We start from the raw sequence: 57,671 nt of genomic DNA on the forward strand, positions 1-57,671 counted from the left end.
CCGCGGCGCTAGCGTTTCGCCGCGGCCGGACTCGGCACGCTTTGTTTTCAACACCATCCCGACTATCCGAAAATTCGCTTTCGGAAAACTCCTTTCGGCACGGCCAAAACCCTGAGCCATCGAAAAAATCCGCGCACTGTTTCAAACATTTGCCAACCGCCAGAATCTTTAATTTAAATACCCTATTCGGCTAACAGACTTTTTCGGTATTACGGCGTATGTTTTCGCCATTTTCAACCGCCAGGAGAACGCCATGTCAGAGCCTCCCTTAGCCGCCCATTCGATCACGTTATCCGAACAGATCAATCAGAATTTTTTTATGCATAAAGGTTACGAAGTATTCGCCAATTTAAAATCGCACGACGCCGTCTCGCTGTTCGATTCTTACTTTTTACCGCAAAAAACCATTGCCTCGTCAATTACCCACCAGCCTTGCCAAATCAGTTTTATCGGCAAGTTTCTAAAGCTGGGCTGACATAATCGGAAGCCGGCCTGTCTTACTCAAGATAGGCCGGCCATTCTCGCCTTTCGGCATACTGCCGATTCTCCGTTTCCCGCCGGCCAAATCTATTGACACATTTCTGACATATTCGCTGTCTAGAATTCGCGCCATACCGTTTATTCTGGACTCCATTCGATGATCGACGCCGAACGCATACTGCATGAAACCTACCCCGACTTCAAATTAGGCAAGGACAACACATTGGTGGTGAAAGCGTTGAAAAAGCTGATCCACGAAGACGATTTCAACGACGTGATCCGCAAAAACCAGCACTTACGCGGCTTTGCGTTTTTAGACAAACTGCTGAAATATTTCAACTTCAGTTACCAGGTCGGTAACGATTCCTATAACAACATTCCGGCCGAAGGCCGGCTGATCATCGTTGCCAACCACCCGATCGGCACGCTGGACGGGCTGGCCTTAGTCAAACTGATCCGCTCGGTCCGGCCCGACGTACGCATTGTCGCCAACCGCGTGTTATCGCACATGGAACCGTTGCAATCGATCTTCCTGCCGGTCGACGTACTGTCCGAAAAAAAGAAGTTCAAGGATGTGTACAAGACCATGATCGACGCGTTGGAAAACGAAGAAGCCGTGATTTTTTTTCCGGCCGGAGAAGTCTCGCGCATCACGCCCAAGGGTATCCGCGACGGCGCCTGGCAAAGCGGATTCGTCAAACTGGCGCGCAAAACCCAGTCGCCGGTACTGCCGATTTATATCAAAGCCAAGAATTCGGCCTTGTTTTATAGCGCCTCGACGCTTTACAAACCGCTGGGCACGATGTTGTTGGTCAAGGAAATGTTCAACAAAAAAGGCCAGGAAATCAAATTTCTGGTCGGTGCGCCGGTGCCGTTCCAAGCGCTCGCCGACAGCACGGAAACCAACAAACAACTCAGCCAGCGCTTTCGCAAACATGTGCAAAACCTGGGCAAGAAAAACAAGGCGCCGCTGTTCGATACCGTCGCCACCGTGGTGCATCCGTCCGATACCAAGGCGGTCAAAAAGGCCTTGTTCCAGTCCCGCCTATTGGGCGAAACCCGCGACGGCAAAAAGATTTTTTTGTACCAGTTCCGCGATGACTGCCCGGTGATGCAGGAGATTGCCCGGCTGCGGGAATTGACCTTCCGCACCGTGGAAGAAGGCACCGGCCTTGCCCTGGACTTGGATAAGTTCGATATCTATTACAGCCACATCGTGTTGTGGGACGACAACGATCTGGAAATCGTCGGCGCCTACCGCATCGGCGACGGCCCGGCTATCATGGCCAGCCACGGCATCGACGGTTTTTACACGCAAACCCTGTTCGATTTGCGCGGCGAGCTCGTCGACTACTTGCCCAACAGCATCGAACTGGGCCGCAGCTTCGTCCAACCGCGTTATTGGGGCCAACATAGTCTGGATTATTTATGGTACGGCATCGGCGCTTATTTGCGGGAACGGTCGGACATCAAGTACCTGTTCGGCCCGGTCAGCATCAGCAACGCCTACCCGCACGCCGCCAAAGAATTGATCATCGGCTTTTACCGCCAGCAATTCGGTGCCGAGCCGCATCAAACCAAAGCACGCAAGCCGTTCGTCATTTCCGAGGCCGGTCAGGCCTTCGCCGCGAGCGAATTCAATGCCGACTACTCGACCAGTTTCAAGGTACTGAACAGCGAATTGAAAAAACTCGGCGTCAAAGTGCCGACGCTTTACAAACAATACGTGGAATTGTGTGTCGATAAAGGCTGCCATTTCATCGATTTCAACATCGACCCGGACTTCAACAATTGCATCGACAGCCTGATCATGGTCGAAGTCGACAAAATCGCACCGAAAAAACGCCAGCGTTATATCGAAAAATCGTTGGCCGGCTAAGCCGCGCCGTCTGCAGACAGCCCCATGAAACAACGTTCATTTCCGGAACTGGAGCAGTTGGAAGCGATTGCCGCCCGCTTGGGCAATCGTGCCCGGTACGAGATCGTCGAAACCGTCGAACACGCCGGCCGCCGGTTCCCGATCCACTGCCTGACGATAGGCTCCAGCGCGGCGGACGTGCCGGTGCTGGCCTACTTCGGCGGCGTACACGGCCTGGAAAAAATCGGTTCCGAAGTGATCTTGGCCTATCTCCATACGCTGTGCGAATTGCTGGACTGGGACGAAGAATTGAACCAACGTTTAAGTAAAGCCCGCCTCGTGTTCATGCCGCTGGTCAATCCGGTCGGCGTGTTTCGCGGGACGCGCTGCAACGGCCGCGGCGTGGACCTGATGCGCAATTCGCCGATCGAAAGCGACGGCAATACCCGCTTATACAGCGGCCAGCGCCTCAGCCCGAAACTGCCCTGGTACCGCGGCGACGAATCCAAAATGGAAAAGGAAGCCCAGGCGCTATGCCGGGTGGTACACCGCCATCTGTTCGACGCACCGCTGGCGATTGCCGTCGACTTGCATTCCGGCTTCGGTATTCACGACCGCCTGTGGTTTCCGTACGCGTCCAGGCAAACGCCCTACCCCGATCTGGCCGATGCCTATGCCTTAAAGCGCTTGTTCGACCGCTGCTACCCGCACCATTTTTATAAAATCGAGCCGATGAGCCAGGAATACGTGATCAGCGGCGATTTATGGGATTACCTGTACGACGACTTCACCGACCGCTATCGGCAACGCAAACTGTTTTTACCCCTAACGTTGGAGATGGGTTCCTGGCTCTGGCTGCGGAAAAGCCCGACCCATTTATTTCAACGCCACGGCTTATTCCATCCGCTGTTACCGCACCGCCAACAACGCATATTGCGTCGGCATTTAACGCTGTTCGACTTCCTGTTTCGTTGCCTGTTATATCCAGGGCAATGGGCGAAACTCGATACTCAACAGGCGGACGAAAACCGGCGCCGAGCCCTGGAGCTATGGTATGGCTAGCGGCGTCGGTCGGGATTGGTTGCTGTTACGCGGCCTGTGCCGGGAAAACGGCCATTGGGGCGAGTTTCCCAGCCTGCTGCAATCCGCTTTTCCCGGTTCGAGCGTAAGCTGCCTGGATTTGCCGGGCGCCGGCACCTGCCATCGGGAGGCCAGTCCGCAACGGATTGAATTGATTACCGAATTAGTGCGCCAGCGGGCGGCGGCAAACGGATTATTGGAGCGGCCGACCACGATTCTGGCCATGTCGTTAGGCGGCATGGTGGCTTGGGAATGGTTGCAGCGTTATCCGGACGACATCGCCGGCGTTGCGCTACTGAATACCAGCTTCGCCGGGCTCAGCCCGTTCTTCCACCGGCTGCGCTGGCAGAGTTACCGGCGGTTTCTGCAAATTTTGCTGGAAAAGGATATATACCGCAGAGAGTTATCGATTATCCGTCTGACCAGCAACCGCCGCGAATCCGATCACGAATTGGCTGCAATCTGGGCGAATATTCAGCAACAACGGCCGGTCACGATCAGAAATGCGCTGCGCCAGCTATGCGCAGCGTCGCGCTATCGCCCGGCTCCTTACAGAAACCAAGCGCCGGTGTTATTGTTGAGCGGTAAAGGCGACAGAATCGTCGCCGAGAAATGTTCGAAAGCCATCCATAGTCGCTGGAATATTCCTTTGCTTAGCCACCCTTGGGCCGGTCACGACCTGATACTGGACGACGGAATTTGGGTGGCTAAGTGCCTACAGGAGTGGACGCAACAGCTATCCGAAATTACTTGATTTCGAATTCGGATTTATCGTGGCCCGCGGCTAGCAGTTCCTGCATCCATTTCGGCGCCAGTCCTCTGCCCGACCATGTCAACGTCGCATTATTCGGGTTACGATATCTCGCCGCCACTTTGGAAATTTTTCTTTCCGATTTTTTATCGCCATCGTGGATATCGACCACCACGCCGATAGACGCAGCCAATTCCTTAATTTGAGCGATAACTTCTTTACGTTTACTAGACTGCCTTTCTTTCAAGGCTTTTTCGGCATTATCGATAACGGCTTGTAACTCGGCTTCGGATAGTTTATTAAAATCAGTCATATTTTCCTCTTTAATGAAAAGACGGCACAAATTCTATCACTAACTTTTAGCGAAAAAAACTATTATTCCGCGGATAATAAAAATTTCACTTCGGAGTATACCTTACCTTTCTTATCCGACAACCTTACTTGCCACTCTCCGACATCCTTATACGATAAAATTCTACTGGACCACCCCTTGAAGCGCATATCTTTTAATTCCAATTGTTTATGTTGAACCACCTGTTTGTTTCGCAACCACTCGTGGAATAACACTTGCCCTCCTAGGTTTCGAATCTCGGTAAAATAAAACAATTCCAGCGGTTTCCCTTTAACCACGGCAAACGCGCCTTGAACCGGTTGATCCGGTTCATTGTCTTTCAAGCGGGTATTCAGTGACGCCCTAATCACCCGGCGATCGAAAATAATAGCGACCGGACTGCTGGCTTGCAGCCCAGCCTTGGTGTTATCAGGCGACGGCGGCACAGCCTTGGCGTCTACCTTATTATTAATATCCTTAGCCTCGGCCGCCGGCCGCTCCGGGACGATAGCGGCGGAATCCGGATTCGATTCCGGCTCTTGAACTTTTGCCGCCGGTTCGGTCTGAGTATTGCCGGCTTGGTCGGCTCGGCTGAACATAAAGTACAAAAACAGCAAAAATAGCACTAATAAAACCAAGGCAATAACGATTCTGCCAGTATGCCAAACAGTAATAGTCTGCGGCTCGATTGCCGGCTTTGCCGTTTTAGATTTATCGTAATTTATTTTGATAACGACTCTATTATCTGCCATGCCTTTTCCTTATTAATAAAAACCGAACCTATGCCAAAACCGCGAACCGGAACTGCAACCGGTGCTTGGTAATATAGCATTTTAGCTCTAACATAATTAACCCCACTTGCCGATAACCAGGACGTTTGCAATGAGTAGCCTGCTTAAAGAATTCGAAGAGTCTTCCTCGCTGTACGGCGGCAACGCCCACTACGTCGAGTACTTGTACGAACAATACCTGAACGCCCCTGAGACCATAAACCCGAGTTGGCGCGCCCGCTTCGACGCAATCCGTAGCGGCTCGACCGAAGACACCCCGCACAGCGCCATCGTCGACCGCTTCGAAAAATTGGCTATCGCCGAACCCGGCAAACTAGCCCGGATGCAAGGCTTTACCGAGCAAAGCGTGAAGAAGCAATCCGCCGTGGCCCGTTTGATCAACCACTACCGGGTCAAAGGCCACCAAATCGCCGCCAACAACCCGCTACGCGGTTCGCCCACCGTCCCGGCCGATCTCGAGCCGCTGTATTACGGCTTGACCGAAGCCGATATGAGCACGCTTTTCGACACCGGCGGTTTATGCGGCATCGATCGATTGCCGCTGAAAGCCATCCTGCAGACCTTGAAGGAGATCTACTGCGGCAGTATCGGCAGCGAATACATGCATATCGTCGACGACGAATCCAAGCGTTGGATCAGAGACAAGTTGGAAGGCGCCAAGCCCGATTTCTCCAGCCATCCGGAAAAGCGCATCTGGCTGTTGAAGCTATTAATCGCCGCCGAGGGTCTGGAGAAATTCCTGCACCGCAAATACGTCGGCCAAAAGCGTTTTTCGCTTGAAGGCGGCGAGTCGCTGATCCCGATTCTGGACGAGTTGATCCAGCGCGCCGGCGAACACAAGGTGAAGGAAATCGTGATCGGCATGGCCCACCGTGGCCGGCTCAATGTTTTGATAAACATACTCGGCAAAAGCCCTGCCGTGTTGTTCGGCGAATTCGAAGGCACCCACACCTCATCGCCCGGCGTACTGACCGGCGACGTCAAGTACCACCAGGGTTTCTCGTCAAACATTGCCACGCCCGGCGGCCCGATTCACTTGACGTTGGCCTTCAATCCGTCGCATCTGGAGATCATCAACCCGGTCGTGGAAGGTTCGGTCAAAGCCCGCCAGGACCGACACGGCGTCGGCGGCATCGATGCGATCGTGCCGATTTTGATACACGGCGACGCGGCGTTTGCCGGCCAGGGCATCGTCATGGAGACGCTGAACATGTCGGAGACGCGGGCGTTTTCCACCGGCGGCACCGTGCATATCGTCATCAACAACCAGATCGGCTTCACCACCAGCAATCCGTTCGACGCCCGCTCCACCTTATATTGCACCGACGTGGCCAACATGATTCAGGCGCCGGTGTTCCACGTCAATGGCGACGATCCGGAGGCCGTGATTTTTATCACCCAACTTGCGCTGGATTACCGCAACACCTTTCATAAAGACGTGGTAATTGATTTGATTTGCTACCGCCGCCACGGCCATAACGAAGCCGACGAGCCGGCTGCTACTCAGCCCATGATGTACAAAGCGATTCGCGACCACCTGACGCCGCCGCAAATTTACGCGCAGAAATTGATCGTCGACGGCGTCATCGACGAGGCCGGCGTGCACCAACTGGAACAGCATTATTTGCAGCAGTTGAACGAAGGCTTGCCGGTTTCGCGGCCGATTATCGAAAACAAGGCCTATTCTTACTCGGCACGCTGGGAACGGTTTCTGAACAAACATTGGGACATGCCGGCCGACACCTCGGTATCCCTGGATCGGATTCAGTTCTGCAACCAACGCCTGCAATCTTTACCGGAGGGTTTCGAATTGCATCCGCGCGTGGCTAAGGTCATGGAAGACCGCAACAAAATGGCGGCCGGAGAAATGCCGATGGATTGGGGCTTTGCCGAAAACATGGCTTATGCCACCGTGTTGATGGACGGTTACGACTTGCGTCTGACCGGCCAGGACATCGGCCGCGGCACGTTTTCCCACCGCCACGCCATTCTGCTGAACCAGGCCAACGGCGAAAATTACATACCGCTGAAGCATTTGGCCGAAAACCAGGGCCGGGCGCAAATTTTCAACTCACTGCTATCGGAAGCCGGCGTACTGGGCTTCGAATACGGCTACAGCTCGACCGAACCGAACAAGCTGGTAATTTGGGAAGCCCAATTCGGCGACTTCGCCAACGGCGCCCAAGTCGTGATCGACCAATTCATCAGCTCCGGCGAAACCAAATGGGGCAAACTCAGCGGCTTGGTAATGCTGTTGCCGCACGGTTTCGAAGGCCAAGGCCCCGAGCATTCCTCGGCCCGCCTGGAACGCTATCTGCAATTATGCGCCGACCAGAATATCCAGGTGTGCGTACCGACCACCCCGGCCCAAATTTTCCATTTGCTGCGCCGGCAAGTGGTGCGCGAATACCGCAAGCCGCTGATTGTGATGAGTCCGAAAAGCCTGCTGCGCCATAAACTGGCGGTGTCGGAGCTGGGCGAATTGGTTAACGGCGAATTTCAGACCGTGATCGGCGAACTGGACGATATCGACCCGTTTCACGTCACCCGCTTGATTCTATGCGCCGGCAAGGTTTACTACGACCTGCTGGAGACCCGCCGCGCCGACAATCTGCAACACGTCGCGATCGTTCGCATCGAACAACTGTATCCGTTCCCAAACGACCGTTTCAAACAGGAGATTGACAAATTCCCCAATCTGGAACAAATCTACTGGTGCCAGGAGGAACCTAAAAACCAAGGCGCCTGGTACCAAAGCAAACACCATTTCTTCGACTTGGTGGATAACAATATTCCGATTCATTATGCCGGCCGCCCGCCGTGCGCAGCACCGGCCGTGGGCAATTACAAAACCCACTTACAAGAACAACGTGCGGTAGTTCATGCCGCTCTCTATGGAAACAACGAAGGAAACAAACATGAGCTTTGATATTTTGGTACCCAGCCTACCCGAATCGGTGTCCGACGCCACGCTGGTCGCTTGGCACAAACAGACCGGGGAATGGGTCAACGAAGGCGAAAATCTGGCCGACCTGGAAACCGACAAAGTGATTCTGGAAGTGCCGGCCCCGAAATCCGGAACGTTGGAAACCATCGTCGTCCAAGACGGCGAAACCGTGGTCGGCGGCCAGTTGCTGGCCAAGCTCGATCCGCAGAGCGCCAAGGCGGCCGCGCCGGCGGCAAAGCCTGAAGAAGCGCCGCTCAGCCCGTCGGTACGCAAATTGGTGGCCGAAAACGAACTCGACCCGACCTCGATTGCCGGCTCCGGCAAACACGGCCGGATTCTGAAGAGCGACGTACTGGACTATTTGCAGGAACAGCAAGCGCAGCCGGAACCGGCGCCCGCCGCCGCTGCGCCGACGGCAGATACCAGCCATTCTCCGCTTTCGGCGACGGCCATCGCCGCCTTGCGGCCTGAGCAACGGGTACCGATGACCCGATTGCGGGCCAAGGTCGCCGAGCGCCTGTTGCAGGCCCAACAAAACGCCGCAATGTTGACCACTTTCAACGAAGTCAACCTGAAAGCGGTTATCGAATTGCGCAACCAATACAAAGACCGTTTCGAAGCCAAGCACAATATCAAACTCGGCTTCATGTCGTTTTTCGTCAAGGCCTCGATAGAAGCCTTGAAACGCTTCCCGGCCATCAACGCCTCGATCGACGGCAGCGACATCATCTACCACGGTTATTACGACATCGGTATCGCCGTCACGACCCAGCGCGGCCTGATCGTGCCGATTTTGCGCGATGCCGATCAGCTCGATTTCGCCGGTATCGAAAAAGGCATCCACGACTTCAGCAACAAGGCCCGCAACGGCTCGATCAGCGTCGAAGACCTCAGCGGCGGTACCTTTACCATCACCAATGGCGGCATCTTCGGCTCGATGCTGTCCACACCGATTTTAAACCCGCCGCAATGCGCGATTTTAGGCATGCACGCCATCAAGGACCGGCCGGTGGTTGAGAACGGCGAAATCGTGATCCGCCCCATCATGTACCTGGCCTTGTCTTACGACCATCGCCTGGTGGACGGCAAGGAAGCGGTGCAATTCCTCGGCATCATCAAAGAATGTCTGGAGGCCCCGGCGCACCTGTTACTCAACATCTAGCTCGTCGGCGCCGGCCCACTCTGCGTTCGGCGCCAACTTTGGACCCTACTGACATGCGCTACACCATCATCCCCGTCACCGCCTACCAGCAAAACTGCACCCTACTCTTCTGCGAACAAACCCATAAAGCCGCCCTAGTCGATCCGGGCGGCGACATCGATTTGTTGCTGAGTGAAGTAAAAAAGCAAGGAGTCGAACTGGAGGCCTTACTGTTGACCCACGGCCATCTGGATCATGTCGGCGGCACGGCGGAATTGGCCGCCAAGTTGTCGCTACCGATCATCGGGCCGCAGCGAGAAGACGACTTCTGGATCAAATTATTACCGGAACAATGCCGCATGTTCGGCTTCCCGGAATCGGCCGGCTTCACGCCGCAGCGCTGGCTTAACGACGGCGACACGGTCACGGTCGGCAACGAAGTACTACAGGTCATCCACTGCCCCGGGCATACCCCCGGCCATGTGGTGTTTTTCAGCGAAACGGAACGGCTGGCGCTGGTTGGCGACGTCTTGTTCAAAGGCTCGATCGGCCGCACCGATTTTCCGAAAGGCGACCACCAAACCCTGATCGATTCTATCGTCAACAAACTCTGGCCGCTGGGAGAAGACATCAAATTCATTCCCGGCCACGGCCCGATGTCGACCTTCGGCGCCGAAATGCGCAGCAACCCTTACGTCGGCCGTTACGCCATTTCGTCTTGATCGCAGTAGCCGTCTAGTCGAACAGCAGCGGTTAAGGCTTTAGAGAAGGGTGCCGCCACGGCGGCACCTGACAATGGGCAATCTGCTGAAACCGTCGCCATTGGAACAGAACGAAGAGCGGATTGCCTCGGGAGAATTAAGGAATGCCGGCAGGTAATTCGGACGCGTCGGTCGAGTTCAGGCAGGTCGGATGACCAAAGCCCCCTGCACTTTTCCCGTCGCCACCGATATCGTAAACGATGTTGTCCGGACGCAGCGGATCGCCGCTGACGCCGCCGACACCATGAACATGATCCAGACCCAGTATATTTCTAAGCCGCCAGGCGATATTGTGGTCCGCACACGAGGTATCGCCGCTCAAACCGATACCGCCGACCAGAGTGCGCCCGGCGCCATACAAGCCCAAGCCGCCGCCGAATACGTTGACGCCGCCGATTTTTTTGCCGACCAGCGGGTCGACCGGAGTACCGTACAGCCCTTGATTGCCGCCATAAGCCGCCTCGGTATCTACCGGATTGCTCTCCTGCAACCCAAACAAGCTACCGCCAGGTTGCACCGCCGCGTATAAATTTGCGGTGGACAAAGCCAATCCGTTCGGTTTGCCTGATCCGGCAGAGGCCGATGACGAATCAAGGCTCAAGGAATTGGCAGTATTGGCTTTTTGCGCCGAAATTACCCGGCTAGCCGGCCATTGCGCAGCACGGTTGCTACCGGAAAATGCCACAGCGCAGACCACGCCATCGCGATTGACGATAGTCGCCCACATGTGCAGATTCAATCCGCTGGTTTCCGTGCTGACCGCTTGGTTCAGCGCGGCTTTCAACTCGGCATGGCTAGGCAAGCCCCGGCAGGCGGAGCCAACGCCTTTGCCTTTGTCGCCTAAATCCCGGTCTGCCAATGCATTACCGGCACTGAGCAGTGCGGCGACGGAAGCGGCAAGTACTAGTTTCATATTCATGTCTATCCCCCTGATTGTTTTTGTTATCGGTTGCGGTTGCGGCACAAACATAAGGCATGCGCCGACCGGAATGGAAGACGCGGCAGACTCGGACCGAGTAGCCGCGGATGGATTCTAGTCTCGGCGGCAAGCAGGGGTCAATCGTACCTGCAGGGGTATTTGGCGTCGAACCGAATTGCAAAGTATGGATTCGGCGGATGCCTAAGCCGTCCGTCAGAACCAATAATGCAAGATCAAGCAGGCCACAGCACCCGCGGCGATATCGTCCAGCATGATGCCCAGCCCGCCGTCGACATGGCGGTCCAGCCATTTGATCGGCCAAGGTTTCAGGATATCCAGTAGCCGAAATAGTGCGAACCCGGCCAACAGACTCTGCCAGGAGAAAGCAACACCGAGCATGGTCACCAAGAAGCCGGCGATTTCGTCCCAGACGATGCCGCCGAAATCGTGCACCCGCAGTTTGTCAGCGGCGCGGCTGCAAATCGCCACTCCACCGACGATTGCTGCCAGTGTCGCCAAGCCGTAAACGACGCTGCCGGTTTGGACCAATAGTAGATAGAGCGGAATGGCGGCGGCCGTACCGAACGTGCCAGGCATGAACTTCGACAGGCCGGAGCCGAAACCGAACGCCAAAAACAACACCGGATCGCTGAGGATTTGCCGTGCGCTTAACCGGCTGTTTCCGTAATATTCTCTAAGCAAAATGCTGATAACCTCTGGCCTGAATGTTTTCGATACGCCCTGCCCGACGCATGCGCAGACCGGGCTCGGCCTCAATGACACCGACGCAGTGGCAGCCGGCCGGCACCTTTGCCGCCGCGGCCGCCGGCACGGTGAAGCACAGTTCATAGTCGTCGCCGGCGCTCAACGGCAGCGTCCAGTCCGAGCTGGTTGCGATGTAGTCGCTCACCGCAGCCGACAACGGCAGCTTGTCCCAATCGAGCACGGCACCGACGTCGCTTTGTTGCAGAATATGGCCCAGGTCGGCAGCCAAGCCGTCGGAAATATCGATGCATGCGCTGGCGATACCGCGCAACGCCAAACCGGTCTCGATTCGCGGCAGCGGCCGGTCCATCCTTTGCAAAGCGAGTTCATTATTGAGGCCCGGCAAACCTTTTCTGATCTTGAGCCCCAAGCCGGCGTCGCCGATAGGGCCGCTGACGAAAACCAAATCGCCGGGTCTGGCGCCGGAACGCAACAAGGCTTGGCCGCGCGGCACCGCACCCATGGCCTGCACCGTCAATGTCAGCGGTCCGGAGGTGGTGTCGCCGCCGACCAGATCCACCCGATATTGCCGAGCCAGGGCCAGAAAACCATCGGCAAAAGCTTGCAACCAGAATTCGTCGACTTTCGGCACGGTCAACGCCAGCGTCACCGCAAACGGCTCCGCGCCCATCGCCGCCAGATCGCTGAGGTTTACCGCCAATACTTTATGCCCCAAGGCATTCGGATCGACATCGGCAAAAAAATGCACGTTCTCGACCATCGTGTCGGCGGTGACGGCGATCTGGTAGCTATCGGGCAGATTCAGCAAGGCGCAATCGTCGCCGATGCCGAGTTGATTGAACGGGTGTTGCAGCGCCGATCCGGCAAAGAAGCGCCGGATCAGGTCGAATTCGCCCAGCGCCATCAGTCACCGGTTTTGTGGCGTTGTTTGGCGGCGATTTCCACCGCGCGCTGCTTCTGCGCCACTTTATCGAGAATACCGTTGACGTATTTGTGGCTGCCGTCGGCGCCGAAATCCTTGGCCAGATTGACGCCCTCGTTGATGATGACCTTGTAAGGGGTTTCCAGACGGTTGATCAATTCATAGGCGCCAATGCGCAGAATCGCCCGCTCCACCGGATCGATTTTCTCCACCGGCCGATCGACGAACTCGGCCAACGCAGCGTCGATCACGTCCAGTTGTTTCGGGACGCCGTGGAACAGTTCGCTGAAATAGGTTTTCTGGGCGCCTTTCAAATGCTCTTCTTCCAGAAAATAGGTCTCGATCCGGGTCAGACTGTCGCCCGACATCTGCCACTGGTACAAGGCCTGCACCGCGCATTTTCTAGCGTTGGTTTTTGCCTGGCTCATCAATTGCCCTGGTTGCCTTTCAGAGCCTTAAACAGGCTGACCATTTCGATTGCGGACAGAGCGGCTTCGGCGCCTTTATTGCCGGCTTTGGTGCCGGCGCGTTCGATCGCCTGCTCGATGCTATCCACCGTCAACACGCCGAATGCAACCGGGACATCGTACTGCAATGCCACTTGGGCAATGCCTTTGACGCACTCCCCAGCCACGTATTCGAAATGCGGCGTGCCGCCGCGAATCACGGCGCCCAAGGCGATGATCGCATCATACTTTTTACTGGCGGCGATACGTTGCACCACCATTGGCAGTTCGAAGGCACCCGGCGCCTTGACTAGCGTAATATCGTTGCGGTCGGCGCCGTGGCGGACCAATGCATCGATCGCGCCGCCTTCCAGTTGTTCGACGATAAAGCTGTTGAAGCGCGAAGAGACGAGACAAAACTTGCCGCCTTGCGCCGAAAAATTACCTTCTACGGTAGTGACTGTTGCCATGTATTTACCTGATGAGTGAGAGATTGAAATTACTGCGGTCAATTGCCGGCATCGATATGCTCGACCACTTCCAGATCGAATCCGGACAAGCCTATATATTTTTTTTGCGCGCCCATCACCTTGAGTCGGCGCACGCCCAGGTCGGACAAAATCCGCGAGCCGGCACCGGTGGTGCGCCAATCGGCGTCGGCGCTGAGATCGCGGCTGTGTTTGACGCCGTGGTCCTGCATTTGGTAGCTATGGATCAATTCGACCAGATCCTTATTGTTTTCTTTCTGCCGGATCAGGACCAGGACGCCGCGACCGGCCTCGGCGATATTTTTCAGCGCCTCGCGCACCGGCAGACTGCAATCGCTGCGTTTGGAGAACAACAAATCGTCGATCACGTTACGTGCATGTACCCGCACCAATACTGGCTCGTCACCGGCCACGTCGCCCATGACCAAGGCCAGATGGACGTTATCGTCGTTGCAATCCTGGTAGGCGTACAAGCGGAAATCGCCGAACTCGGTCGGATAGGCGCATTCGCTGATGCGTTCCAGCGTGTTTTCGTGCTTGATCCGGTAATGGATCAAATCGGCAATCGTGCCGATTTTCAGATTATGGCGTTCGGCAAACGCCTCCAAGTCGGGACGGCGAGCCATAGAGCCGTCGTCGTTCAGAATTTCGACGATTACCGCGGCCGGTTCGACACCAGCCAACCGCGCCAGATCGCAACCGGCTTCGGTATGCCCGGCCCGGTTCAGCACGCCGCCGGCCTGGGCCATCAGCGGGAAAATATGGCCCGGCTGGACCAAATCGCTGGGTTGGGCCTGTTTGGCAACGGCGGCTTGCACCGTCAGGGCCCGGTCCGCCGCAGAAATGCCGGTGGTAACGCCCTCGGCCGCCTCGATCGACACGGTGAAATTGGTGGTATAGGGGGTTCGGTTGTCGTTGACCATCAGCGGCAGTCGCAATTGCTGGCAACGTTCGCGGGTCAAGGTCAAACAGATCAGGCCGCGGCCGTACTTGGCCATGAAATTGATATCTTCCGGCCGAACGAATTCCGCTGCCATCAACAAATCGCCTTCGTTTTCGCGGTCTTCATCGTCCATGATGATGACCATCTTGCCTTGGCGCAGATCGCCGATGATTTCTTCTATGCTGTTCATTGGATAAAGCCTGCGTCGTGAAGTAGCGCCTCGGTGATGGTTCCCCGGCCGCGGGCCGCGGCGTCGCCTTGCATCAGGCGTTCCAGATAGCGGGCCAGCAGATCGACTTCCAGATTGACCCGATCGCCAACTTCGGCCTGGCCGAGCGTGGTTTCCTGCAAGGTGTGCGGCACGATATTTACGGCAAAGGTGGCGCCGTCGACGCTGTTGACCGTCAGACTAATGCCGTCGATGCAAATCGAGCCTTTTTCGGCGATATACTTGGCCAATGGATCGGGCGCTTTAAATTTGAAGCGCCAGGAGCGGCCGTCGGCGCGTTTTTCCAGAATTTGGCCGATACCGTCGACGTGACCGCTGACGATGTGCCCGCCCAGCCGGCTGCTTGGAGTCAGGGCCAATTCCAAATTGACCGGCATGCCCGGTTTGGCCTGACTTAAGGTCGTGCGCGACAGCGTCTCGTTCGACACGTCGGCACTGAAGCGATGCTCGGCCAATTCGACCGCGGTCAGGCAGACGCCGTTGACGGCAATACTGTCGCCGAGCGCGCAGTCTCGCAGCGACAGTTTGCCGGTGGCGATACTCAACCGGCAATCGCCGCCCCTGGGTTGAACCGCCGCGATCTGGCCGACGGCTAAAACAATTCCGGTAAACATGGTATTCGCTCGATGATTCGGGTTGGCGTTGGAACGTCAGCGTTTTTGCGGCTGCTCCGCCGGTTGCGCGGCAGAATCCTGGGTTTTATCGGCTTTTTGCGGCTTACGATAAACGGTTACCGATTGGTAGACACCGCTATGATAATCGTAAATTTCGATATCGTGCTCCTCGCCGACGTATTTGCCGCCTTCGATTTTAACGGTTTTCGAGGTTTTCGATTCGTCGTCCTCGGCGCCGGCCCAGCCCGGCAACAAAAGCAATGGCAACGTAAAAATAATGACAGTCCTCATAACGGCTAGCCCCTAATCGGAAATCGCTTGCGGGCGGTACAGCAACCGTAAATCCGGGCCTACTTGCCGCGCTTCCGCCAAATAAAGTTTTTTCTTGTCTTGCAGGCGCTGCAACTCCGGCATCCGGAACAGGCCGCGCCCACTGTCGCCCAAAACGCTAGGCGCCATGTAAATCAACCACTCGTCGACCAGGCCGCTATTCAACAAAGCGCCGTTCAAGGTCGCGCCGGCCTCGACCCAGACCGTGTTGATCTGCCGCTCTGCCAGCAACTTGCACACCTGGTGCAAATCGGTTCGTCCGGCTGTCGCGTCGACTTGAAATACCTTGTAGCCGGCATCCAGCAGTCGCTGCCGCTTCACCGAGTCGCTGCTTGAAGTGACGATCCAGACTTCCGCGGCATCTTGCAACATCCGCGTCGCCAGCGGAATGCGCAACCGACTGTCCAGCACCACTTTCACCGGTTGCACGACATCGAAATCGACTCTGGCACTCAGCGAAGGATCGTCAGCCAGCACGGTTTCGATTCCGGTCAAAACGGCGCTGCTGGCGGCCCGCCAACGTTGGACATCCTGCCGCGACTGCGGCGATGTGATCCACTGGCTTTCTCCGCAAGCCATCGCCGTGCGCGCGTCCAAACTCATCGCCAATTTGCTGCGAATCCACGGCAAACCTTGGCTCATCCGTTTGAAAAAGCCGCGGTTCAAATTTTCCGCTTCGCTTTGCAATACGCCGCAGGCCACCTCGATACCGGCCGCGGCGAGTTGCTGCAAGCCCCGGCCGGATACCAGCGGATTCGGGTCTTGCATCGCGGCGACGACCCTGCTGACGCCGGCAGCAATCAACGCATCAGTGCACGGTCCGGTCTTGCCTTGATGACTGCAAGGCTCCAGCGTGACATAGGCCGTAGCGCCGCGGGCGTCGCCGGCCCGGCTTAAGGCGTCGACTTCGGCATGAGCGTAACCGGCGCGTTGGGTCCAGCCCTCGGCAATGATTTCGCCATGTTTGACCAACACGCAGCCGACGTGGGGATTGGGATCGGTCGTGTAAAGACCGTTTTGCGCCAGTTTCAAGGCCCGCGCCATAAAAGCGGCGTCTTGGCTAGACGTCATGCTTCTGCAAATTTTCGATCACGGCCGTGAAATCGGAGACATCCTGGAAACTGCGGTAAACCGAGGCGAAGCGCACGAAGGCGACATGGTCCAGCGCTTTCAATTCGTTCATCACCATCTCGCCCAGCTCGCGCGCCGGAATTTCCCGCTCGCCTCTGGCCGTCAATGCCTTTTTGATCCGGCTCAGCGCGGCTTCGACCGCATCGACCTGCACCGGCCGTTTCTCCAGTGCGCGCTGCATGCCTGCCCGCAGTTTTTGCTCGTCGAAACTCTGCCGGGCACCGTTACGTTTGATGATGCGCGGGAGGGTTAATTCCACCACTTCGAACGTCGTAAACCGCTCCTTGCAGGCCACGCACTCGCGCCGGCGCTTGACCTGGTCGCCGTCGTCGGCAAGACGGGTGTCGATCACCCGCGTGTCTTGTGCTGCGCAAAACGGACAACGCATGTTAAAAATCGAGGCTCGGTTTAAAGCGCGGCATTTTATTACAGAACCGGGTTATATTGAAGTCGGCTAGTAGTTGGCGCCGCCCTCGTTCAAAACACCTTTGGCGACCGAACGGATATGCACGTCGCGTTGCGGATACGGAATTTCGATATGGTGGGCCTTTAGCGCTTCGTAAATCTGGATATGCAATTTATGGGTAGCGACAACCCGGTCGCTCAACTCGCGCACGAACACATTGACCTTAAATTCCAATGCGTTTTCGCCGAAACCGACGAAACTAATCGTCGGCTCCGGATCGGCCAGAACCTGCTCAGTATTTTTCACCGCCTGGCTCAAAATCTGTTCCACCACCTCGATATCGGTGCCGTAGGAAACGCTGACCGGAACCACAACCCGGGTGACGGTATCGGACAGGGTCCAGTTGATCAGCCGGTCGGTGATGAAAGTCTTGTTCGGTACCACCAGCTCCTTGCGATCCCAATCGACGATGTGGGTAGCCCGCATTTGAATCCGGCTGACCCGGCCGGTAACGTCGCCGACCGTGACGGTGTCGCCGACCCGAATCGGCCGTTCGAACAGCAAGATGATGCCCGATACCATATTGGCGAAGATCTCCTGCAAGCCGAAACCCAAACCGACGCTGAGCGCCGCCACCAGCCATTGCACCTGAGACCAACTGCCGCCCAGTTCATTCGCCACGGCCAGAAAGGCAATGGCAACCAAGCTGTAACGCACCAACTGTATCAGAGCGTAACGCCCGCCGGCAGTCATTGCGAACTTGCCGGCGGTGATCAGATCGACCAGAGTCGGGAAATTAGTGACGAATAAAAATGCCAGTCCAACGTAAACCAGGCACAGCAACAGGTTGATCAACGTGACCGGCTGCAGAATCTGCTTGCCTTCGACGAGTTGGCTATACTGCCAGAGCACGATTTGGTCGAACACCGAAAAAGCCGGCAAGATATCGCTCCAAATCCACCACACCCCGACCACGACCAGCACCGCAGTGACCGTAGTCAAAAACTGGTGGCCTTGCTGGTTGATTTTGGAAATATCCAGCAATTCTTCTTCGATTGCCGCCCCGCCGTCGGTACCGGCCGCGGCGGCGGCCTGCTCGATCTGCTTGCGCTTCTGTCGGGCATTCTGCAGAGCCAACCTGCGCTGGGTGTTGCGCAACCAGCGCAATACCAAGGCCTGAAACAAAGCGACGAAGAATACCAGCCGCAGACTGTCGATCAGCTTTTCTTCCAGCTCCAGCGCACTTTGGTAATAACCGGCCACGGCAAAACCGATAATCGCCAACGGCGTCAGCACCGCGATCGCATACCAAACATAGCGCAAGCGACTGAACCAACCGTCGGACTGTTGGTAAAAATAACGCCCCAGGCCGGTTTGCGGCTGAGTCAAACGGTGAAAAATGTAGCTGAAGGTCAGCATCATCACGATCAACGCGGTACGCCCCAAGGCATAACTGTGCTCGGAAAACAAGTCGCTACCGGTCATGGACATGATGAACACGCAGGGTAGCAACAGAAAGCGGGCCCACTTCATCTGGCCATAAAGCAAGTTAGTCGCATGCTCCGGCCAGTGGAACAAGGTCTCGGCGATGCCGTCGGGTTTGAACAAACGAAAGAAGAATTGCACGACAAACAGCGACAGCGCCGTCACGACCATGCCTTCGGCAAAGGCATGGCTGAAAAAATCGGCGCGGGCATTCAACAACAACACCCCACCGATCCAGGCCATCAACAAGGCGCCGTAAAGAGACAACAGCATCAAATACCCCATCCCCGACAGAATCTGGCCGAAACTATGGGCTATCGGGTTCTTGTCGAGCAATTGCGCCAGCTTGCGTTTCAGGTTCGCTCGAAAACGCCAGTGCAATACCACGATCCCCAAACCAATCAGCACCAGCAGCGGATAATTCGCGATGCTCTCGCCGAAATTTGCCGCCACCCGCCACCAGTTGCCGGGGTTCAGAAACCAGGCCAACGACGAGAAAATGTCTTGCAGATAATATTTGTCGATCACCGGTGCGCTGGGCACCCAGAGCAGACGCTGGTCGAGGTAGGCGCTGAATTTATCGGCCACGCCCAGCATTTGTTGCAGACTGAAATCGACATCGCCGAGTAAGCGGCCGTAGTCGTTATAACTGGCGGCCAGCCGCATCACCAAATCCTTCCGGTCGTTCAGCAGCATGCGCAATTCGGTACGAATCCGCAGTTTCTCGGCGTCGTCGGTGTCGGCCGGCAATTGGCCGATCTGATTCAACAATACCTGATTGACGTCGGCCAATTCCTTTTTGGCTTCGTCCAACTTGAACATTTCCAAGCTGACCACGGCGATCTGTTCCTGGATGTCATCATTCAACTGGGCGAATTGTTTGCGCTGCGGCACATTGCGCCGTTGTTCGCGCAACAAGTTGCCCAAAGCCGGACTCAAACCGGCCAGGTTGATTTTTTGCTCGGCGCTTTGAAAGTCTTTTTCCAACTGCTTGCTGCGGGTATCGATCTCGGTCTTTTGCAGCAGGTATTGCTCCATGTTCTTGTTGATATCCTGCAGGCTGCGGTTGTACTGCATGTTCCGCTTGGTCGCATCTCTGATGAAAGGATGTTTACCCTCGGCATCCTTCTCGGCCTGCGCCAATTCCGCCCGTTCCTTGTCGATTTCCTGCTGGCGCCGGTCCAGTAAAAAATTATCCAGATCGGCAATCACCAGGCTTTGCAACTCGCGCTGCAACGTGGCCAGATGCATCCGGTCCTTTTCGACCTGCAAACGCAACGGGCTGCTGATATTTTCCAGCTCCAAGGTTTTCAACGTGCTGTTCAGCAGGCGAATCCGGGTATCCAATTGAATCTGCCGCGCTTCGCGCTCATAGATCGTGTCGGCGGCGCGCGCGGCCAGGGTTTGCTGTTCCTGCAAACTGGAAGCCTGTTTGTTTTTGAGTTCGGCGACTTTTTCCCGGATCAGTTGCGGCCGGCCGTTCAGTTCGCCGATTTGGGCCTCGATCCGGCTAATCTCGGCATCCAGATCGCTGAGTCGGGTTTTTTCGATGATCAAGCGCTGTTCCAACTCATCGGTCGGGATCAAAGCCAGCTTTTCCGACTTGCGGTTTTTTAGGCTGCTTTCCGCCTCGGCGATTTGCCCGGCGATTTGTTTCGACACCACCGGATAGAGATTCAACGCCTGTTTGAAGGACTCGGCCTGAGCGTCCTGGGCTTCGGCCTCGCTTAAATTGTCCTCGCTTTCCCGGTAAGCGGCCAGGATCCGGTTTTTGGCCTCTTCGCTCAGATTTTGTTTATCTTTGACCAATTGGACGCGCTGCTGGATATCGGCCCGCGACACGGTTTTCATAGCCGTACTGGGCGTTGCGGCATAACCGGCATCGGCCATGAGCAACGCTGTTAAAAAAAACAGAGCGTGCAGAAAAAAATGAAAGTTCATGAGTTAGTGTATTACCTCAATCGAAAATTACCGTCTGGAGCATTTATGCCGAATGATCGCGAGGGCGTGATCAAATACCGCCTCGACCACCAATACCGGACGTTGCCAAGCGATGCGGATTTGTGCGAAATCAATGCCTGGCGCGCCATCATATTCCGGCTGGGCCTGATTGGTCGCATCGCCGACAAATACGATGGGCTTGGCTTCGGCAACATCAGTATCCGGCGGGCTCCCGGCCAGAACGGCTTTTTGGTTTCCGCGACCCAGACCGGCCACCTGCCCCAGCTCGGCCGGGAGCATTATGCCTGGGTCACCGCCGCGTCGCCGCAACAGAACCATCTACAGGCTCAAGGCCCCGCGCAACCGTCCTCGGAAGCCCTGACCCACGCCGTGATCTACCAGCGACTACCGAATGTGCAGGCCGTGATTCATGGGCATTGTCCGGAACTTTGGCACAATACCGCAAAATTACGGCTGGCGCATACCGCCGCGCACATCCCCTACGGCACCCCGGAAATGGCGAGTGCCGTGGCGAGTCTACTGGAAGCGACCGCAAACAACGATAGCGGAATATTTACCATGCTGGGGCACGAAGACGGCGTAGTGGCGTTCGGCACCTCGCTAAAGCAAGCCGCCGAAGCTTTGATCGGCCGTTTAGCCCAGGCCTTGGCGCTTGAGCAAAACCGGCCTGCCCGTTAGAATGCCAGGTTTATTAGAGTTTATTAATTGAACATGCCGGAAATCATCATCTACACCACGAAAATTTGCCCTTATTGCACGATGGCGAAACGCTTACTGGAGCGTAAGGGCGCCCGTTATACCGAAATCAACGTCGATGCCGAGCCTGGATTAAGGGAGCAGATGATGGAAAAAACCAAACGTCGCACGGTGCCGCAAATTTTTATCGGCGAGCGCCACATTGGCGGCTTCGACGATTTGCATGAACTGGACATGAACCGGGAGCTGGATCCGTTGCTACAGGATTGAAGTTCCGCAGAACCGGGCTTCAGGGAAACTCCGTCGCCCGGAATCGAGCGCTTTAGCGAATAGTGACTAGCTGCAAGCCGATTCGAGTACTGATTTCGTTACTGTCGAACCAGACGATTTTGCCCAAAGCGCTGAGGCCCAACTCCGGGCATTGCACTTTGACCGGAGCATTGAGCTTGATCGCCGGCGCACTGCCCGCCAACTTTAAGCACATGCCTTCCACCGAACGGTCCACGCCGTCCACCGTGAAACGTTCCTTGTCGACGAACAACTCGGCCTTAAAATGTTCGGCCTTGCGGTAGCCGCGGCGCTTACGCCATAGTTTCTGAGCGTTATGCACCACATCGCGAAATTCCAGACCCATCATGATCCGGTTGCGGTCGCGTTTGACCCAGACGATGTCGACTTCCCCGGCCAACTGCAGTTCGGCGACGAAAATTTCTGCGCGCCGGCTTTGCTCCAGCATGACCTCGAAATCCCGAATAGTCGTCAACAAATCGCCTGGCATCACTTCCAGCATCGCGCCGTTCAGAGAAACGTCGTAGCAATTGATTTGCAAGGTCTCGCCACCGACGTAGAGCCGCCCCTCGGCATTGAAATTTTTTCGGTATTCTTTTCTTTCCTGGAACATGCGCGGAATCTCTAAGGAATTTCGGACAAAGATAGCTTATTTTTGACTTTACGTTCGCTGCCCCGTCTGCCCGCCTCTAGGCCAGACCCAATCCGGCCGCTAAATCGGCCTTGATATCGTCGAGATTTTCCAGACCGACCGAAATCCGCACCAGGCTGTCCTTGATTCCGGCTTCGGCGCGGGCCTCCGGCGTCAAGCGGCCATGGGTTGTCGTCGCCGGATGGGTGATCGTGGTCTTGACATCGCCCAGATTGGCTGTGACCGACAGCATCCGCGTCGCATCGATTAAACGCCAGGCTTCTGCCTTGCCGCCCTTCAGTTCGAAACTGACCACCGCGCCGAAATGGCTTTGCTGGCGTTTGGCCAGTTCGTGCTGGGCATGCGACGCCAGCCCCGGATAATGCACCTTGGCAACGGCGTCCTGCCGCTCCAGCCATTGGGCCAGGGCGAAGGCACTATCGCAATGCGCTTTCATCCGAATCGCCAACGTTTCCAAACCACCGGCAAATACCCAGGCATTGAACGGGCTCAACGTCGCACCGCCGGTGCGCAAATACGGATAGACCTGTTTTTCGATGATTTCTTCGTTAGCGACCACCGCACCGCCGACACAACGTCCCTGACCGTCGATGTACTTGGTCGCGGAATGCACGACGATGTCGGCACCCAAGGTCAACGGCTGCTGCAGAATCGGCGTGCAAAACACATTGTCCACCACCAACAGGCAACCGTGGCGGTGGGCGATGTCGGCCAAGGCCCGAATATCGGCGATTTCGATCAGCGGATTCGACGGCGTTTCCAGAAACAGAAAGCGGGTATTGGGCTTGATGGCCGCTTCCCAGGCGGCCGGATCGGTCAAACTGACGAAATCGGTTTCGACGCCGAATTTGCCGAAATAATTTTGAAAAGCCAGGACGGTGTTGCCGAATACGCTGCGCGAACACACCACATGGTCGCCTGCCTTCAATAGAGCCATACCTACCGCCATGATCGCCGCCATGCCGGAGGCAAACGCCAGACAGCGCTCGCCCTTTTCCATCAGCGCCAGGCGCTCCTGGAATGCGCTGACAGTCGGGTTGGTAAAGCGCGAATAAATATTGCCTGGCTGCTGACCGGTAAACTTCAGCGAGGCTTCCTCGGCCGAGCCGAACACGTAGCTGGAGGTGGCGAAAATCGGCATGCTGTGTTCGCCCTCGTGGGTCCGCTTCTGGCCGGCGCGTATGGCTTGGGTCTCCGCGGCATATTCCTGCCAATCCGGTTGATTCATATTATTTCGCCACCTGCATTTCTATGATGAAGCTGCTGCTATTGCGGGTTTCTTGGGCATGATCGTTGCGCAGTGCCTCGATTTTGGCCAGATAGGCATCGTCGATATCGCCGGTCACGTAATCGCGACTGAAGCAGGACGTGTCGAAGTGCGCGATTTTCGGATTGCCCCGGCCGACCGCTTCGATCAAATCGTCGAGATCTTGATAAATCAATTTATCGGCTCCCAGTTCCCGGCACACCTCGTCTTCGCTACGGCCGTGGGCGATCAACTCGCGCGCGGCCGGCATATCGATCCCATAGACATTGGGGTAACGTACCGGCGGCGCGGCGGAGGCGAAGTAAACCTTTTTGGCGCCGGCGTCGCGGGCCATCTGGATAATCTGCTCCGAGGTGGTGCCGCGCACGATGGAATCGTCGACCAGCAATACGTTTTTACCGTCGAATTCCAGCGAAATCGCGTTCAGCTTTTGCTTAACCGACTTTTTGCGCAGTTTCTGGCCGGGCATGATGAAAGTGCGGCCGATGTAACGGTTCTTCATGAACCCCTCGCGAAACTTGACCCCCAGATCGTGGGCAATTTGCGAGGCGGCGGTGCGGCTGGTATCCGGAATCGGAATCACCACGTCGATGTCGTGGTCCGGCCATTCCCGCTGGATTTTTTCGGCCAGCTTTTTGCCCATCCGCATCCGCGCCTTGTAAACCGAGATGTTGTCGATGATCGAATCCGGCCGGGCAAAATAGACATATTCGAAAATACACGGGCAATGGTCGATGGTTTCGGCGCACTGGCGGGTGTGCAATTTGCCGGAAGCCTCGATGAATACCGCTTCGCCCGGCGCCAGATCGCGAATCAGGCGAAAATCCAAGACATCGAGGGCGACGCTCTCCGAAGCGATCATGTAATCGACGCCATCCTCGGTTTTGCGTTCGCCAAACACGATCGGTCTGATGCCGTGCGGATCGCGAAACCCCAACACGCCGAAGCCGGCGATCATCACCACGACCGCATAAGCGCCGCGGCAACGTTTATGCACGGCGCTTACCGCTTGAAATACGTCGTCTACCGTCAACCTCAGTTTGCCGAATTGCTGCAATTCGTGGGCGAACACGTTCAACAAGACTTCCGAATCCGAGTCGGTATTGATGTGGCGCTGGTCGTCGACGAACACCTGCCGCTTCAACTCCTCGGTATTGGTCAGATTACCGTTGTGGGCCAGGGTCAGACCGAACGGCGAATTGACGTAAAACGGCTGGGCCTCGGCGGAACTGGTGCAACCGGCGGTCGGATAACGCACGTGGGCAATACCCATATTACCCTTCAATTTCATCATCTGTTCGGGCGAAAACACGTCTCTGGCCAGACCGTTGTCCTTGCGCAAATGCAGGCGGCCACCGTCGCAGGTGACGATGCCTGCCGCGTCCTGGCCGCGGTGCTGCAACACGGTTAATGCATCGTACAAGTCTTGGTTAACACTTTGATTGGAAACAATAGCGGCAATACCACACATAACTGATCCGGATTATCGATAATGAATGTAATCCGCCAAACCGGCCGGCAACTGGCTTTTCAACCAGATCGCCAAGGCTTGAAACGGAGGAATGAGAACGGATTGTTTCCACCAGGGATCTTCCGGCAGCGGCGTGACTCCGGCCAGAATTACCAGCAGGGAAACCAGCACGGCCCCGCGGACGATACCGAACAACATACCAAGCAGGCGATCGCTGCCGCTCAGGCCGGTTTTCTCGATCAGTTGGCTCAACAGGAAACTGATCAGACTGCCTAGTATCAACGTGGCGAAAAAAAGCAAGCCGAAACTGGCGGCGATGCGCGCCGACGGGTAGCTGATCGTGGTTTGCAGCAACGCAGAAAGCTCGCGGCTGTAATGGGTCGCCACCCAAACCGCCGCAATCCACAACACCAAGGCAAAGGCTTCCTTGATGAAACCGCGAACCAGACCCATGACCGCCGACATGGAAATGACGGCGATGATGGTGTAATCAACCCACAGCAGTTTGTCCCAAGGCAGCAAATCCGGCATCGTTCAGTAATTTAGCAAAATGCCCAAACGGGTTAAAACCGGTTATTCGTCGGCGGAAACGAAGCTGTTGACGTTGATCTGCGCCAATTTGGCCTTGACGGCCTGGGCTTTGGCTTTATCGACGATCGGTCCGATCCGAACTTTGAAGACGGTGCCTTTGTCGCCGGCGACTTCTTTAACTGTTGCGGCAAAACCCTGTTGCTTCAAACTCTCCTGCAAACTGGCGGCATTCGCTTTCTGGCTGAAAGTGCCGACCTGTAAATACCAGCGGTTGGTGTCCTCGGCCGGGGCGACAGGCTTGACCGCAGGCGGCGCTACCGGCGCTTGGGTCTGTAGTTCCGGTTTCGCTTCGGCTGGTTTTGCCAGCGGCTTCAACGGTTTGGGCACCGGGGCGACACCCGGTAAAGCTTGAACCGAAACGGCGGGTTTCGCCGGTTTCGGCGCGAGCGGCAAATCCTCCGCTTCGGCTGGTTCTTCGTCCGCCGGGGCGATAGCCCGCGCCGGAGCCTTGGCAGCGGAGGCTGCGGATGGCGTTAACGGCGCCGCTTCCCTAGCGCTCAATTTGATTTGCGGCTTGGGCGCTTCGAATTCGGCCTCGGCTTCGCCTTCTTCCACGAATTTTGGAGCCGGCTTGGCCGCTGGGACCGCAGCCGGAGCGGAGGCCTCAGGCACGTCTTCCACTTTTTCCGGAAGCGGCATGATTTCCACTTCCTGCGCTTTGGCAGGCAATTCTGGAATTTTCAGTTCGCTGATATTCTTACCCGTTTCGTCGATAGGATCGTCGAATAACATCGGTACGAAAATCGCGGCCAGTGCGGTAATGACCGCCGCACCTATCAATCGCTGTTTCAATTCTTGATCCATTCCGATCACCTCTAGGAAAATTTAGCCAAATATTCGGATACCAGAAAAAACGAGCCGAACACCAAAACCAGCTCGTCCGGCCCGGCTGCGGCCAACGCCGCTTGAAACGCGGCCGAAAAATCGGCGAAACCGGTTTCGACGTTCGCCATATCCAACTGCCGAAAATAAGATTCAACCAATTCTGGCTCCGCCGCACGCGGATTATCGAGCGGCGCCAGATACCATGTTGTAACCCGCTCCCGCATCATCTCAACCACCGTAGCGATATCTTTGTCGCGCATCATCGCGAACACGGCATAAATGGTGATATCGGGAAAATAGTCGCTCAGATATTCGACCAACGTGCCAACCGCTTGCGGATTGTGGCCGACATCCAACAATATGCGCGGTTTGCCGTCGACCAGTTGAAACCGGCCCAGCAGGCTGGCCCGGAGCAACCCGGTGCGGATGGCCAGTTCACCGACCGGTAAGCGATCTTGTAACGCCGATACGGCCATCAGCACGGCGGCGGCATTTCGATACTGGTGTTCGCCTTTGAAGGCCGGGGTCGGCAAATCGCAGTAGGCTCGGTCGCCAGCACGCCATTCCCAGGTTTCGCCCAGCTTACGGTAGGAGAAGGCTTGGCCGAGTTGATAAACTTCGGCGCCAATCTGTTCGGCCACTTGCCGTAACGAAGCCGGTGCCGCGGCATCGCCGATCACAGCAGGCACCGATCGCCGAAAAATACCGGCCTTTTCCCGGCCTATCGCTTCCACGGTATTGCCCAACCAATCGACATGGTCCAGCGCGATCGTGGTTACCACTGCAACATCAGGGTCGACAATGTTCACCGCATCTAGCCTGCCGCCCAAACCCACTTCCAATAGCTGCACATCCAGACCGGCTTCGGCGAATAAACACAGCGCCGCCAACGTGCCGAACTCGAAATAACTGAGGCTGGTGTCGCCGCGAACCGCGTCGATTTGGGAAAACACCCGGCAAATGTCGACATCATCCACGGCCCGACCGTCGATTCGAATTCTTTCGTTATAGCGCAAGATGTGCGGCGAGGTATAAGCGCCGACTTTATAGCCCTGGGCCCGATACACCGCCTCCAAGACGGCCACACACGAACCCTTGCCGTTGGTGCCACCCACCGTGACGGTCAAAGGTTTTGTCTGTGTCGGATTCAGCTTTTGATAAACCCCGGCCACCCTGGCCAAACCCAAATCTATCGAACGTGGATGTAATTGTTCCTGCCAAGCCAACCAGGCTTGCAGCGAATCGAAACGCGCCATTTCGACCGCTGTTAGTCCTGAATCGGCAAGGTTTCGCTGATTGGACTTTGGGCCGTATCTCCGCTTTCGCCCGAGGCAGCAACGCCGCCGCGCAAAATCGCCAATATGCCGGCTATTTTATCGCGCATCTCGCGGCGATCAATGATCATGTCGATGGCACCATGTTCCTGCAGGAACTCGCTGCGTTGAAAACCCTCCGGTAATTTTTCCCGCACCGTCTGTTCTATTACGCGCGGCCCGGCGAATCCGATCAAAGCATCCGGCTCGGCGACATTGATGTCGCCCAGCATCGCCAAGCTGGCGGAAACACCGCCCATGGTCGGGTCGGTCATGAAGGAAATGTACGGTATCCCGGCTTCCGCCAGTTTGGTCAACGCCGCGCTGGTTTTGGTCATCTGAAACAACGAAAACAAAGACTCCTGCATCCTGGCGCCGCCGCTGGCGGTGAAGACAATAAACGGCGCGCCGCTACGCAGGCTTTCGTTGACGCCGCGGACGAAACGCTCGCCCACCACAGACCCCATCGAACCGCCCATGAATCCGAAATCGAAGGCCGCCGCCACAATGGGATAACCTTGCAAAGTGCCCTTCATCACCACTAGGGCATCGTTTTCGTTACTTTGTTTCTGCGCCTGACTGATGCGGTCTTTGTAGCGTTTGCTGTCTTTGAATTTGAGCGGATCGGCCGGTTTCAGGCCGGCGCCGATTTCCTGGCGATTGTCTTCGTCCAGAAACATGTTCAGCCGCTTGCGTGCGGAAATCCGCAAATGATGTTCGCACTTGGGGCATACGCTGAAGTTTTTCTCCAACTCGGCATTAAACAGTATCGCGTCGCAGCGTGGACATTTGTTCCACAAACCTTCCGGCACCGTGGTGCGCTTTTGCGACGATTCGGTTCTTATTGCAGAGGGAACCAGTTTCTCAAACCAACTCATTCGGGGTGTTCTCCGCTAGGTAGCTCAGTGGTCCATCGCTTGGCGCATGGATTTTAATAATTCGATAATTTCGCGTTTGGCCTGCTCGGGGTCGTCGAGATTGGCTTCAACCTTGCTGATCAGCGCGCTGCCGACCACGACGCCGTCGGCGATAGCTGCGATCGTCCGCGCTGTCTCGGCATCCTTGACGCCAAAGCCGACGCCGACCGGCAAATCGGTGTTGGACTTGATCATTTGCAATTTGTCTTGGACGTCGGCAGTGTCCAAATGACCGGCACCGGTGACGCCTTTCAACGAGACATAGTAAAGATAACCGCTGCCGACCTCGTGCATTTTACGAATCCTATCCGGCGTGGTGTTCGGCGCCAACAGAAAGATCTGGTCGATGCCGCGCTCGCGCAGCAATTTGACGCAGTCCTCCGATTCTTCCGGTGGCAAATCGACTGTCAACACGCCGTCGACGTCGGCGCGCTGCACCGCGTTGGCAAAACCTTCGTAACCCATGATCTCGATCGGATTCAAATAGCCCATCAACACCAGCGGCGTAGTCTGGTCGGTCTTGCGAAATTCCATTGCCATCGTCAGCACTTTGCGCAAGCCGACATGATGAGCCAGGGCGCGCTCGCTGGCGCGCTGAATCACCGGGCCGTCGGCCATCGGATCGGAAAACGGCACACCCAGCTCGATAACGTCGGCGCCGGCCTTGACCATTTCGTGCAACATCGGCACGGTGAACTCCGGGTAGGGATCGCCGGCGGTAATGAACGGAATCAAAGCCTTGCGCCCGGATGCTTTCAATTCGGCGAATTTAGCGGCTAAACGGCTCATAGACTGATTCCCTCGCGTTGCATGATGGTGTGCATGTCCTTGTCGCCGCGGCCTGACAGGTTGACGACAATAACTTGGTCTTTGCGCATCGTCGGCGCCAACTTCATCGTATAGGCCATGGCATGGCTGGATTCCAGCGCCGGAATGATGCCTTCCATCTTGGTCAGCGCGTGGAAACCCTGCAAGGCCTCTTCGTCGGTAATGTTGGGATATTCGGCCCGGCCTATGTCTTTCAGCCAAGCATGTTCCGGTCCGACGCCGGGATAATCCAGGCCGGCGGAAATCGAATGGGTTTCGATGATCTCGCCGTCGTCGTCCGCCATCAGATAGGTGCGGTTGCCGTGCAGTACTCCGGGGCGGCCCGCGGATAATGGCGCGGAATGACGACCGGTAGCGATGCCGTCGCCGGCCGCTTCGACGCCGTACATTTTGACGCCGAGGTCGTCGATGAACGGATAGAACAAGCCGATCGCGTTAGAACCGCCACCGACGCACGCGACCAGAGCATCGGGCAACTTACCGGCCTGCTCCAGGCATTGCCGACGCGCCTCGCGGCCGATCACGGCCTGGAAATCGCGCACCATCGCCGGATAAGGATGCGGGCCGGCCACGGTGCCGATGATGTAAAAAGTGTTATCGATGTTGGTGACCCAATCGCGTAACGCTTCGTTCAACGCATCTTTAAGCGTCTTCGACCCGGACTCGACCGGCACTACGGTAGCGCCCAGCAGCTTCATCCGGTACACGTTCAGCGCTTGGCGGGCCACGTCTACCGCGCCCATGTAGACCACGCATTCCAATCCCAGGCGCGCCGCGACGGTCGCTGTGGCCACCCCGTGCTGGCCGGCGCCGGTTTCGGCGATGATGCGGGTCTTACCCATGCGTTTGGCTAGCAAGGCCTGGCCGACGGTATTGTTCACTTTATGGGCGCCGGTGTGATTCAGGTCTTCGCGCTTCAGATAAATTTGCGCACCGCCCAAATGCTGGCTCCAGCGTTGAGCGTGATACAACGGTGACGGCCGGCCGACATAATCGCGCAGATCGGCGTCCAGTTCGGCGATAAAATCCGGGTCTTTAATATAACGCTGGTAGGCTAGATTGAGTTCGGTAATCGCCGGCATCAGCGTCTCTGCCACAAAGATGCCGCCATAAGGACCAAAATGCCCTCTGGCGTCCGGCATGTCGTACTTGTCACCCAAAGGGTATGTGTCAGTCATAATTCTCAAGTCGCTCGATTAGTTTTTCTTATGAATTCGGCCATTTTCGCCGCATCCTTGACGCCCTTCCCGGCTTCGACACCGCTGCTGACATCCAACGCATACGGCTGTACCGCAATCACCGCCGCGGCAGCGTTCTCCGGCGTCAAACCGCCGGCCAATATCAAGGGCAGCGATCGCCTTTGCGGAATCAAATCCCAATCGAAACCGCTACCGCTACCGCCCGGCAAGCCCGGATGGTAGGCATCCAGCAACAGCCCGGAGGCATCGGCATATCGACTCTCCAACTGCGCTACGTCAATGCCCGGCCGCATCCGAACGGCCTTGATATACGATTTGCGATAGATCCGGCAGGCTTCCGCCGGCTCTTCGCCGTGAAATTGCAGGCAATCTACCCGTACTCTATCCAGTACTTGCCGAATCATGTCCGGTTCGGCATCGACGAACAAGGCTACCACGCTGACGAACGCCGGCAAGGCTTCGCTGATCGCCGCCGCTTGCTCTATCTCGACATGACGCGGACTGGGCGGGTAAAACACCAACCCTATCGCATCGGCACCCAGCCGACCGGCCTGCACGGCATCGTCGACATTGGTAAAGCCGCATATTTTAACGCGGGTACGCATAGCCAAGCTCATAAAAAACGGCCGCGTAGCATACCACAGCTGTTCGGGAAATCATGCCCGCGCCAGATAAAAAAGGCCGGACGAACCAGCCTTTGCCGCGCCGGGAGCGGCGCATCAGTGACCATGTTTGTGGTTATGCTCATGCTGGTGCAGGTGGTTCGCCGGCGCAGGCTCGGCCTGCGGATGAGGCGCGTCATCCTGATGAATCGCACTACCCAATCCCAGCTCCTGTTTTACGACCGGCTCTTCATGGTCGACCGGTTGGTCGAAATCGGGAGCGCCATGTTCGTGTTCCAGCGCCGCAGCCCGGTTCGCGTCGGCTGCCGCCTCGACCGCCACACCGTATTTGTAGACCATCAAGCCGCCCAAATCGGCCGTGAACGCCAACAAACCGGCGAGCAAACCCGCCAGCAGTAAATAGAACGCGTTGGCCGGACCGACCGGATGGGTTTTGCCAATTCCGCGCCATACCGCCAAAAACGCGGCAAGACCGAATACGGCTACCCCCAGATGCTCGTGGTTTTCCATGATTTCGTGAACGTCGCCGCCGTGGGCTACCGTATCCGCCGCAATAAAACCGAAGGTCGCGGTAATTCCGGCAAAACCGACGCCAAGGTATAACAACCAACCTGCTACTCGACGCCACTCCGCGCGCGCCGCCAAGCTACCGGCCAAATCGACCGCAAAAAACAGACTCAACAGCGCGATCGGAAAATGCACGAACAGCGGGTGCAAATTCTGCAACGCCGAAATTCCCGGCAGTAAACCTTCAAAGGTTTCGCCAGGCGATTGCCGCAGCGCGGTTTCGAGAAACGACAGCAGGGCCTCGACCCCGCCGGCCACGCCGCCGCTGTCGGCGCCGCCATGTATCGAAAATCGGATTTGGCTACCTAATTCCAACATGAATCCCCCCGTTCTCGGCGCACCGGCCTTGGCTCAATTGATCGTGACTGCGGTTGAAGTCGTCAGCGCCCGGGTCTTGCTTTCGACGAATTCGCTGCCGCGCTGCTGAATGAACAAAGCCTGCAATTTCTCGTTATCCGCCAACTTCATACCCTCTTCCTGGCCCAGACAAAGCAAGGCCGTCGACCACGCGTCGGCTACCGTCGGATTTTCGTGAAAAACCGTCACCGCCACCAAATCGTGCATCACCGGCCTGCCGTTGCGCGCATCCAGAATGTGGCTGTACCGCTGGCCTTTCAGATCGAAATAGTGGCGATAAGTGCCGCTGGTCATCACCGCCATCGGCGCATCCTTCGGCAAAGTCACCGTCTTATGCATCATTCTTTCGCCGGGTAACGGCTTTTCGACGGCGATGACCCAGGCTTTGCCGTCGGGTTTATGGCCATTCGATTTCAGTTCGCCGCCGATTTCGACCAGATAATTTTCTATCCCCAAGTGTTCCATGGCTTCGGCAACTTTGCCAACACTGTAGCCCTGGGCGATGGAGGACAAATCGACGCGAAGACTTGGTAATTTCTTCAACAAATGCACGTCGTCGACGATTTCCAGTTTGGACATGCCGACGTTAGCCAACGCGGTATCGATAGCAGCCTGGTCCGGCACGTGCAATTCGTCGTTTTGAAAACCCCAAAGTTCGAATATAGGCTTGACGGTCAGATCGTAACAACCGGAACTAAGCTGGCTGACTGTTTGCGCGACGCGGACCAGGGCAACGATTTGCGCGTCCACCGTCTGGCCGACCGTCGCCGCAGACACATTGAATTGCTCGATTTCGGAGTCGGGCCGGTAGTTCGACAACATTTTGTCCAGATCCGCCAGCGTCTTGCCGACCTCGGCCTGCACTTGCTTGCCATCCACAGCCTGCTCCGACCAATAGCTGACATGGTAAGTGGTACCTTGGGCAAAGCCCTCGAATTTCTGCACCGGTACCTGCGGTTCGCCGCCACAAGCCCCCAGCAATAGCCCGCCCAGTATCGGTCCGATCCATGCCGTCCGTATCATTTATCCCCCACGATGGTGTTTTTAACGCAATAAACTGGAAATCGTTTTGAACCGTTCGTGGCTGGCGTCACGCAACCATTCGAACATTACCGACTCGTGGCAGCCCAGCGTTACACCCTGTTGCTGCATGCGCTGCAAAGCAATGGCCTTGTGTTCGGCACGCCGCGAGCAGACCGCGTCGGTTACCACGTGCACCTGGTAACCAAGACAATCCAACTCCAATGCAGTTTGCAGCACGCACACATGGGTTTCTTGGCCGGCCAGCACTACCTGCTTGCGCCCCAATGTCGCCAACGTAGCGTTAAAGCCCTCCGCCGCGCAGCAGGAAAACCCGGTTTTGGCGAATACAGGTGCCGCGGCCGGCAATCGTTCCAACAAATTGGCCTGAGTCGGTCCCAGACCTTGCGGGTACTGTTCGGTCACGATGACCGGCACATCCAGCAAAGCCGCCGCTCGCAGCAGGCGTTCGCAGTACTGCGACATCTGTTGCGCTTCCACTTCCGGCATGGCCGCGCTGAGGCGGGTTTGAATATCCACCAACAGCAAGACGCTGCGACTCGCGTCGAGTAAATTGGGATGAGAAGACATGGCTCAGCCGTGTTTCATGATGCGCGCTTTGTCGCGTTGCCAATCTTTGTCCTTGGCCGCGGCACGCTTATCGTGCAGTTTTTTACCTTTAGCCAAGCCGATTTTCAGTTTGGCGCGACCTTTAATCCAGTACATGGACAGCGGGATCAGAGTGTAGCCTTTGCGTTCCACCGAACCGATCAACCTGTTCAGTTCGCGCCGGTGCAACAGCAGCTTTTTGCGCCGCACCGCGTCCGGATTGACGTGGGTAGAAGCGGATAGCAGCGGCGAAACGTGGGCGCCGCACAGCCAGGCCTCGCCGCGTTTGATTTCGACGTAGCTTTCCTTTAGCTGCACCCGGCCGTCGCGCAGACTCTTCACTTCCCAACCTTCCAACACCAAACCGGCTTCGAATTGCTCGTCTATCGTGTATTCGTGCGTGGCTTGCCGGTTTACGGCAATGGTGTTGTCGTTGGCTTTGGAGTCCTTTTTCGATTTTTTGGCGGCCATCTGAAGCTTGGATTTTTTAGACTGACTGAAAACGTGAATTTTGTTATTTTACTCACACACCCGCTAAATAACGACTTAAAAAACACAGGGCGCAACACATGAGCGATAAAACCCGATCCATTCACGGCGAATGGTCCTCCCGCTTTGCTTTTATTTTGGCCGCCACCGGATCGGCAGTGGGATTGGGTAATATCTGGAAATTCCCTTACATCACCGGCCAAAACGGCGGCGGCGCCTTCGTGATGGTGTATCTGGCCTGCGTCGCCGCGATCGGCATACCGATCATGATCGCCGAGATCATGCTCGGCCGGCGCGGTCGGCAAAGCCCGATCAACACCATGCAAAGCCTAAGCGCGGAAGCCGGGGCCGATCCGCGCTGGCATTATCTGGGTTGGCTGGGCATGATCGCCGGCTTTCTGATTCTGGCCTACTACAGCGTGATTGCCGGCTGGGCCATGGCCTATATTTTCAAGGCCTTCTTCGGCGGCTTCTTCGGCACCGACGCCGGCGAGGTCAAAGCCATATTCGACGGCCTGATGGCCAGCCCGATCCAGCAGTTGTTCTGGCATACGCTGTTCATGATAGTTACCATGCAGGTAGTGATGCGCGGCGTGCAGGGCGGTTTGGAAAAAGCGGTCCGTTTTTTGATGCCGGCCCTATTCGTGATTCTGATGATATTGGTGGCTTACGCAATGTCGTCCGGCGCGTATGAGCAAGGCATCGAATTTCTGTTCAGTCCGGATTTCAGCAAAATCGACGCCGATGCAGTATTGACCGCGATGGGCCACGCCTTCTTCACTTTAAGCCTGGGCATGGGCGCCATCATGGTTTACGGCTCCTACCTGCCCGGCCATGTCTCGATCGCCAAAACCACGTTCTTTATCGCCGGCGCCGATACCATCGTCGCGTTGCTGGCCGGCATCGCCATCTTCCCACTGGTGTTCGCCAACAACCTCGAAGCCGCGGCCGGACCGGGACTGATCTTTCAAACCCTACCGTTGGCTTTCGGCCACATGGGCGGCGGCTGGCTGTTCGGCGTGCTGTTTTTCGTTTTGCTGTTTTTTGCGGCGCTGACCTCCTCGATTTCGTTGATCGAACCTGCAGTGGCCTGGCTGGTGGAAAATAAGGAGATCGAACGCCATCGCGCCTGCGTCTGGGCCGGCAGCGCCTGTTGGGCGTTGGGCGTGGCCGTGGTGTTTTCGTTCAACATCTGGTCCGGCCATAAATGGTTCGACAAAAATCTGTTCGAATTGCTGGATTATCTGACCGCCAACCTGATGTTGCCGATCGGCGGCTTATGCATCGCCCTGTTTGCCGGCTGGACCATGCGCCAAACCGATACCGAACAGGAATTGGAATTGCCGGAGCAAGGTTTTCAGGTCTGGCAATTTTTGATCAAATACGTCGCACCGGTCTCGGTCTTTCTGGTATTCCTGCACGTACTCGGAGTGCTGTAAATGATCACGGTGGTCCAAAAAAGCGCGCTGGTGAAATTCTCCGCGCAGCAGATGTTCGATCTGGTCGACGACATCGAATCCTATCCCAAATTTCTGCCCTGGTGCTCCGGCAGCCGGGTATTGCGCCGCGAAGGCGACATCGTCGAAGGCCAGATCGACATCGCCAAAGCCGGCTTTCACAAGTCGTTCACGACCCGCAATAAAGTCGACCGCGGCGGCCGGATTCAAATCAGCCTGCTGGACGGTCCGTTCAAATCGCTGGAAGGTTTTTGGAGCTTCATGCCGCTGCGCGAGGACGCCAGCAAAATCTCGCTGGATCTCGAGTTCGAAATTTCCAGCGCCTTCGCCAGCTTAGCGTTCGGCCCGGTGTTCAATCAAATCTGCAACACCATGGTCGGTTCCTTCACCCAACGCGCCAAAGCCCTGTATGGCGGTTGATCCGATTCAAGTCGAAGTGGCCTACGCGCTACCGGAACGGCAAATTCTGATCCCGCTGACGCTGGCGGCCGGCACTACGGCAGGCCAGGCCATATCCGCGTCGAACATCGCCAGCCAAATTCCAGACATCGATCTAGCACAACAAACCATTGGTATCTTCGGTGCGGTCTGCACCGCGGATAAAGTTCTGGCCGACGGCGACCGGGTCGAAATTTACCGGCCGCTACGGAAAAATCCGATGGAGGCCAGGCGGGAACGGGTGAAAAAATAAATCGGCGCGGCAGGCAATCATTGGAAAGCGCGGATGGCGCGGCAAATCATTGTGCCGCAGCTCGCCAAACGGACTTATAACCCATAAACCATACCGAATATGCCGGCTTTCGCGTCAGCCGATGCTTTCTCGGAGACCAATCCAGCATTCCATAAATCCCAACCGCTTCCAATCCGGCATTGGGTTTAATTGCACAGCTGCTGAACGCGGCTGCAGCGAAACTCCACTGCGCTCAGCAACGACCAAACCCAGCCGCAAACACTTTTTTATTTTCGGTCTCAGTAGTAGGGCATCCGGTCGGCACTGGTTACGCCGCTCGACCGTCAGACAACAGCGCCCGCATCACGCTAACTCGGCTGCCGCGGTAGATGTCCTCGGCAATCTCTTGCCAGCCCAACCTTTCGTAAAATGCGGCGCGATCCGGCGTAAACAGGTACAAATAGCGATAACCAGCTGCCGCGGCCTGAGCCATCGTATGCAAGACCAACCGACCGCCGATTCCCTGCCGGCGAAACTCGGGAGCGACAAACACGCTAGCCAACCAGGGCGACCATTGCGGCCGACTGTCCATATCGCTGGCCACAATTGCCGCCGAACCCACCGGCCGCCCCTGATGCTCGCAAACGAAAGTGGACGGAATCAAACCTTCCTGTAAATAGGCCTGCATCCTGGCGATGCGCATGGGCAAAGTCTCGCCAGGATTCAGATACGCCCATTCGGCTTGGTGCCATGCGGCGAGGGTCGGCAGATGCTGGGGTACGGCGGATAAATCGACGATGGGCATATTGCGCGGCAATGTTGTCAGATTGCTTGCAATTATACGAAACAGGAGTCCATTGCCCCATCCTCAACGCGTAACGTGCGGCCCGCGCCGGTTTGACAAGTACCGCCGGCGCGGCATGTTAACCCTGCCTGCCCCGCCCGCTCTAATAGCGTTGCAGCGCCGCCGAGATTCGGCGTAACATCGGTCGCACTGCCATCCCAGCGAGGCTAAACCAGATGCTGCAAAAACGCTTGATCGCACTGTTGCTGTTATTGATTCTGTTGCCGACCTTCGCCACCGGCTGGATGGCGTACCGCTTTGCCATCGATACGATGCGCAGCAACCGCCTCGACGCCATTGGCCGCGTAGCGGAAAGCCGGCGCGAACAATTAGCCATGGTTTTACGCCGCGCCGATAACCGCGCCGATGCCTTTATGGCCGAAGTCCTGGCGAAATGTCTGGCCGACACCAGGCTAGACCGCGATTGCGCCAGCCGCGCCGTCAACGACTTCCTGCACGGCGAAGGCGCCGCCGGCGCTTGGCTGTTCCTTAACGATAAGACCGAGACGCTGGCGGTAGGCAATCCGCCGCTGCCGCTCGCCGACTTGGCCGAGTTCCGCCACGGCCAGATCACCGGCTTGATTCCGTCCGAAACAGAACGCCCCGGCTATTTTTACGCGATCGCCCGCGAACCGGGCCAACCCTGGCGCTTGGCGGTGTTTTACCCGATTGCGCCGATCCAGGCCGTATTCGGCTCGCATCCGGACCTTGGCCGCTCAGGCGAAAACCTGTTGGCCGACCCGCGCGGCCTATTCGTGACGCCGGCCCGTTACCGGGCAGCCCCGGACCATGCCGACCCCTCTGCCAGCCGCCCGCTACAAGCCTGTCTAGCCGGAGATAACGTCCAGGGCCTGGACAAAAATTACCGGGGACGGCCGGTAATATACGGCTATCGTCATGTCGCGGAGATCGGCGGCGGCTGCATCTTGGCCCAAATCGAGCAGGAAGAAGCCTTGTCGGCAATAGAAAGTCTGGAACACAACATGCTGCTGGTGGTGTCGGTTTTTGTGGTACTGACCGGATTTACCTCGCATGTCCTAGCCAAACGTATCGTCGGACCGATCGCCAGGCTGACCTTTACCGCTCGCCGCATCCGGGACGGCGACTTGAGTCTGCGTGCAGAGGTAACCGGGCACGATGAAATCGCCGAATTAGCCAGTTCCTTCAACCACATGACCGATGCCTTGGCCGACGCTCAGCACAATTTGGAAGCGAAAATCGCCGAGCGCACCCGGGAACTGCGCACCAGCGAAGAACGCTATATTCTGGCCGAGCGCGCGGTCAACGACGGTATCTGGGACTGGAATATCCTGACCCACGAATACTACCTTTCGCCGCGCTGGAATAAGATTCTCGGCTACGGCGACGGCGAGCTACCGAACGTGGAGTCGATTTTCTTCGAACTGATTCATCCGGACGACAAGGCCAGAGCCAGCGAGGCCTTTGCCCGCCATCTGGAACATAACGAACGCTATACCACCGAATTACGTTTGCGTCACCGCGACGGCAGTTACCGCTGGGTGCTGGACCGGGGCGAAGCCTTGCGCGACGAAAGCGGGCGACCGGTACGCATGGTCGGTTCGATCACCGATATCACCGAGCGCAAAGCGGCGGAAGCCGAATTGCTGGAATACCGCGAACATCTCGAAGAGCTGGTGGCGATGGCCACCACCGAAGTCAAAGCCATCGTCCAAACCGCGGTGAACGGCGTGGTCTCCATCGACAGCAACGGCACCATCCATATGTTCAACCCGGCCGCGGAGAAACTGTTCGGCTGGCGTAGCGAAGAGATCGTCGGCAAAAATGTATCGTTATTGATGCCGGAACCGGACGCCTCGGCCCACGACGGTTACATCCGGCGTTTTCTGGAAGGCCGGCAATCGAAAATCCTCGGCACCGAGCGCGAAGTGATCGCCCAACGCAAGGACGGCAGCCGCTTCCCGGCCAGCCTGGCGGTCGGCCACGGCATTATCTCGGAGGGCCGCCACATTTTCGTCGGCTTCATCTCGGACATCACGCTGCAAAAACAAGCGGAACAGGAGCTGCGCCAAGCCAAAGAAGCCGCTGAAGCCGCCGCCAAAGCCAAAGCCAACTTCCTGGCCAATATGAGCCACGAAATCCGCACGCCGATGAACACGGTGATCGGCTTCGCCGAGGTCGCGCTGCAGGACGCCAACCTGTCCAACGCCACCCGCAACCACATCAAAACCATCCTCAGTTCCGGTCGGCATTTGCTCAGCGTGATCAACGACATCCTCGATTTCTCCAAAATCGAGGCCGGCAAAATCGAATTGGAGTCGGTCTGCTTCAACCTGCCGGTCGCGATTCAGGAAGCGCTGCAAATCATGAGTTTGCGCGCGGCGGAAAAGGGCTTACGGATAGATTTGGCGTTGGAGGCCGGCCTGCCGAGCCATTTCGTCGGCGACCCTAACCGGCTGCGGCAGGTGATCTTGAACCTGGTCGGCAATTCGGTGAAGTTCACCGAATCCGGCTACATTTCGGTCAGTATCGGTAGGGCCGAACAGCCGGAAATGTTGCATTTCGCCATCGCGGACACCGGCATCGGCATGACGCCGGAGCAAACCGGGCGCATATTCGAATCATTTTCCCAAGCCGATGCCACCACCAGCCGCCGTTTCGGCGGCACCGGCCTGGGCACGACAATCAGCAAGCAAATCGTGGAAATGATGGGCGGGCGGATTTGGGTGGAAAGCCAGCTCGGCGTCGGTTCCGTGTTCCATTTCACGGTGCGGCTGCCGGAAGCCGTTGCCACCGACAATTGCCTGTACGAGTCGGCGGCACCGCGCAAATTGGCCTATTATTCGCCGCGCCGATTCAAGATCCTGTTGGCCGAGGACGTGGAGGCCAACGCCAAACTGGCCAGTCTGCGCCTGGAACAACAGGGCCACCAAGTGCACTGGGTCAAAAACGGCGCCGAAGCGGTCGCCGCCTACCGCGACTCCGACTTCGATTTGATTCTGATGGACTTACAAATGCCGGTGTTGGACGGCATCCAGGCTACCCGCCAGATCCGGGAACTGGAACGAGACCGCGGCCGGCGGATTCCAATTCTGGCGCTGACGGCCAGCGTCCTGAACCACGAACGGCGCGAATCGCTGGCGGCCGGCATCGACGCGATCGTCGGCAAACCGATCGACATCGACGAGTTACTCGCGCAGATGGAAAATCTGACTCCGGCGGGTTTCGGCATCGCCAACAACGGCAACGCGCCGGCTATCGCCACCGAAGTCGCCGTGGATTTCGCGCCGCTGGCCGAGGTTGCCGACTACCGAAAGGGACTGAGCAATTGGTTGGACCCGTTGATTTACGCCGACGCGCTGATCAATTTCGCCGCGCAACACGGCGTGGACGCCGACAAGATCCAGCATCACCTGGCCGGCGGCGACAGCGAAGCCGCCCGGCGCGGCGCACACGCACTGAAAGGCGTGGCCGGCAATCTGGCATTGACCGAGATCGCCGCGTTGGCCGCCGCCATCGACGCCGAACTGAAGAACGGCACCCCCGAACTGGCCGCCGCGCAAATCGAACGCCTGCGCGGCGCACTTGACCAAGCCGCGGCCGCGATCCGCCAATTGGAGTTGCCGGAAAAACCGGCGGTGGCCGGCGTCGAAGCCTTCGATGCCGAGCGCATCGGCGAGCTGCTGCAGCAACTGCTTCGCAACCTGGACACCTTGAATCCGGAAAAAGTCGAACCGGTGCTGCAGGAGTTGGCGCCTTATCTGGCAGAAACCGAATTGAAAGCCATCCGCTTCGAACTGGACAGTTTCGATTTCGACGGCGCCAAGGCCGAAGCCAGACGGTTGCAGGCTAAACTTACCGATGCCGCGGAAGGAGAGCACCCATGAAAGACAGTTACAAACTGCTGTTGGTCGACGACGAACCGAACAATCTGAAGGTGTTGCAGCAAATTCTGAAAGACCGCTACGAACTGATTTTTGCGATCAACGGCGAAAAAGCCCTGGCCGCTGCCCGCGACCACCGCCCGGATCTGATTCTGCTCGACATCATGATGCCTGATATGGACGGTTACCAGGTCTGCACCCGTTTGAAAGCGGAGGCCGGCACGGCGAAGATTCCGGTCATTTTCGTCACGGCGATGGGCGAAACCGAAAACGAAGCCTACGGCTTCGACGTCGGCGCGGTCGACTACATTCAAAAGCCGGTGTCCGGACCGATCGTGCTGCGCCGGGTGCAAACCCACCTATCGCTGGTCAGGGTCGAGGAATTGGACGATCTGGCTCGCGCCGCGATCGAAATGCTCGGCGCCGCCGGCCATTACAACGACCCCTATACCGGCGACCACATCTGGCGGATGGCGGCCTATTCGGCCGCGCTGGCCCGCGCCGCCGGTTGGAGTCCGTCGCAAGTGGAAATGGTCAAACTGGCCGCGCCGACCCACGACACCGGCAAAATCGGCATTCCGCATGCGATATTGAAAGCGCAAACCGGCCTGGCCGGCCGCGATTGGGAAATCATGAAAACGCATTCGCAAATCGGCTACGACATTCTGAGCAAGACCGACAATCCGGTCTTCAAGATGGCCGCGGAAATTGCGCTTTACCACCACGAACGTTGGGACGGCGGCGGCTATCCGGCCGGATTGGCCGGCGCAGCCATCCCCGAATCGGCGCGCATCGTCGCGATTGCCGACGTGTTCGATGCGTTGAGCAGCAAACGGCCTTACAAAGAACCGTGGCCGTTGCAAACCGTGTTGGATACGATGCGCAGCGGTGCCGGCACCCATTTCGATCCGCGCTTGCTGGAGCTATTCCTGGGCATCATGCCGGAAATATTGGCGTTGCAGGCGCAGTTCGCACCCTGAACCGGCAACGCGTCAGAGCAGCAGCGGCGCGTTAGCCAGTTCGTCGGGATTGGCGCGGGCGCCGGCCGGAAAATGCCGCTGCAAATGCGCGCTAATAGCCGCGATACCGGACAGTACCCCGGCCTCGAAATCGCCGCGGCGAAATGAGTTCTCCATGTCCCGGCAAATCCGTTGCCAACCCTCCTCCCCGACCTTGCCGTTGATGCCGCGGTCGGCAACGATGTCCACCTGGCGGTCGGCCAGTAACAGGTAAATCAATACGCCGCTGTTGTGCTCGGTGTCCCACACCCGGTCCAGCGCGAAGATTTCCAGGGCTCTGGCTCGCGGCGTAGTCGCACGCAGCAGATCGCCGATATCGAGCGCGCCTTCCACGGCGAAGCGCAATTCGCCCAGATGCGTTTGCTCGCTGGCCGCGATTGCCGCTTCGATGGCGCGCAGGCTGGATTTCGGAAACGCCCGCTTTACGCACCAAGGGCCGCTGAAAACGTGTTTGAAAAATCGAACCATCCCCATACCGTTCACCACCGCCCGGAAGCGCCGCCGCCGCCGAATCCGCCGCCACCGCCGGAAAAACCGCCGCCTCCGCCGCCGAATCCGTCGAAACCGCCGCCGTAATAACCGCCGCGGCGGCCGCGGTTGTCGCTTAACGAAATTGCAAACGCCATAAACGCCAGAATAAAAGCTAGCAGTAAACCGCCGCCGAGCAGCCAAACTGCCGCGCCGACCGCGCCGCCTGTGAGCAGGCCGCCGAGAAATTTGCCGAATATCGCTCGTAACAGGCCGCCGATGAAGATTGCCGCGATGAACAGATGCGGCAAATACTGGCTGAACCGCTCGCCGGCCGGCCCGGACTGCACCGGCGGCAACGGCTCGCCTCGAATCAAACCGATCAGGCTGTCTACGCCGGCGTTAATGCCGCCGGCAAAGTCGCCCTGGCGAAATTTTGGGATCATGATGTCTTCGATGATGCGTTTGGCCAACGCATCCGGCACGACGCCTTCCAGGCCGTAACCGACCTCGATGCGCGTGGTGCGGTCGTCCTTGGCCAATAACAACAGAATGCCGTCGTCGACGCCCTTGCGGCCCAGCCGCCATTGCTCGACCACGCGGATCGAATATTGGGCAATGTCTTCCGGCCGGGTGCTGGCCACAATCAAAACCGCAATCTGGCTGCCCTTCTGCGCCTCGAACTCGGCCAACTTTTGCTCCAACGCCGCTTGCTGGGCCGGAGTCAGGGCGGCTACGGTATCGGTGACGCGCCGGCTCAATTCCGGAATCGGCGTCTGTTGCGCCGCCGCCTGGCCGATCAGGGCGAAGCAGACTGAAATCAACGCCAGATATCGCCGCCAACACAGAAGGCAGTCGCTCATGTTTATTTACCGAAATCGACGGCCGGCGCGGTGGAAATCGCTTTTTCGTTGTCGACGCTAAACGACGGCTTGGTTTTGTAACCGAACAGCATCGCCGTCAGATTGCTTGGAAACGAGCGCACCGTGACGTTGTATTCCTTGATTGCGGCGATGTAACGGTTGCGGGCCACGGTAATCCGGTTTTCGGTGCCTTCCAGTTGCGCCTGCAAATCGCGGAAATTGGCGTCGGCTTTCAAATTGGGATAATTTTCCGAAACCACCAACAGCCTGGACAGCGCCGAACTCAACTCGCCCTGCGCCGCCTGAAACTTGGCGAAGGCCTGTTCGTCGTTGACCAATTCCGGGCTGGCCTGAATCGCCCCGACCCTGGCACGGGACGCCGTCACCGCTTCCAGCACTTCTTTTTCGTGGCCGGCATAGCCTTTTACGGTATTGACCAAATTAGGCACCAGATCGGCGCGGCGCTGGTACTGGTTCAATACCTCCGCCCAACTGGCATTGATCTGCTCGTCCTGGCTCTGAAAGGTGTTGTACCCGCAACCGGACAACTGTAACGACAAGAACAGAAAAAAAATCGATGACCATTTTTGCATTGTTGACTCCTGATAGAACGGCGAAGCCGATCCAGCATAACACGCAGCCGCCACAGCTTGAGAATTAAACCGGACAACCTATCGCGGGATTTGTGCTGCATGGATTGGTCAAGAAAATCGCAGCCCCATCCCGAACCAGCCTTCTCCATCAAAAGATCGCACCGGTTGGGTCGAGTTTCACCAGTGCCTTCCAAAGCGGAACCCGCATTTTTGCTTTCCAAACGACGAAGCCTTGAATTCGGTAGAGTTCAATCAGGCACCAGTATGGCTGGCAATCAAACTGCATTTGCACCGTTTTGACTCTGATTTATCCGCACCATAGGGGTGCGAAACGCCCAAACAGGAATCAACGGCAAACGATCTAAAACAACAACAAGAGCGAAAACTTCTCGGCCAGACTCGACGGGCGCATTGCAATCGATTGATTATTAATGTTTTTTACCAAGAAGGCTCAAAAAAAAATAAAAAATGGCATTACAGTTGCTTAGGATTTACCAACACCCAAAGCAGGGTTACTAACTTAACCGCTCATTGTTGAGCAAACAAGACAAAGGCGTCTTGCGCTGGATTCGATTAAGAATCCGAGCGCGGACGCCTTTTTTTTGGCCCGAACTTTTTAATCGTAGACAGGAACCGACATGAAACCAGCCCAGACGCCCGCTCCCAAGAAACTGTTTGCCGCCGTCGCCACCGCGATCGCGTTGGCCGGAATGAGTTTTTCCACTCCATTGCAGGCCGGTGCCAAGCCCGAGAAAGAGGATTTGAAATTCGGCTTTATCAAACTGACCGATATGGCGCCCTTGGCGGTCGCCGCCGAAAAAGGCTTTTTCGAAGAGGAAGGCCTGTTCGTACAGCTTGAGGCTCAAGCGAACTGGAAAGTAGTGATGGACCGGGTCGTCAACGGCGAGTTGGACGGCTCGCATATGCTGGCGCCGGCTCCGTTGGCAGCCGGTGTCGGCTTCGGCACCAAGGCCGACATCGAAGTCCCGTTCAGTATGGGTTTTAACGGCAACGCGATTACCGTATCCAACGATATCTGGAAACAGATGAAAGCCAATGTACCGGCGGAAGGCGGTAAACCGGTACATCCGATCAAGGCGGATTATTTGAAGCCGGTGGTCGATAAATACAAAACCGAAGGCAAGCCATTCAATATGGCGATGACCTTCCCGGCCGGCTCCCATAACATCAAACTGCGTTATTGGCTGGCGGCGGGCGGCATTAACCCAGGCTACTACTCGCCGCCGCAGGACATTTCCGGCCAGATCGGCGCCGACGCGATGCTGTCGGTCACGCCGCCGCCGCAAATGCCGGCCACACTGGAGTCCGGCACGATCTTTGGCTATTGCGTCGGCGAACCCTGGAACCAGCAAGCCGTATTCAAAGGCATCGGCGTGCCGGTCATCACCGACGAAGAACTCTGGAAAGATACGCCGGAAAAAGTGTTTGGGGTAACCAAAGCCTGGGCTGAAAAATATCCCAACACCTATCTGGCCGTGACCAAAGCACTGATCCGAGCTGCAATCTGGCTCGACGCCGAGAACAACAAAAACCGCAAGGAAGCCATCGAAATGCTGTCGCAAAAACAATACGTCGGCGCCGACGTCGAGGTACTGGCGGCCAGCATGAACGGCACCTTCGAATACGAAAAAGGAGACAAACGTTCGCTACCCGACTTCAACACCTTTTTCCGCCACGGTGCCAGTTATCCGTCCTACAGCAGCGCGATCTGGTATCTGACCCAATTGCGGCGCTGGGGCATGATCAACGAATACAAACCGGATAATTGGTATCTGGAAACCGCGAAAAAAGTCTACCGCCCCGACATCTATCTGGCGGCCGCGAAAGAACTGGTGGCAGAAGGCAAGGCCAAGGCCGAAGACTTTCCGGCCGATACCGGTATCAAACCGTCGCAAAACTTCTTCATCGACAAAATTCCGTTCGACGCCAACAAGCCTAACGATTATCTGGCCAAGTTCCCGATCGGCCTGAAAGGTAAGCAAACCGTGTCCGGCGGCAAAGTCGTGGATTAACAGAACCTTGGTGGGTGCTCTGAAAAGGAAGTGGTTTAGTGCAAGGACGCTTTTTTACCCAGGCAAGCTAATAAATCACCTGAATTGATTGATAACCTTTCGATAGGTAAGCGCGATGGCTAACAAACTGATTAAATTTTTCAACATCACCGGCCTAACCTGGTTCGTGCCGCTGGTCAAAATCGCCGCCGGCGAGAATCCGGCCCAGCAAATGCGGCAATTGTTTCTGGTCATGGGCGTTCCCGTCATCGCCTTTGCCATGTTCCTGGGTTTGTGGAGCGTGTCCGCTTCCGGCGTCAAAACCAGCCTGGGCGCGATTCCCGGACCGATTGCGGTCTGGGGCGAAGTCGGCGGCCTGATCGAAGAGCATGTCTCGGAACAGACCAAGAAAGCGGAGTTTTACCAACGCCAGGAACAACGCAACAAGGAAAAACTGGCCGAAGATCCGAATGCGGAAATCAAGATTCGCCCCTACACCGGCAAACCGACCTACCTGGACAAAATTCTGACCAGCCTGCGTACCGTATTCGCCGGCTTTGTGATTGCAACCTTGGTGGCAGTGCCGCTCGGCATTCTGTGCGGCATGAGCCCGGTGCTCAATACCGCGTTCAACCCGCTGATCCAAATTTTCAAACCGGTGTCGCCGCTGGCCTGGCTGCCTATCGTGACGCTGGTGGTTAGTGCGGTCTACGTCACCAGCGAAGACTCGTGGTTCGAAAAATCCTTCATCACCTCGGCCATCACCGTGACGCTGTGCTCGCTGTGGCCGACGCTGATCAACACCGCCGTCGGCGTATCGTCGATCGACCGCGATCTGGTCAACGTCGGCAAGGTGTTACGGCTGGATTGGTCGACCCAGATCAAACGCATCATCCTGCCGTCCGCCCTGCCCTTCATCTTCACCGGCATGCGCTTGTCGCTGGGCGTGGGTTGGATGGTATTGATCGCCGCCGAAATGCTAGCGCAGAACCCGGGTCTGGGCAAATTCGTCTGGGACGAGTTTCAAAACGGCAGCTCCAACTCGCTGAGCCGGATTATGGTTGCGGTGTTCACGATCGGCATCATCGGCTTCGTCCTCGACCGCATCATGCATTCGCTGCAAAACCTGTTCTCGTTCCAAAAAGCTTAAGGACGCCGCCATGAACGCAGCCCAAGCCAAAATCATCGAACTTTCCATGCATAAACACGCCACCGTTTCCCCTGCCAACGATCCGATCAAACCGTTGGTGGAACTGAAAAACGTCTGCAAATCCTACGGCGAGGGCAATAGCCGCACTTCGATTCTGAAAGACATCAACCTGGACATCAAGGAAGGCGAATTTATCGCCATCGTCGGCTTTTCCGGCAGCGGCAAAACCACGCTGGTCTCGCTGATCGCCGGTCTGATCTATCCTGACAGCGGCGAACTGCTGAAAAACGGCCAGGCTATTCGCGAACCAGGGCCGGACCGCGGCGTGGTATTTCAAAATTATTCGCTGATGCCGTGGCTGACCGTCTACGAAAACGTGGCGCTGGCGGTGGATGCGATCTTCAAGGACTGGACGCCGCAGCAACGCCGCGCCCACACCGAGAAATACGTCAACATGGTCAATCTGGGCCGGGCGATGGATAAAAAGCCGTCGGAACTGTCCGGCGGCATGCGCCAACGGGTCAACGTCGCCCGCGCTTTGGCGGCCAACCCGGATATCCTGCTACTCGATGAACCGCTTAGTGCGCTGGATGCTTTGACCCGCGGCAATCTGCAGGACGAAATCCTGCAAATCTGGGAACAGGACCGGAAAACGGTGATTCTGATCACCAACGACGTCGACGAAGCCATCTACATGGCCGACCGGGTGATTCCGCTGAAACCCGGTCCGGATGCCACCTTCGGTCCGGATTTCGTCATTGATTTGGAACGGCCGCGCGACCGCACCGCCTTGAACCACGATCCGGAATTCAAACGCCTGCGCGCCGAAATCACCCGTTACCTGATGGACATCGGCCTGCAAAAAACCCAAGCCGAGATCGGCGACAAACTGAAGCTGCCCAACGTGCGCCCCAACACCAGCAACGACTGGAAACTGGATACCTCGGCTTTGAAACCGAGCCAGGCCGATCTGGGCCGGCCGCGTTACCTGGAATTCTCCAACCTGTCGAAAATCTATCCGACGCCGGACGGCAACAGTACGGTGAAGGTGGTGGACGGCTTCGATCTGAAAATGAAAAAAGGCGAGTTCGTCTCCATCATCGGCCACTCCGGTTGCGGCAAATCGACCGTGTTGTCGATGACCGCCGGCCTCAACGAAATCTCCGAAGGCGGCATCATTCTGGATAACCGCGAAATCACCAGCGCCGGTCCGGACCGCGGCGTGGTATTTCAGGCCCCCAGCCTGTTCCCTTGGCTGACCGCGTTCGACAACGTCATGCTCGGCGTCGATAAAGTCTATCCGCACGCCAGCCAGGACGAGCGCGAGGACATCGTCGAATATTATCTGACCCGGGTCGGCCTGGCCGACAGTATGTTCAAGAAAGCCGCCGACATGTCCAACGGCATGCGCCAGCGGGTCGGCATCGCCCGCGCCTTCGCCTTGTCGCCTAAACTGTTATTGCTCGACGAACCGTTCGGCATGCTCGATTCGTTGACCCGCTGGGAATTGCAGGAAGTGCTGATGGAAGTTTGGGAACGCACCCACGTCACCGCCATCGTCGTCACCCACGACGTCGACGAAGCGATTCTACTGGCCGACCGGGTGGTAATGATGACCAACGGCCCGCACGCCAAAATCGGCAAGATCCAGGAGATCGACCTGCCCCGGCCGCGCAGCCGCAAGGCCTTGCTCGAACATCCCGATTATTACCAATACCGGGAGAGCCTGTTGACCTTCCTGTCCGAATGCGACCACACCCACTGATTTTTTAACGCTTACTCGTTTTTATTTGCCAAGGGGGCATTATGCCATTGCAGAAAAACCAATTACCGTCCGCCACGCTGCTGTCGATGGCAATCGCCAGCGCGCCGGCCTCCGCCGACCTGACCAAGGAGGTGGAAGATGCGCTGAATTTTTACCATTACGGCAGCAACGGCGCGGTAAAACTGGACTTGAACTACCGCTGGGAAAACGTCGACCAGGACCAGGGCCCGGTGATTCCCGGTAAAGCGCCGCGCCGGGTCGAGACCGCAAACGCCAACACCGCCCGCCTGCGGCTGGGTTTGCTGTCGCCGACGTTCCACGACTTCCAGGCTTATGTCGAATATGAAGGCAACTATGCGTTGCAGGAAGATTACGACCAGGGCGGCACCACCACTAACCGCCACCGCGACTATTCGCTGGTTGCCGACCCCGACCGCAGCGAATTGAATCAGTTTTGGCTGAGTTACAAAGGCATCCCGGATACCTTGATCAAAGTCGGCCGCCAACGCATCAAATTCGACGACGACCGCTTCATCGGCAACGTCGGTTGGCGGCAAATGGAAATGACTTACGACTCGATACTGCTGACCCACAACAACCAGACCATTTTCGGCCTGACCGTCAACGCCGGCTATCTGGACCACATCCAAAACATCTTCGGCGAAACCGAAACCATCAATGCCCCGATCCTGAACCTGAACTACAAAGTCGGCGACTGGGGGAATATGATCGGTTACGGCTATTGGCTGGACTACCGGCAACGCGAAAACTACCACAAATCGTCGCAGACTTACGGCTTGCGCTTCGACGGTAAGTCGCCGCAGTTTTTCGACAAATTGAATTTTCTGTATACCGCGGAATGGAGCAACCAGCTCGACTACGGCGACAATCCCAATCATTATCAAGCCGACCGCTTCAACTTCATGGGCGGTGTCAGCGCCTTCAACCTGAGTCTGCAAGGCGCTATCGAACAGCTGAACGGTTACGGCTATACCAATAACGTCACGAGCAGCAACGGCAGCACCTACAAATCCTTCCAGACCCCGCTCGGCACCAACCATGCCTTCCAGGGTTGGGCGGATTTGTTCCTGACCACGCCCGCCGCCGGTATTCGCGACGTGTTCGCCACCGCCACCTACAAAATGATGAACGACAGCCTGATCGTCACCGGGGTCTACCACGACTTCTACGACGATACCGGCGGCATCGAGTACGGTAGCGAATGGGATTTCTCGATCTTGAAGAAATTCGGTAAGCACTACTCCTTGTTAGCCAAGTACGCCAATTTCAACACCGAAAACGCGGCGTTTACCGATACCCAAAAAATCTGGCTGCAAGCCAACGTCAGCTTCTAAAACCCCGTCGGACCGGGTGTTGCTGGCCCGGTCCGGCTACTGAATAGTTACTAGACAAAGCGATGAAACTGAAACTGGTAGTCATAGGCAACGGCATGGCAGGTATGCGTACCGTCGACGAATTGCTGCAATTGGCGCCCGAACGCTATCAAATCACCGTGTTCGGCGCCGAGCCGCACGGCAATTACAACCGGATCATGTTGACTCCGGTACTGTTCGGCGCCAAGAGCATTGCCGAGATCATGATTCACGACTTCGATTGGTACCGCAAACACCGCATCACTCTGCACTGCGGCCCGGACAAAACAGTGGTCGACGTCGACCGCGCCCGGCGCCGGGTGATAGCCCGGGACGGCACCGAAGCCGAATACGACTATCTGCTGCTGGCCACCGGTTCCCTGCCGTTGATGCTGGACATCCCCGGCCGCGAATTGCGCGGCGTGTTGGGATTTCGCGATATTGCCGACGTGCAAACCATGATTGCCGCCGCGGCCAGCAAAACCCACGCAGTCATCCTCGGCGGCGGCTTGCTCGGCCTGGAAGCCGCCAACGGCCTGTTGCAGCGCGGCATGCAGGTCAGCGTGGTCAACCGCGCCGGCCATCTGCTGAACAAACAACTGGACCGGCAAGCGGCCGGATTTTTACAGCAACAACTGGCCGGCAAAGGCATCGAATTCCATCTCGGCTGCACGATAGGCCGCATTCTCGGCGAGGACGGCCAGATCCACGCCGTGCAGCTCAGCAACGGCGAAATACTGCCGGCGGACCTGCTGGTGATGTCGACCGGTATCAAACCTAACATCGCCTTGGCCGAACGCATCGGTTTGCAATGCGAGCGCGGCGTCATCGTCGACGATCTAATGCAAACCAGCGATCCGCGGATTTTCTCGGTCGGCGAATGCGTGCAACACCGCGGCGAATTGTTCGGCCTGGTCGCGCCGGTGTACGAACAGGCCAAAGTCTGCGCCCGCCAATTGTCGGGCCACGCCGGCAGCATTTACCAAACTCTGTCCTCGGCGACGATGCTGAAAGTCACCGGCATCGATCTGTTTTCGGTCGGCGATTTCGAGGGCGACGCCGACTGCCAAATTCTGCAATTGATCGACCACGGCCTCGGCGTCTACAAGAAAATCGTATTGCGCGGCGACATCGTGATCGGCGTGATCTTGTACGGCGACACCAGCGATAGCGCCTGGTATTTGAATCTGGTCAAGGACAAGACGCCGATTGCCGCGATCCGCGATCGCCTGATGTTCGGCCAGACGCCGTTGGCCGCCGCCGCTTAACCGTTACGCCATGACTCTAGCAACCGTTAAAACCACCTGCCCCTATTGCGGCGTCGGCTGCGGCATCGAAGCCACGGTCGAAGATCCCGTTGCGCATCGGGTCACCATCAAAGGCGATCCCGAACATCCGTCCAACTTCGGCAAATTATGTTCGAAGGGCGCCACGCTGGGCGATACCGTCTCGCTGGAAAACCGCTTGCTCTACCCTGCCGTCAACGGCCAACGTTGCGATTGGGATAGCGCGCTCGATCACGTCGCCAGCCGCTTCCGGCAGATCATCGCGGAACACGGACCGGACGCCGTGGCGTTTTACGTTTCCGGCCAATTGCTGACCGAAGACTATTATGTCGCCAACAAACTGATGAAAGGTTTCATCGGCTCGGCCAATATCGATACCAATTCCCGCTTGTGCATGTCGTCGGCCGTGGTCGGCTACAAACGCGCCTTCGGCGCCGATACCGTGCCCTGCAGTTATTCCGACCTGGAACTGGCCGATTTGATCGTGCTGGTCGGTTCCAACGCCGCCTGGTGCCACCCGATTGCGTTTCAACGCATCCGCAAGGCCAAGGATAACAATCCGCAGTTAAAAGTCGTCGTCGTCGATCCGCGCCGCACCGCCAGTTGCGATATCGCCGACCTGCATCTGCCGTTGAAACCGGGCATGGACGCGCTACTGTTCAACGGACTTTTATGCCACCTGCAGCGCGATGGCCGAATCGACCACGACTACGTCGCCAATTTCACCAACGGCTTCGCCGAGGCGCTGCGCCAAGCCGAAGCCAGCGCCGGTTCGGTGGCCGCGGTCGCCGCCGGTTGCGAGCTGGACCCGGCCGATGTCGCCCAATTTTTCGCTTGGTTCGCCGATACCGAACGCAGCGTCACGGTTTATTCGCAAGGCATCAACCAATCCAGCTCCGGATCGGACAAATGCAACGCCATCATCAACTGCCATCTGGCGAGCGGCCGGCTGGGCAAACCTGGCATGGGACCTTTTTCGTTCACCGGCCAACCCAATGCGATGGGCGGCCGCGAAGTTGGCGGTCTGGCCAACATGCTGGCAGCGCACATGGACTTGGACAATCCGGTGCATGTCGACCGGGTCGGCCGGTTTTGGCACAGCGAACGAGTGGCGAACAGACCCGGATTGAAAGCGGTGGACATGTTCGAGGCTATCGCCGCCGGCCGGATCAAGGCGGTCTGGGTCATGGCCACCAATCCGGTGGTGTCGATGCCGGACGCCGACCGAGTCAAGCAAGCGCTGCAACGCTGCGAATTCGTCGTGGTATCGGATTGCATCGCCGATACCGACACGGCCCAACTCGCGCACGTATTGTTGCCTGCCACCGGTTGGAGCGAAAAGGACGGTACCGTGACCAATCTGGAACGGCGCATTTCACGGCAACGGCCGTTGTTTCCGGCTTCCGGCGAAGCCCGCCACGACTGGTGGATCATTAGCCGGGTGGCGCAACACATGGGCTTTACCGAGGCCTTCGCTTACCAATCCAGCTCCGAAATCTTTCGCGAACATGCGGCGCTGTCGGCTTTCGAGAACGACGCCGAACATCAATTACGCGACTTCGATTTGTCGGCCTTCGCCGCGATCGACCAGACCGAATTCGATGCACTGCAACCGGTGCAATGGCCGGTAACCCGCGACCGGCCCCAAGGCAGTCCGCAACTCTTCGCCGACAAACTTTTTTATACCGCCGACCGCAAGGCCAGATTTATTCCGGTCGCGCCGCAAGGGCCGCGCCATAGCGTCGACGCCAACTACCCGTTCACGCTGAACACCGGCCGCTTGCGCGACCAATGGCATACGATGACCCGCACCGGACTGGCCGCAAAACTGAATGCGCACCGGCCGGAGCCCTTCGTCGAAATCCATCCCGCCGACGCCGAGCGTTTGCATCTGAAGAACCGCAGTCTGGCCCACATCGAAAGCCGTTGGGGGCAAATGTTGGCCCGGGTCGAAATCGGCGCCGGCCAACGCCAAGGCAGCTTGTTCGTCCCGATGCATTGGACCGGGCAATTGAGCAGCCACGGCCGGATGGGCGCCTTGGTCAACCCGGTGGTGGACCCCTACTCCGGCCAACCGGAAAGCAAACAGACTCCGGTCAGAATCACGGCCTGGCCGGCCACCTGGTATGCGACGATCCTGGCGCGGCAACCGTTGACGATCCGGGATTGCGAATACCAGGTCAAAGTCCGCGGCGACCAGTTTTACCGTTACGAGCTTGCCGGCAGCGGCGCCGGCAAAGACTGGCGCCAGTGGAGCCGGGATTTGTTTGCCGAGCACGGCATGGCCGGCGCGGGCGACTGGCTGGAATACAGCGATCTGCAGGCCGGCTATTACCGTTGCGCCTACGTTAACGACAATCGACTGCAAGTCTGTCTGTTGGTCGGACCGGATTTCGAGTTGCCGGAGCCGGGCTGGTTGTGCAGCCTGTTCCCGAAACCGGAACTGAGCCGCAGCGAACGCCTTGCCTTGCTCAGCGGCCAGCCGCCGAAAGGCGAAGCCGATATTGGCCGAATCGTCTGTTCGTGTTTCAATGTCGGCGAAAAAACCATTCAACAAGCGGTGCAAGCCCAAAAGTTACAAAGCGTGGCAGCGATCAGCGCCTGCCTCGGCGCGGGCAGCGGCTGCGGTTCCTGCGTCGCCGAATTGAAGGAGTTTTTGCCTCAGCCCGGTTAACTCGACGCGCACAAGGACCATGCCTGAAAAATCAACGCTATTTCCCTATTTTCAACCCATCATTGCGATAGCCAGCAGCAAAATCGTCGGTTACGAAGCCTTGGCCCGCCAAAACGATGCCAAGGGCAATGTGGTTTCCGCCGGCGCCCTGTTCTCTTCCGCCGATGTGGACATCAAACAGCGTACCGAACTGGACCGACAGGTACGCTGGCAAGCCCTGGAAAAATTCTCGCAGCAGGCCGATAGCCAAACCTATCTGGCGCTGAACATTTCGGCGGCCTGGATCGAGAATTTGCGCCAACTCAATGCCTTGCCGACCCTGCGCATGCTGGAAGAGTTGAATATCGACCGCCAACGCATCGTCGTCGAAATCTCCGACGCCCACGTCGATCCGCACAAGTTGAAACAGATCGTGCAGCGTTACCGCAAACACGGCCTGCGGGTGGCGATCGGCGACTTCGGCGCCGGTTCCTCGCAACTGGAACGGGTGATCGCAATCCAGCCCGACATCATCAAGATCGATATGCGTTTGTTCAAGCGCGCCGCCCGCGGCAGCAGCATCGCCACCGACATCGTGCATCTGATGTCGCGCCTGGGCCAACGCACCGGCGCCCGCATCGTCTGCGAAGGCGTGGAAAGCGACGAGGAATTTTTATTCGGCTTGAACTGCGGCGCCCAATTCATGCAGGGCTTTTTGTTCGCCAAAGCCGAAGCCGATTTCCTGCCTGTCAACAGTTTCGAGCAACACGTGGCCTCGCTGCGCAGTAAATTCGTCAAGAACACGCTGCCGCGGGTACAAAAGGAGATCAACGCGATCAACGCCACCAAGGCTTTGATTTATCGCTTGGCGCAAACGTTGCAGGACGATTTCAATCTGAACGAGCTGGTCAGTTGGAATTTCACTCAAAGCGGCGTGATCCGGTTCTATCTGTGCAACAACCAGGGCGACCAGATTTCGCCGGATTTCAATTTCAACGAAAACCAATGGTTTACCGATCCGCGCAAGATCGGCTTCAACTGGTCCTGGCGGCCTTATTTCTTCCAACTGCTGGCCTTGGAAAACTGCGGCGACCGCGACCGGGTGGTCACCTCGGAGCGCTACCGCGATTTCGAGACCAGCCAGCTCTGTAAAACCTTGGCACTACGCCTGGACCACGAGCGAATTTTGCTGGTGGACACGGTGGCTGGCGATTAGCCCCTGATTGTTCGTATCGGCCGCCGAGTCGATTGGGCCATGGCCTTGCGACTCACCATAAATTGCAGGTTATTCAGGCGCAGTTGCTGCAATCGGAAAAAATGTCGTCGATTGGCCAACTCGCGGCTGACATTGCTCGCTACGCCATCGAAAAACACGGCGTGATCACGATCGCGACAGGCTGCGGCGACGGCCGGGTCTGGATCGAAATCGGCGACACCGGCTCCGGAATGACCGACTAGCAACCGGGCTGCATTTTCGATGCCTTTTACACGACCAAACCGGTCGGCAAGGGTACCGGCCTGGGTTTGACGATTTCTTAAGGGATTGTCAAAAGACACGGCGAAAACGCCGGCGCATAACACCGCATCCCGTTACGCATCGGCCCGGATTCAAACGGTTCGGATCATTTTAGTTTACTGAGATCGGTTTGTTCATAGTGGATGACCGCATCCTGCATGGCCTTGCGTAAGTCATCATCGTCCCAGGGCTTGGTTTGATATCTGTAGATTTCGCCTTTGTTGATCGCCTCGGTGATCGAAGTGACGTCCGCATAACCGGACAGGATCATTCTGACCATACGAGGGTGCATGACTTTGACTCGCGACAAAAACTCGGTCCCGCTCATCCCGGGCATCCGTTGATCGGAAAGTATCACCATCACAGGATTGTTGGCCAACAATTCCAGCACCTCTTCACCGCTGCCTGCCGTCAGAATTTCATAGCCATCCCGACGCAGGCATCGTCTCAAGGCCGACAATATATTGGGCTCGTCGTCCACCAGCAAAATGGTGGCTTTGTGTTCGTCGACCGGCATGGCCACTTTGGTTCCAGCATTCAAGAGCCGCACAATTTCGCCGGCGGGCAATGGGCGGCTGAAGCAATAGCCCTGGATCTGGTCGCACTGCAGTTTTTTCAGATAAGACGCTTGGGCCTGAGTTTCCACGCCTTCGGCGATGATTTTCAACCCCAGGCTATGCGCCATGGCAATGGTGGCCTGCACAATTACCGCGTCATTGGCATCGCTGACGACGTTATCGATAAAGCTTTTATCGATCTTCAATTTATCGACCGAAAATTGCTTGAGATAGGAAAGAGAGGAATAACCCGTGCCGAAGTCGTCGATCGAAAGATGAATACCCAATAATTTGAGTTGCTTCAGCAGGACCTGGGTTTCCGCTACATCGGTCATCAACACGCTTTCTGTCAATTCCAGATCGATGCAATGCGCCGGCAATCCGGTTTCCTCGATTAACTGCCGTATCAAATCGACCAGATCGCCGGATTGCATTTGCACGGCCGAGGCATTGACCGCAACCAAGAAATTATGATGGGTCAGCCCGGCATCCAGCCATTGCTTTGCTTGCAGCATGGCTCGCTTCAAGATCCAGTTTCCCAATGGCATGATCAAACCCGATTCCTCGGCCAACGGGATAAATTTGACCGGCGGCAGAAAACCCTGGAGCGGATGATTCCAGCGCACCAACGCTTCCAGACCGATGATGGTGCCCGACGCCAGATCGATCTGCGGTTGGTAGTAAAGCTCGAATTCTTCGCGCGCGATGGCATGGCGTATGTCATTCGTGAGCGCTATTCTGGAGAGCAATTGTTCGTTCATTGTCCGTTCGAAAAAACGGAGGTTGGAGAGCTTGTCCGATTTAGCGTGATTCAACGCAATCCCTGCCCGCTGCACCAATTCGGTGGCAGACTTGCCGTCGGTCGGATAAAAACTGATGCCGATCTTGGCCTCAAGGTGAATTTCATGTTCGCTCAGAATCACCGACTCGGTGATCGCCGCCAGCAGGGCTTCAGCCAGTTGTTCGGCATCCAATGGACTATTGATGCTGGGACAAGCGATATTGAAGTTGTCCTTTGCCATTCGGCTGACGATACCCTCGCTTCCGGCAGCCTTGACCAGTCGATTGGCAACGACTTTCAGGGTCTGATCACCAATTTCATAGCCATAGGTATCGTCGATCGTATGAA

General features: G+C 57.1%; 54 protein-coding genes (1 of these 54 running past the window's edge). 22 read left to right on the top strand and 32 right to left on the bottom strand.

Going from position 1 to position 57,671, the window contains the following annotated elements; all coding sequences use genetic code 11:
* The first annotated feature begins 253 nt into the window (after window positions 1-253).
* The 4 genes from NP603_RS14630 to NP603_RS14645 all read left to right on the top strand — a co-directional run bounded on the left by NP603_RS14630 (window position 254) and on the right by NP603_RS14645 (window position 4,172).
* Window positions 254-475, top strand: coding sequence for a hypothetical protein (locus tag NP603_RS14630; RefSeq protein WP_256611659.1), 222 nt, complete (start codon window positions 254-256; stop codon window positions 473-475).
* Between the two features lie 162 nt (window positions 476-637).
* Window positions 638-2,359, top strand: coding sequence for a bifunctional ornithine lipid synthase OlsF (olsF, locus tag NP603_RS14635; RefSeq protein WP_256611660.1), 1,722 nt, complete (start codon window positions 638-640; stop codon window positions 2,357-2,359).
* Between the two features lie 24 nt (window positions 2,360-2,383).
* The gene (locus tag NP603_RS14640; protein WP_256611661.1) at window positions 2,384-3,400 is read left to right on the top strand and encodes a M14 family zinc carboxypeptidase; all 1,017 of its coding nucleotides are present in this window, start codon (window positions 2,384-2,386) and stop codon (window positions 3,398-3,400) included.
* Window positions 3,393-4,172: an alpha/beta fold hydrolase gene (locus tag NP603_RS14645; RefSeq protein ID WP_256611662.1), complete on the top strand. Its 780-nt coding sequence runs from the start codon at window positions 3,393-3,395 to the stop codon at window positions 4,170-4,172. The genes NP603_RS14640 and NP603_RS14645 overlap by 8 nt, the downstream gene beginning before the upstream one ends.
* On the opposite strand, the gene NP603_RS14650 is transcribed toward NP603_RS14645, so the two are convergent.
* Both NP603_RS14650 and NP603_RS14655 read right to left on the bottom strand, forming a co-directional pair.
* The gene (locus tag NP603_RS14650; RefSeq protein WP_256611663.1) at window positions 4,165-4,482 is read right to left on the bottom strand and encodes an H-NS histone family protein; all 318 of its coding nucleotides are present in this window, start codon (window positions 4,480-4,482) and stop codon (window positions 4,165-4,167) included. The two genes, NP603_RS14645 and NP603_RS14650, sit on opposite strands and share 8 nt — an antisense overlap.
* A 62-nt stretch (window positions 4,483-4,544) precedes the next feature.
* The gene (locus NP603_RS14655) at window positions 4,545-5,252 is read right to left on the bottom strand and encodes a DUF2914 domain-containing protein (RefSeq protein ID WP_256611664.1); all 708 of its coding nucleotides are present in this window, start codon (window positions 5,250-5,252) and stop codon (window positions 4,545-4,547) included.
* A 130-nt stretch (window positions 5,253-5,382) separates the two neighbouring features.
* Between NP603_RS14655 and NP603_RS14660 the strand changes: the two genes are divergently transcribed.
* Genes NP603_RS14660 through NP603_RS14670 form a run of 3 tightly spaced genes read left to right on the top strand, consistent with a single transcriptional unit; the run spans window position 5,383 to window position 10,101 of the window.
* Window positions 5,383-8,220: a 2-oxoglutarate dehydrogenase E1 component gene (locus NP603_RS14660; RefSeq protein WP_256611665.1), complete on the top strand. Its 2,838-nt coding sequence runs from the start codon at window positions 5,383-5,385 to the stop codon at window positions 8,218-8,220.
* Complete coding sequence (gene odhB, locus NP603_RS14665; RefSeq protein ID WP_256611666.1) at window positions 8,210-9,400, top strand: 2-oxoglutarate dehydrogenase complex dihydrolipoyllysine-residue succinyltransferase; 1,191 nt, start codon at window positions 8,210-8,212, stop codon at window positions 9,398-9,400. Before NP603_RS14660 ends, odhB begins: the two co-directional genes overlap by 11 nt.
* A 53-nt stretch (window positions 9,401-9,453) precedes the next feature.
* On the top strand, window positions 9,454-10,101 hold the full coding sequence (locus NP603_RS14670; RefSeq protein ID WP_256611667.1) for an MBL fold metallo-hydrolase: 648 nt from the start codon (window positions 9,454-9,456) through the stop codon (window positions 10,099-10,101).
* Window positions 10,102-10,237: 136 nt separating this feature from the next.
* Here the strand turns inward: NP603_RS14670 and NP603_RS14675 are convergent, their stop codons facing one another.
* From NP603_RS14675 to NP603_RS14725, 11 genes are all read right to left on the bottom strand, one after another.
* Window positions 10,238-11,059 (bottom strand): heme-binding protein, encoded by an 822-nt coding sequence (locus NP603_RS14675; RefSeq protein WP_256611668.1) that lies wholly within the window; start codon window positions 11,057-11,059, stop codon window positions 10,238-10,240.
* A gap of 213 nt (window positions 11,060-11,272) precedes the next feature.
* On the bottom strand, window positions 11,273-11,761 hold the full coding sequence (locus tag NP603_RS14680; RefSeq protein WP_305891444.1) for a phosphatidylglycerophosphatase A: 489 nt from the start codon (window positions 11,759-11,761) through the stop codon (window positions 11,273-11,275).
* The gene (gene thiL, locus NP603_RS14685; protein ID WP_256611670.1) at window positions 11,754-12,689 is read right to left on the bottom strand and encodes a thiamine-phosphate kinase; all 936 of its coding nucleotides are present in this window, start codon (window positions 12,687-12,689) and stop codon (window positions 11,754-11,756) included. The genes NP603_RS14680 and thiL overlap by 8 nt, the downstream gene beginning before the upstream one ends.
* Window positions 12,689-13,135, bottom strand: coding sequence for a transcription antitermination factor NusB (nusB, locus tag NP603_RS14690; protein ID WP_064029650.1), 447 nt, complete (start codon window positions 13,133-13,135; stop codon window positions 12,689-12,691). The genes thiL and nusB overlap by 1 nt, the downstream gene beginning before the upstream one ends.
* Window positions 13,135-13,623, bottom strand: coding sequence for a 6,7-dimethyl-8-ribityllumazine synthase (ribH, locus tag NP603_RS14695; protein WP_256611671.1), 489 nt, complete (start codon window positions 13,621-13,623; stop codon window positions 13,135-13,137). The genes nusB and ribH overlap by 1 nt, the downstream gene beginning before the upstream one ends.
* Window positions 13,624-13,661: 38 nt before the next feature.
* Window positions 13,662-14,774 (bottom strand): bifunctional 3,4-dihydroxy-2-butanone-4-phosphate synthase/GTP cyclohydrolase II, encoded by a 1,113-nt coding sequence (gene ribBA / locus NP603_RS14700; protein WP_140911210.1) that lies wholly within the window; start codon window positions 14,772-14,774, stop codon window positions 13,662-13,664.
* Window positions 14,771-15,427: a riboflavin synthase gene (locus tag NP603_RS14705; RefSeq protein WP_256611673.1), complete on the bottom strand. Its 657-nt coding sequence runs from the start codon at window positions 15,425-15,427 to the stop codon at window positions 14,771-14,773. The genes ribBA and NP603_RS14705 overlap by 4 nt, the downstream gene beginning before the upstream one ends.
* A gap of 36 nt (window positions 15,428-15,463) precedes the next feature.
* Window positions 15,464-15,718 (bottom strand): hypothetical protein, encoded by a 255-nt coding sequence (locus tag NP603_RS14710; RefSeq protein ID WP_256611674.1) that lies wholly within the window; start codon window positions 15,716-15,718, stop codon window positions 15,464-15,466.
* Between the two features lie 12 nt (window positions 15,719-15,730).
* Window positions 15,731-16,828: a bifunctional diaminohydroxyphosphoribosylaminopyrimidine deaminase/5-amino-6-(5-phosphoribosylamino)uracil reductase RibD gene (gene ribD, locus NP603_RS14715; protein WP_256611675.1), complete on the bottom strand. Its 1,098-nt coding sequence runs from the start codon at window positions 16,826-16,828 to the stop codon at window positions 15,731-15,733.
* Window positions 16,818-17,276, bottom strand: coding sequence for a transcriptional regulator NrdR (gene nrdR / locus NP603_RS14720; protein ID WP_256611676.1), 459 nt, complete (start codon window positions 17,274-17,276; stop codon window positions 16,818-16,820). The genes ribD and nrdR overlap by 11 nt, the downstream gene beginning before the upstream one ends.
* Window positions 17,277-17,342: 66 nt before the next feature.
* A complete protein-coding gene (locus NP603_RS14725) occupies window positions 17,343-20,720 on the bottom strand; it encodes a mechanosensitive ion channel domain-containing protein (protein WP_256611677.1) in 3,378 nt (1,125 codons plus the stop codon).
* A gap of 45 nt (window positions 20,721-20,765) precedes the next feature.
* Here NP603_RS14725 and NP603_RS14730 point away from each other — a divergent pair, with 45 nt between their 5' ends.
* Window positions 20,766-21,419, top strand: a complete 654-nt coding sequence (locus tag NP603_RS14730; RefSeq protein ID WP_256611678.1) for a class II aldolase/adducin family protein — start codon at window positions 20,766-20,768, stop codon at window positions 21,417-21,419.
* A gap of 33 nt (window positions 21,420-21,452) precedes the next feature.
* Entirely contained in the window at window positions 21,453-21,707 is a 255-nt protein-coding gene (grxC, locus tag NP603_RS14735) for a glutaredoxin 3 (RefSeq protein WP_256611680.1), read from the top strand.
* 52 nt (window positions 21,708-21,759) lie between these two features.
* Here grxC and NP603_RS14740 read toward each other — a convergent pair whose 3' ends face one another.
* The 14 genes from NP603_RS14740 to smpB all read right to left on the bottom strand — a co-directional run bounded on the left by NP603_RS14740 (window position 21,760) and on the right by smpB (window position 34,435).
* Window positions 21,760-22,338, bottom strand: a complete 579-nt coding sequence (locus NP603_RS14740; RefSeq protein ID WP_256611681.1) for a PilZ domain-containing protein — start codon at window positions 22,336-22,338, stop codon at window positions 21,760-21,762.
* A 76-nt stretch (window positions 22,339-22,414) separates the two neighbouring features.
* Window positions 22,415-23,605 carry an O-succinylhomoserine sulfhydrylase gene (locus NP603_RS14745; RefSeq protein WP_256611682.1) on the bottom strand — a complete coding sequence of 397 codons (1,191 nt, stop codon included), beginning with the start codon at window positions 23,603-23,605 and terminating at the stop codon, window positions 22,415-22,417.
* A gap of 1 nt (window position 23,606) precedes the next feature.
* A complete protein-coding gene (gene purF, locus NP603_RS14750) occupies window positions 23,607-25,115 on the bottom strand; it encodes an amidophosphoribosyltransferase (RefSeq protein ID WP_256611683.1) in 1,509 nt (502 codons plus the stop codon).
* A gap of 12 nt (window positions 25,116-25,127) precedes the next feature.
* Entirely contained in the window at window positions 25,128-25,646 is a 519-nt protein-coding gene (locus NP603_RS14755; RefSeq protein WP_256611685.1) for a CvpA family protein, read from the bottom strand.
* A gap of 42 nt (window positions 25,647-25,688) precedes the next feature.
* Complete coding sequence (locus tag NP603_RS14760; protein ID WP_256611686.1) at window positions 25,689-26,510, bottom strand: SPOR domain-containing protein; 822 nt, start codon at window positions 26,508-26,510, stop codon at window positions 25,689-25,691.
* A gap of 11 nt (window positions 26,511-26,521) precedes the next feature.
* A complete protein-coding gene (folC, locus tag NP603_RS14765; RefSeq protein ID WP_256611687.1) occupies window positions 26,522-27,787 on the bottom strand; it encodes a bifunctional tetrahydrofolate synthase/dihydrofolate synthase in 1,266 nt (421 codons plus the stop codon).
* A gap of 11 nt (window positions 27,788-27,798) precedes the next feature.
* Window positions 27,799-28,722 (bottom strand): acetyl-CoA carboxylase, carboxyltransferase subunit beta, encoded by a 924-nt coding sequence (accD, locus tag NP603_RS14770; RefSeq protein ID WP_371928871.1) that lies wholly within the window; start codon window positions 28,720-28,722, stop codon window positions 27,799-27,801.
* A gap of 24 nt (window positions 28,723-28,746) precedes the next feature.
* Complete coding sequence (gene trpA, locus NP603_RS14775; RefSeq protein ID WP_256611688.1) at window positions 28,747-29,550, bottom strand: tryptophan synthase subunit alpha; 804 nt, start codon at window positions 29,548-29,550, stop codon at window positions 28,747-28,749.
* The gene (gene trpB, locus NP603_RS14780; protein ID WP_305891445.1) at window positions 29,547-30,767 is read right to left on the bottom strand and encodes a tryptophan synthase subunit beta; all 1,221 of its coding nucleotides are present in this window, start codon (window positions 30,765-30,767) and stop codon (window positions 29,547-29,549) included. Before trpB ends, trpA begins: the two co-directional genes overlap by 4 nt.
* Window positions 30,768-30,772: 5 nt before the next feature.
* The gene (locus NP603_RS14785) at window positions 30,773-31,393 is read right to left on the bottom strand and encodes a phosphoribosylanthranilate isomerase (protein ID WP_256611689.1); all 621 of its coding nucleotides are present in this window, start codon (window positions 31,391-31,393) and stop codon (window positions 30,773-30,775) included.
* Between the two features lie 114 nt (window positions 31,394-31,507).
* Window positions 31,508-32,296, bottom strand: coding sequence for a DUF2231 domain-containing protein (locus tag NP603_RS14790; RefSeq protein WP_256611690.1), 789 nt, complete (start codon window positions 32,294-32,296; stop codon window positions 31,508-31,510).
* 33 nt (window positions 32,297-32,329) lie between these two features.
* Window positions 32,330-33,358 carry an FAD:protein FMN transferase gene (locus NP603_RS14795; protein ID WP_256611692.1) on the bottom strand — a complete coding sequence of 343 codons (1,029 nt, stop codon included), beginning with the start codon at window positions 33,356-33,358 and terminating at the stop codon, window positions 32,330-32,332.
* A gap of 21 nt (window positions 33,359-33,379) precedes the next feature.
* Window positions 33,380-33,946, bottom strand: coding sequence for a hydrolase (locus tag NP603_RS14800; protein WP_256611693.1), 567 nt, complete (start codon window positions 33,944-33,946; stop codon window positions 33,380-33,382).
* A gap of 3 nt (window positions 33,947-33,949) precedes the next feature.
* Entirely contained in the window at window positions 33,950-34,435 is a 486-nt protein-coding gene (gene smpB, locus NP603_RS14805) for an SsrA-binding protein SmpB (protein WP_140911190.1), read from the bottom strand.
* A 98-nt stretch (window positions 34,436-34,533) separates the two neighbouring features.
* On the opposite strand from smpB, the gene NP603_RS14810 reads away from it, so the two are divergent.
* From NP603_RS14810 to NP603_RS14820, 3 genes are read left to right on the top strand one after another with little or no spacing between them, the layout of a single operon-like run.
* Window positions 34,534-35,892, top strand: a complete 1,359-nt coding sequence (locus NP603_RS14810) for a sodium-dependent transporter (RefSeq protein ID WP_256611694.1) — start codon at window positions 34,534-34,536, stop codon at window positions 35,890-35,892.
* Window positions 35,893-36,330, top strand: a complete 438-nt coding sequence (locus NP603_RS14815; RefSeq protein WP_256611695.1) for a type II toxin-antitoxin system RatA family toxin — start codon at window positions 35,893-35,895, stop codon at window positions 36,328-36,330.
* A complete protein-coding gene (locus NP603_RS14820) occupies window positions 36,320-36,601 on the top strand; it encodes an RnfH family protein (RefSeq protein ID WP_256611697.1) in 282 nt (93 codons plus the stop codon). The genes NP603_RS14815 and NP603_RS14820 overlap by 11 nt, the downstream gene beginning before the upstream one ends.
* 307 nt (window positions 36,602-36,908) lie before the next feature.
* Here the strand turns inward: NP603_RS14820 and NP603_RS14825 are convergent, their stop codons facing one another.
* Window positions 36,909-37,385: a GNAT family N-acetyltransferase gene (locus tag NP603_RS14825; protein ID WP_256611698.1), complete on the bottom strand. Its 477-nt coding sequence runs from the start codon at window positions 37,383-37,385 to the stop codon at window positions 36,909-36,911.
* 215 nt (window positions 37,386-37,600) lie between these two features.
* Here NP603_RS14825 and NP603_RS14830 point away from each other — a divergent pair, with 215 nt between their 5' ends.
* Window positions 37,601-41,290 carry a PAS domain S-box protein gene (locus NP603_RS14830; protein WP_256611699.1) on the top strand — a complete coding sequence of 1,230 codons (3,690 nt, stop codon included), beginning with the start codon at window positions 37,601-37,603 and terminating at the stop codon, window positions 41,288-41,290.
* Window positions 41,287-42,267, top strand: a complete 981-nt coding sequence (locus NP603_RS14835) for a response regulator (protein ID WP_256611700.1) — start codon at window positions 41,287-41,289, stop codon at window positions 42,265-42,267. Before NP603_RS14830 ends, NP603_RS14835 begins: the two co-directional genes overlap by 4 nt.
* Before the next feature lie 12 nt (window positions 42,268-42,279).
* Here the strand turns inward: NP603_RS14835 and NP603_RS14840 are convergent, their stop codons facing one another.
* The 3 genes from NP603_RS14840 to NP603_RS14850 are packed head-to-tail and all read right to left on the bottom strand — an operon-like array spanning window position 42,280 to window position 44,230.
* Window positions 42,280-42,780 (bottom strand): TPM domain-containing protein, encoded by a 501-nt coding sequence (locus NP603_RS14840; RefSeq protein WP_256611701.1) that lies wholly within the window; start codon window positions 42,778-42,780, stop codon window positions 42,280-42,282.
* Between the two features lie 5 nt (window positions 42,781-42,785).
* Window positions 42,786-43,637 carry a TPM domain-containing protein gene (locus NP603_RS14845; RefSeq protein WP_256611702.1) on the bottom strand — a complete coding sequence of 284 codons (852 nt, stop codon included), beginning with the start codon at window positions 43,635-43,637 and terminating at the stop codon, window positions 42,786-42,788.
* A gap of 2 nt (window positions 43,638-43,639) precedes the next feature.
* A complete protein-coding gene (locus tag NP603_RS14850) occupies window positions 43,640-44,230 on the bottom strand; it encodes a LemA family protein (RefSeq protein WP_256611703.1) in 591 nt (196 codons plus the stop codon).
* Window positions 44,231-44,868: 638 nt separating this feature from the next.
* On the opposite strand from NP603_RS14850, the gene NP603_RS14855 reads away from it, so the two are divergent.
* From NP603_RS14855 to NP603_RS14890, 8 genes are all read left to right on the top strand, one after another.
* The gene (locus NP603_RS14855) at window positions 44,869-46,263 is read left to right on the top strand and encodes a CmpA/NrtA family ABC transporter substrate-binding protein (RefSeq protein WP_256611704.1); all 1,395 of its coding nucleotides are present in this window, start codon (window positions 44,869-44,871) and stop codon (window positions 46,261-46,263) included.
* A 115-nt stretch (window positions 46,264-46,378) separates the two neighbouring features.
* On the top strand, window positions 46,379-47,392 hold the full coding sequence (locus NP603_RS14860) for an ABC transporter permease (RefSeq protein WP_256611705.1): 1,014 nt from the start codon (window positions 46,379-46,381) through the stop codon (window positions 47,390-47,392).
* 10 nt (window positions 47,393-47,402) lie between these two features.
* The gene (locus NP603_RS14865; RefSeq protein WP_256611706.1) at window positions 47,403-49,157 is read left to right on the top strand and encodes an ABC transporter ATP-binding protein; all 1,755 of its coding nucleotides are present in this window, start codon (window positions 47,403-47,405) and stop codon (window positions 49,155-49,157) included.
* Window positions 49,158-49,198: 41 nt separating this feature from the next.
* Window positions 49,199-50,512, top strand: coding sequence for an alginate export family protein (locus NP603_RS14870; protein WP_256611707.1), 1,314 nt, complete (start codon window positions 49,199-49,201; stop codon window positions 50,510-50,512).
* Window positions 50,513-50,574: 62 nt separating this feature from the next.
* Window positions 50,575-51,798 (top strand): NAD(P)/FAD-dependent oxidoreductase, encoded by a 1,224-nt coding sequence (locus NP603_RS14875; RefSeq protein WP_256611708.1) that lies wholly within the window; start codon window positions 50,575-50,577, stop codon window positions 51,796-51,798.
* A 10-nt stretch (window positions 51,799-51,808) separates the two neighbouring features.
* Entirely contained in the window at window positions 51,809-54,490 is a 2,682-nt protein-coding gene (locus NP603_RS14880) for a nitrate reductase (protein ID WP_256611709.1), read from the top strand.
* A gap of 19 nt (window positions 54,491-54,509) precedes the next feature.
* Window positions 54,510-55,685 (top strand): EAL domain-containing protein, encoded by a 1,176-nt coding sequence (locus NP603_RS14885; protein WP_256611710.1) that lies wholly within the window; start codon window positions 54,510-54,512, stop codon window positions 55,683-55,685.
* Window positions 55,686-55,717: 32 nt separating this feature from the next.
* On the top strand, window positions 55,718-55,927 hold the full coding sequence (locus tag NP603_RS14890; RefSeq protein ID WP_256611711.1) for a hypothetical protein: 210 nt from the start codon (window positions 55,718-55,720) through the stop codon (window positions 55,925-55,927).
* A gap of 164 nt (window positions 55,928-56,091) precedes the next feature.
* Here NP603_RS14890 and NP603_RS14895 read toward each other — a convergent pair whose 3' ends face one another.
* On the bottom strand, window positions 56,092-57,671 hold the 3' portion of the coding sequence (locus tag NP603_RS14895; RefSeq protein WP_256611712.1) for an EAL domain-containing protein. 2,644 nt of this gene lie beyond the right edge of the window; 1,580 of the gene's 4,224 nt are visible here — the last part of the coding sequence; its start codon lies beyond the right edge, outside the window — the gene reads right to left on this strand; it ends in the stop codon at window positions 56,092-56,094.

Source organism: Methylomonas aurea (assembly GCF_024505045.1).
Classification (GTDB): Bacteria; Pseudomonadota; Gammaproteobacteria; order Methylococcales; family Methylomonadaceae; genus Methylomonas; species Methylomonas aurea.

Coding starts and splice junctions, on each gene's coding strand:
- NP603_RS14630 (WP_256611659.1), top strand. CDS start 254: ATGTCAGAGCCTCCCTTAGCCGCCCATTCGATCACGTTATCCGAACAG.
- olsF (WP_256611660.1), top strand. CDS start 638: ATGATCGACGCCGAACGCATACTGCATGAAACCTACCCCGACTTCAAA.
- NP603_RS14640 (WP_256611661.1), top strand. CDS start 2,384: ATGAAACAACGTTCATTTCCGGAACTGGAGCAGTTGGAAGCGATTGCC.
- NP603_RS14645 (WP_256611662.1), top strand. CDS start 3,393: ATGGCTAGCGGCGTCGGTCGGGATTGGTTGCTGTTACGCGGCCTGTGC.
- NP603_RS14650 (WP_256611663.1), bottom strand. CDS start 4,482: ATGACTGATTTTAATAAACTATCCGAAGCCGAGTTACAAGCCGTTATC.
- NP603_RS14655 (WP_256611664.1), bottom strand. CDS start 5,252: ATGGCAGATAATAGAGTCGTTATCAAAATAAATTACGATAAATCTAAA.
- NP603_RS14660 (WP_256611665.1), top strand. CDS start 5,383: ATGAGTAGCCTGCTTAAAGAATTCGAAGAGTCTTCCTCGCTGTACGGC.
- odhB (WP_256611666.1), top strand. CDS start 8,210: ATGAGCTTTGATATTTTGGTACCCAGCCTACCCGAATCGGTGTCCGAC.
- NP603_RS14670 (WP_256611667.1), top strand. CDS start 9,454: ATGCGCTACACCATCATCCCCGTCACCGCCTACCAGCAAAACTGCACC.
- NP603_RS14675 (WP_256611668.1), bottom strand. CDS start 11,059: ATGAATATGAAACTAGTACTTGCCGCTTCCGTCGCCGCACTGCTCAGT.
- thiL (WP_256611670.1), bottom strand. CDS start 12,689: ATGGCGCTGGGCGAATTCGACCTGATCCGGCGCTTCTTTGCCGGATCG.
- nusB (WP_064029650.1), bottom strand. CDS start 13,135: ATGAGCCAGGCAAAAACCAACGCTAGAAAATGCGCGGTGCAGGCCTTG.
- ribH (WP_256611671.1), bottom strand. CDS start 13,623: ATGGCAACAGTCACTACCGTAGAAGGTAATTTTTCGGCGCAAGGCGGC.
- ribBA (WP_140911210.1), bottom strand. CDS start 14,774: ATGAACAGCATAGAAGAAATCATCGGCGATCTGCGCCAAGGCAAGATG.
- NP603_RS14705 (WP_256611673.1), bottom strand. CDS start 15,427: ATGTTTACCGGAATTGTTTTAGCCGTCGGCCAGATCGCGGCGGTTCAA.
- NP603_RS14710 (WP_256611674.1), bottom strand. CDS start 15,718: ATGAGGACTGTCATTATTTTTACGTTGCCATTGCTTTTGTTGCCGGGC.
- ribD (WP_256611675.1), bottom strand. CDS start 16,828: ATGACGTCTAGCCAAGACGCCGCTTTTATGGCGCGGGCCTTGAAACTG.
- nrdR (WP_256611676.1), bottom strand. CDS start 17,276: ATGCGTTGTCCGTTTTGCGCAGCACAAGACACGCGGGTGATCGACACC.
- NP603_RS14725 (WP_256611677.1), bottom strand. CDS start 20,720: ATGAACTTTCATTTTTTTCTGCACGCTCTGTTTTTTTTAACAGCGTTG.
- NP603_RS14730 (WP_256611678.1), top strand. CDS start 20,766: ATGCCGAATGATCGCGAGGGCGTGATCAAATACCGCCTCGACCACCAA.
- grxC (WP_256611680.1), top strand. CDS start 21,453: ATGCCGGAAATCATCATCTACACCACGAAAATTTGCCCTTATTGCACG.
- NP603_RS14740 (WP_256611681.1), bottom strand. CDS start 22,338: ATGTTCCAGGAAAGAAAAGAATACCGAAAAAATTTCAATGCCGAGGGG.
- NP603_RS14745 (WP_256611682.1), bottom strand. CDS start 23,605: ATGAATCAACCGGATTGGCAGGAATATGCCGCGGAGACCCAAGCCATA.
- purF (WP_256611683.1), bottom strand. CDS start 25,115: ATGTGTGGTATTGCCGCTATTGTTTCCAATCAAAGTGTTAACCAAGAC.
- NP603_RS14755 (WP_256611685.1), bottom strand. CDS start 25,646: ATGCCGGATTTGCTGCCTTGGGACAAACTGCTGTGGGTTGATTACACC.
- NP603_RS14760 (WP_256611686.1), bottom strand. CDS start 26,510: ATGGATCAAGAATTGAAACAGCGATTGATAGGTGCGGCGGTCATTACC.
- folC (WP_256611687.1), bottom strand. CDS start 27,787: ATGGCGCGTTTCGATTCGCTGCAAGCCTGGTTGGCTTGGCAGGAACAA.
- accD (WP_371928871.1), bottom strand. CDS start 28,722: ATGAGTTGGTTTGAGAAACTGGTTCCCTCTGCAATAAGAACCGAATCG.
- trpA (WP_256611688.1), bottom strand. CDS start 29,550: ATGAGCCGTTTAGCCGCTAAATTCGCCGAATTGAAAGCATCCGGGCGC.
- trpB (WP_305891445.1), bottom strand. CDS start 30,767: ATGACTGACACATACCCTTTGGGTGACAAGTACGACATGCCGGACGCC.
- NP603_RS14785 (WP_256611689.1), bottom strand. CDS start 31,393: ATGCGTACCCGCGTTAAAATATGCGGCTTTACCAATGTCGACGATGCC.
- NP603_RS14790 (WP_256611690.1), bottom strand. CDS start 32,296: ATGTTGGAATTAGGTAGCCAAATCCGATTTTCGATACATGGCGGCGCC.
- NP603_RS14795 (WP_256611692.1), bottom strand. CDS start 33,358: ATGATACGGACGGCATGGATCGGACCGATACTGGGCGGGCTATTGCTG.
- NP603_RS14800 (WP_256611693.1), bottom strand. CDS start 33,946: ATGTCTTCTCATCCCAATTTACTCGACGCGAGTCGCAGCGTCTTGCTG.
- smpB (WP_140911190.1), bottom strand. CDS start 34,435: ATGGCCGCCAAAAAATCGAAAAAGGACTCCAAAGCCAACGACAACACC.
- NP603_RS14810 (WP_256611694.1), top strand. CDS start 34,534: ATGAGCGATAAAACCCGATCCATTCACGGCGAATGGTCCTCCCGCTTT.
- NP603_RS14815 (WP_256611695.1), top strand. CDS start 35,893: ATGATCACGGTGGTCCAAAAAAGCGCGCTGGTGAAATTCTCCGCGCAG.
- NP603_RS14820 (WP_256611697.1), top strand. CDS start 36,320: ATGGCGGTTGATCCGATTCAAGTCGAAGTGGCCTACGCGCTACCGGAA.
- NP603_RS14825 (WP_256611698.1), bottom strand. CDS start 37,385: ATGCCCATCGTCGATTTATCCGCCGTACCCCAGCATCTGCCGACCCTC.
- NP603_RS14830 (WP_256611699.1), top strand. CDS start 37,601: ATGCTGCAAAAACGCTTGATCGCACTGTTGCTGTTATTGATTCTGTTG.
- NP603_RS14835 (WP_256611700.1), top strand. CDS start 41,287: ATGAAAGACAGTTACAAACTGCTGTTGGTCGACGACGAACCGAACAAT.
- NP603_RS14840 (WP_256611701.1), bottom strand. CDS start 42,780: ATGGGGATGGTTCGATTTTTCAAACACGTTTTCAGCGGCCCTTGGTGC.
- NP603_RS14845 (WP_256611702.1), bottom strand. CDS start 43,637: ATGAGCGACTGCCTTCTGTGTTGGCGGCGATATCTGGCGTTGATTTCA.
- NP603_RS14850 (WP_256611703.1), bottom strand. CDS start 44,230: ATGCAAAAATGGTCATCGATTTTTTTTCTGTTCTTGTCGTTACAGTTG.
- NP603_RS14855 (WP_256611704.1), top strand. CDS start 44,869: ATGAAACCAGCCCAGACGCCCGCTCCCAAGAAACTGTTTGCCGCCGTC.
- NP603_RS14860 (WP_256611705.1), top strand. CDS start 46,379: ATGGCTAACAAACTGATTAAATTTTTCAACATCACCGGCCTAACCTGG.
- NP603_RS14865 (WP_256611706.1), top strand. CDS start 47,403: ATGAACGCAGCCCAAGCCAAAATCATCGAACTTTCCATGCATAAACAC.
- NP603_RS14870 (WP_256611707.1), top strand. CDS start 49,199: ATGCCATTGCAGAAAAACCAATTACCGTCCGCCACGCTGCTGTCGATG.
- NP603_RS14875 (WP_256611708.1), top strand. CDS start 50,575: ATGAAACTGAAACTGGTAGTCATAGGCAACGGCATGGCAGGTATGCGT.
- NP603_RS14880 (WP_256611709.1), top strand. CDS start 51,809: ATGACTCTAGCAACCGTTAAAACCACCTGCCCCTATTGCGGCGTCGGC.
- NP603_RS14885 (WP_256611710.1), top strand. CDS start 54,510: ATGCCTGAAAAATCAACGCTATTTCCCTATTTTCAACCCATCATTGCG.